This window comes from Thermonema rossianum DSM 10300 (assembly GCF_000426825.1).
Lineage (GTDB): Bacteria > Bacteroidota > Bacteroidia > Cytophagales > Thermonemataceae > Thermonema > Thermonema rossianum.
This window is the reverse complement of the sequence record NZ_AUGC01000016.1, coordinates 1-55,259: the sequence shown is the minus strand read 5'-3', so window position 1 is coordinate 55,259 and position 55,259 is coordinate 1. Positions and strand designations below refer to the sequence as shown.

The 55,259-nt window shown below is 48.0% G+C and carries 43 protein-coding genes, 1 tRNA gene and 2 rRNA genes; 22 read left to right on the top strand and 24 right to left on the bottom strand.

Annotated features, from left to right (window positions below; translation table 11 throughout):
- From K384_RS10735 to htpG, 3 genes are all read right to left on the bottom strand, one after another.
- Positions 1-229 (bottom strand): 16S ribosomal RNA (locus K384_RS10735); the annotation flags it as partial.
- 368 nt (positions 230-597) lie between these two features.
- Complete coding sequence (locus tag K384_RS10730) at positions 598-2,607, bottom strand: OmpA family protein (RefSeq protein WP_169737648.1); 2,010 nt, start codon at positions 2,605-2,607, stop codon at positions 598-600.
- A 144-nt stretch (positions 2,608-2,751) separates the two neighbouring features.
- Positions 2,752-4,572 carry a molecular chaperone HtpG gene (htpG, locus tag K384_RS10725; protein WP_071837493.1) on the bottom strand — a complete coding sequence of 607 codons (1,821 nt, stop codon included), beginning with the start codon at positions 4,570-4,572 and terminating at the stop codon, positions 2,752-2,754.
- A 158-nt stretch (positions 4,573-4,730) separates the two neighbouring features.
- On the opposite strand from htpG, the gene nth reads away from it, so the two are divergent.
- The 4 genes from nth to K384_RS10705 are packed head-to-tail and all read left to right on the top strand — an operon-like array spanning position 4,731 to position 10,244.
- Complete coding sequence (gene nth / locus K384_RS10720; RefSeq protein WP_038032185.1) at positions 4,731-5,396, top strand: endonuclease III; 666 nt, start codon at positions 4,731-4,733, stop codon at positions 5,394-5,396.
- 12 nt (positions 5,397-5,408) lie between these two features.
- Positions 5,409-9,476, top strand: a complete 4,068-nt coding sequence (locus K384_RS10715; protein WP_038032184.1) for a DUF445 family protein — start codon at positions 5,409-5,411, stop codon at positions 9,474-9,476.
- 41 nt (positions 9,477-9,517) lie between these two features.
- Entirely contained in the window at positions 9,518-9,910 is a 393-nt protein-coding gene (locus K384_RS10710; protein WP_038032183.1) for a hypothetical protein, read from the top strand.
- On the top strand, positions 9,885-10,244 hold the full coding sequence (locus tag K384_RS10705; RefSeq protein WP_071837492.1) for a hypothetical protein: 360 nt from the start codon (positions 9,885-9,887) through the stop codon (positions 10,242-10,244). The genes K384_RS10710 and K384_RS10705 overlap by 26 nt, the downstream gene beginning before the upstream one ends.
- A 13-nt stretch (positions 10,245-10,257) precedes the next feature.
- On the opposite strand, the gene K384_RS10700 is transcribed toward K384_RS10705, so the two are convergent.
- Positions 10,258-11,007, bottom strand: a complete 750-nt coding sequence (locus tag K384_RS10700; RefSeq protein WP_071837494.1) for an alpha/beta hydrolase-fold protein — start codon at positions 11,005-11,007, stop codon at positions 10,258-10,260.
- Between the two features lie 82 nt (positions 11,008-11,089).
- Positions 11,090-12,301, bottom strand: coding sequence for an exo-beta-N-acetylmuramidase NamZ family protein (locus tag K384_RS10695; protein ID WP_084147209.1), 1,212 nt, complete (start codon positions 12,299-12,301; stop codon positions 11,090-11,092).
- Positions 12,302-12,325: 24 nt separating this feature from the next.
- Between K384_RS10695 and K384_RS10690 the strand changes: the two genes are divergently transcribed.
- Positions 12,326-13,570, top strand: coding sequence for an ABC transporter permease (locus tag K384_RS10690; RefSeq protein ID WP_051633331.1), 1,245 nt, complete (start codon positions 12,326-12,328; stop codon positions 13,568-13,570).
- Between the two features lie 14 nt (positions 13,571-13,584).
- Here K384_RS10690 and K384_RS10685 read toward each other — a convergent pair whose 3' ends face one another.
- From K384_RS10685 to K384_RS10675, 3 genes are read right to left on the bottom strand one after another with little or no spacing between them, the layout of a single operon-like run.
- On the bottom strand, positions 13,585-14,316 hold the full coding sequence (locus tag K384_RS10685; RefSeq protein WP_038032180.1) for an RluA family pseudouridine synthase: 732 nt from the start codon (positions 14,314-14,316) through the stop codon (positions 13,585-13,587).
- A gap of 24 nt (positions 14,317-14,340) precedes the next feature.
- Positions 14,341-14,544, bottom strand: a complete 204-nt coding sequence (locus K384_RS10680; RefSeq protein ID WP_157630134.1) for a hypothetical protein — start codon at positions 14,542-14,544, stop codon at positions 14,341-14,343.
- 35 nt (positions 14,545-14,579) lie between these two features.
- Positions 14,580-14,903, bottom strand: coding sequence for a tetratricopeptide repeat protein (locus K384_RS10675; RefSeq protein WP_038032176.1), 324 nt, complete (start codon positions 14,901-14,903; stop codon positions 14,580-14,582).
- A gap of 85 nt (positions 14,904-14,988) precedes the next feature.
- Here K384_RS10675 and K384_RS10670 point away from each other — a divergent pair, with 85 nt between their 5' ends.
- The 3 genes from K384_RS10670 (at position 14,989) to K384_RS10660 (ending at position 17,487) form a co-directional block, all read left to right on the top strand.
- Positions 14,989-15,726 (top strand): electron transfer flavoprotein subunit beta/FixA family protein, encoded by a 738-nt coding sequence (locus tag K384_RS10670; protein WP_038032173.1) that lies wholly within the window; start codon positions 14,989-14,991, stop codon positions 15,724-15,726.
- A 38-nt stretch (positions 15,727-15,764) separates the two neighbouring features.
- Positions 15,765-16,742, top strand: coding sequence for an electron transfer flavoprotein subunit alpha/FixB family protein (locus tag K384_RS10665; RefSeq protein ID WP_038032171.1), 978 nt, complete (start codon positions 15,765-15,767; stop codon positions 16,740-16,742).
- Between the two features lie 157 nt (positions 16,743-16,899).
- Complete coding sequence (locus K384_RS10660; protein ID WP_038032169.1) at positions 16,900-17,487, top strand: bifunctional nuclease family protein; 588 nt, start codon at positions 16,900-16,902, stop codon at positions 17,485-17,487.
- Here K384_RS10660 and xerD read toward each other — a convergent pair.
- From xerD to K384_RS10645, 3 genes are all read right to left on the bottom strand, one after another.
- Positions 17,484-18,443, bottom strand: coding sequence for a site-specific tyrosine recombinase XerD (gene xerD, locus K384_RS10655; RefSeq protein ID WP_051633330.1), 960 nt, complete (start codon positions 18,441-18,443; stop codon positions 17,484-17,486). The two genes, K384_RS10660 and xerD, sit on opposite strands and share 4 nt — an antisense overlap.
- Positions 18,440-18,631, bottom strand: a complete 192-nt coding sequence (locus K384_RS10650) for a hypothetical protein (protein WP_038032167.1) — start codon at positions 18,629-18,631, stop codon at positions 18,440-18,442. The genes xerD and K384_RS10650 overlap by 4 nt, the downstream gene beginning before the upstream one ends.
- An 80-nt stretch (positions 18,632-18,711) precedes the next feature.
- Positions 18,712-20,676 carry an OmpA family protein gene (locus K384_RS10645; RefSeq protein ID WP_038032165.1) on the bottom strand — a complete coding sequence of 655 codons (1,965 nt, stop codon included), beginning with the start codon at positions 20,674-20,676 and terminating at the stop codon, positions 18,712-18,714.
- Positions 20,677-20,874: 198 nt separating this feature from the next.
- Here K384_RS10645 and lon point away from each other — a divergent pair, with 198 nt between their 5' ends.
- From lon to porQ, 3 genes are all read left to right on the top strand, one after another.
- Positions 20,875-23,268 (top strand): endopeptidase La, encoded by a 2,394-nt coding sequence (gene lon, locus K384_RS10640; RefSeq protein ID WP_051633329.1) that lies wholly within the window; start codon positions 20,875-20,877, stop codon positions 23,266-23,268.
- A 115-nt stretch (positions 23,269-23,383) separates the two neighbouring features.
- Entirely contained in the window at positions 23,384-23,935 is a 552-nt protein-coding gene (locus tag K384_RS10635; protein WP_038032163.1) for a YfiR family protein, read from the top strand.
- Entirely contained in the window at positions 23,932-24,900 is a 969-nt protein-coding gene (porQ, locus tag K384_RS10630; RefSeq protein WP_038032160.1) for a type IX secretion system protein PorQ, read from the top strand. Before K384_RS10635 ends, porQ begins: the two co-directional genes overlap by 4 nt.
- A gap of 65 nt (positions 24,901-24,965) precedes the next feature.
- On the opposite strand, the gene ald is transcribed toward porQ, so the two are convergent.
- Together ald and K384_RS10620 are read right to left on the bottom strand one after the other, a co-directional pair.
- A complete protein-coding gene (gene ald, locus K384_RS10625; RefSeq protein ID WP_038032159.1) occupies positions 24,966-26,081 on the bottom strand; it encodes an alanine dehydrogenase in 1,116 nt (371 codons plus the stop codon).
- A gap of 165 nt (positions 26,082-26,246) precedes the next feature.
- Positions 26,247-28,142 (bottom strand): tetratricopeptide repeat protein, encoded by a 1,896-nt coding sequence (locus K384_RS10620; RefSeq protein WP_038032158.1) that lies wholly within the window; start codon positions 28,140-28,142, stop codon positions 26,247-26,249.
- Positions 28,143-28,267: 125 nt separating this feature from the next.
- On the opposite strand from K384_RS10620, the gene K384_RS13615 reads away from it, so the two are divergent.
- A complete protein-coding gene (locus tag K384_RS13615; RefSeq protein ID WP_071837491.1) occupies positions 28,268-28,489 on the top strand; it encodes a PspC domain-containing protein in 222 nt (73 codons plus the stop codon).
- On the opposite strand, the gene K384_RS10615 is transcribed toward K384_RS13615, so the two are convergent.
- The 5 genes from K384_RS10615 to K384_RS13990 all read right to left on the bottom strand — a co-directional run bounded on the left by K384_RS10615 (position 28,439) and on the right by K384_RS13990 (position 34,890).
- Positions 28,439-29,515: a glycosyltransferase family 2 protein gene (locus K384_RS10615; RefSeq protein ID WP_051633328.1), complete on the bottom strand. Its 1,077-nt coding sequence runs from the start codon at positions 29,513-29,515 to the stop codon at positions 28,439-28,441. The two genes, K384_RS13615 and K384_RS10615, sit on opposite strands and share 51 nt — an antisense overlap.
- Positions 29,516-29,521: 6 nt before the next feature.
- A complete protein-coding gene (locus tag K384_RS10610) occupies positions 29,522-29,851 on the bottom strand; it encodes a YbaB/EbfC family nucleoid-associated protein (protein ID WP_038032157.1) in 330 nt (109 codons plus the stop codon).
- Positions 29,852-29,910: 59 nt separating this feature from the next.
- Positions 29,911-31,968 carry a PP2C family protein-serine/threonine phosphatase gene (locus tag K384_RS10605; protein WP_038032156.1) on the bottom strand — a complete coding sequence of 686 codons (2,058 nt, stop codon included), beginning with the start codon at positions 31,966-31,968 and terminating at the stop codon, positions 29,911-29,913.
- A 4-nt stretch (positions 31,969-31,972) separates the two neighbouring features.
- A complete protein-coding gene (locus tag K384_RS10600; protein ID WP_038032191.1) occupies positions 31,973-32,893 on the bottom strand; it encodes a ribose-phosphate diphosphokinase in 921 nt (306 codons plus the stop codon).
- A gap of 137 nt (positions 32,894-33,030) precedes the next feature.
- Entirely contained in the window at positions 33,031-34,890 is a 1,860-nt protein-coding gene (locus tag K384_RS13990) for a T9SS type A sorting domain-containing protein (protein ID WP_038032155.1), read from the bottom strand.
- A 332-nt stretch (positions 34,891-35,222) separates the two neighbouring features.
- Between K384_RS13990 and K384_RS10590 the strand changes: the two genes are divergently transcribed.
- Entirely contained in the window at positions 35,223-35,819 is a 597-nt protein-coding gene (locus K384_RS10590) for a GNAT family N-acetyltransferase (protein ID WP_038032154.1), read from the top strand.
- Here the strand turns inward: K384_RS10590 and K384_RS10585 are convergent.
- On the bottom strand, positions 35,816-38,005 hold the full coding sequence (locus K384_RS10585) for a glutamine synthetase III family protein (RefSeq protein ID WP_038032153.1): 2,190 nt from the start codon (positions 38,003-38,005) through the stop codon (positions 35,816-35,818). The two genes, K384_RS10590 and K384_RS10585, sit on opposite strands and share 4 nt — an antisense overlap.
- Positions 38,006-38,217: 212 nt before the next feature.
- Here K384_RS10585 and ruvC point away from each other — a divergent pair, with 212 nt between their 5' ends.
- The 4 genes from ruvC (at position 38,218) to pyk (ending at position 42,412) form a co-directional block, all read left to right on the top strand.
- Positions 38,218-38,775 (top strand): crossover junction endodeoxyribonuclease RuvC, encoded by a 558-nt coding sequence (gene ruvC, locus K384_RS10580; protein ID WP_038032152.1) that lies wholly within the window; start codon positions 38,218-38,220, stop codon positions 38,773-38,775.
- 91 nt (positions 38,776-38,866) lie between these two features.
- The gene (aspS, locus tag K384_RS10575) at positions 38,867-40,621 is read left to right on the top strand and encodes an aspartate--tRNA ligase (protein WP_038032151.1); all 1,755 of its coding nucleotides are present in this window, start codon (positions 38,867-38,869) and stop codon (positions 40,619-40,621) included.
- Positions 40,622-40,748: 127 nt separating this feature from the next.
- Positions 40,749-40,821 (top strand) — tRNA-Thr (locus K384_RS10570).
- Between the two features lie 145 nt (positions 40,822-40,966).
- Complete coding sequence (gene pyk / locus K384_RS10565; protein WP_038032150.1) at positions 40,967-42,412, top strand: pyruvate kinase; 1,446 nt, start codon at positions 40,967-40,969, stop codon at positions 42,410-42,412.
- Between the two features lie 193 nt (positions 42,413-42,605).
- On the opposite strand, the gene K384_RS10560 is transcribed toward pyk, so the two are convergent.
- From K384_RS10560 to K384_RS10550, 3 genes are all read right to left on the bottom strand, one after another.
- Positions 42,606-43,829: a hypothetical protein gene (locus K384_RS10560; protein WP_038032149.1), complete on the bottom strand. Its 1,224-nt coding sequence runs from the start codon at positions 43,827-43,829 to the stop codon at positions 42,606-42,608.
- Between the two features lie 168 nt (positions 43,830-43,997).
- The gene (clpB, locus tag K384_RS10555) at positions 43,998-46,613 is read right to left on the bottom strand and encodes an ATP-dependent chaperone ClpB (protein WP_038032148.1); all 2,616 of its coding nucleotides are present in this window, start codon (positions 46,611-46,613) and stop codon (positions 43,998-44,000) included.
- Between the two features lie 224 nt (positions 46,614-46,837).
- Complete coding sequence (locus K384_RS10550) at positions 46,838-48,973, bottom strand: prolyl oligopeptidase family serine peptidase (RefSeq protein WP_038032146.1); 2,136 nt, start codon at positions 48,971-48,973, stop codon at positions 46,838-46,840.
- 92 nt (positions 48,974-49,065) lie between these two features.
- On the opposite strand from K384_RS10550, the gene K384_RS10545 reads away from it, so the two are divergent.
- Both K384_RS10545 and K384_RS10540 read left to right on the top strand, forming a co-directional pair.
- On the top strand, positions 49,066-49,545 hold the full coding sequence (locus K384_RS10545) for a hypothetical protein (RefSeq protein ID WP_038032145.1): 480 nt from the start codon (positions 49,066-49,068) through the stop codon (positions 49,543-49,545).
- A gap of 69 nt (positions 49,546-49,614) precedes the next feature.
- Positions 49,615-50,343 (top strand): MlaE family ABC transporter permease, encoded by a 729-nt coding sequence (locus tag K384_RS10540; RefSeq protein WP_038032189.1) that lies wholly within the window; start codon positions 49,615-49,617, stop codon positions 50,341-50,343.
- On the opposite strand, the gene K384_RS10535 is transcribed toward K384_RS10540, so the two are convergent.
- Complete coding sequence (locus K384_RS10535) at positions 50,316-52,178, bottom strand: ABC transporter ATP-binding protein (RefSeq protein ID WP_038032144.1); 1,863 nt, start codon at positions 52,176-52,178, stop codon at positions 50,316-50,318. The two genes, K384_RS10540 and K384_RS10535, sit on opposite strands and share 28 nt — an antisense overlap.
- A gap of 175 nt (positions 52,179-52,353) precedes the next feature.
- Here K384_RS10535 and K384_RS10530 point away from each other — a divergent pair, with 175 nt between their 5' ends.
- Genes K384_RS10530 through K384_RS10520 form a run of 3 tightly spaced genes read left to right on the top strand, consistent with a single transcriptional unit; the run spans position 52,354 to position 54,710 of the window.
- On the top strand, positions 52,354-53,202 hold the full coding sequence (locus K384_RS10530; protein WP_051633327.1) for a TerC family protein: 849 nt from the start codon (positions 52,354-52,356) through the stop codon (positions 53,200-53,202).
- 12 nt (positions 53,203-53,214) lie between these two features.
- On the top strand, positions 53,215-53,673 hold the full coding sequence (locus K384_RS10525; protein WP_038032142.1) for a hypothetical protein: 459 nt from the start codon (positions 53,215-53,217) through the stop codon (positions 53,671-53,673).
- 2 nt (positions 53,674-53,675) lie between these two features.
- Entirely contained in the window at positions 53,676-54,710 is a 1,035-nt protein-coding gene (locus K384_RS10520; protein ID WP_038032140.1) for an ATP-grasp domain-containing protein, read from the top strand.
- A gap of 297 nt (positions 54,711-55,007) precedes the next feature.
- On the opposite strand, the gene rrf is transcribed toward K384_RS10520, so the two are convergent.
- Positions 55,008-55,119, bottom strand: a 5S ribosomal RNA gene (rrf, locus tag K384_RS10515).
- Positions 55,120-55,259: the final 140 nt, after the last annotated feature.

Sequence of the window (55,259 nt, the reverse complement as noted above, 5' to 3'; positions counted from 1 at the left end):
CTGCACCGCCGGAGCTTTCCTCAACAAGGGATGCCCCTCGATGAGCATATGGGGTATTACCTCAAGTTTCCCTGAGCTATCCCCCAGTGCAGGGCAGGTTGCATACGCGTTACGCACCCGTGCGCCGGTCGCCGGCATCTTCCCGAAGGAAGACCCGCTGCCCCTCGACTTGCATGTATTAGGCCTGCCGCTAGCGTTCATCCTGAGCCAGGATCAAACTCTCCGTTGTAAAAAAAGTTTGATTCCCGACAACGTGAACTCTCTTTCATTAGGTCAAAGAACGTCTGACTCCTAAGAGCCTTTGTGCCTTCCTTCCAAAGGCGGGTTGCAAAGGTAATTACTCTTTTAATTCCTTGCAAACTTTTTGTTAACTTTTTTCGCCCTGCGCTGCCCGCAAAAGCGATTGCAAAGGTAAAACTATTTTTTCATTCCCTCCAAATTTCTGCCCCTCTTTTTTTTCGGAAGCCGCCTGCCGCCGCTCCGTTTCCCTCATTTGCGACTGCAAAGGTAGGTAACTCCCAAATTCTACGCAAGACATCGAAAGAAAAAATTTTTAAAACCAAACATAAAAACAAGATTACCAGATAATTACAAATATCAAAAATCAACAACTATGCACTCGGTACGGCGGTTCAGTTGTCTTCCTTCCTCTGTATCGTTAGAAGCGATAGGGCGTGACTCTCCATAACCGACTGCCTTTAAACGATGAGGGGCAATGCCATTTTCCACCAAGTAATCTACTACGGCTTGTGCCCGTCTGTTGGACAAACCTAAGTTCTTCTCTTCTGTACCTATGGCATCGGTATGCCCCGCGATTTCAAGCTTCAAAGAGGGGTGCCTGCGCAGCAGCTCCACCAAGCGTTTTAGTTCTTGCACAGACTCGGGGCGCAGTTCTGCCTTGTCAAAGTCAAAAAACACCATCAGGTTTATCTTCGCTCCTTTGCGCAGCGGCTGGAGCGGAATGGTACGTTCAACCACTTGATATTGTTGCGCCGCCGGTATTTCAAAGTATTCACTATGAAACAGATATCCTTCTTTTTCGGCAGTAATTAAGTAGCGTTGTCCCGCACGCATTACAGACTCAAAAAAGCCAAGCGGGTTACTTGTTTGGAACTCATCTTCCAAGCGATTGTCATTCAGGTTAAACAGTTCCACCTTTGCCACCAGCTTTTGTTTGCTTAAAGCATCTATCACCATTCCCTTCAGGACCACCACCGGTGGTAATCCTTGTTGTTGGGGGGCATCTATTTTCCGGATGTTCACCTCGACTTTTGCCTGTAAACTTTGATTTTGCTTTTTGATACGCTCAAGCGAAGGCATTCGAATCGTATAAATATCTTTTTCTCCATACCCCCCTTCTTTGGCAGAGGCATAATAGCCGGTTTTGTTGTCGGCAGAAAGCACAAAATAAATATCATCGTCAGCAGTATTGATGGGATACCCCAAGTTGGCAGGCGTACTCCACTCTCCATTCTTGTAGGTGCTCATAAAGATATCGAACCCTCCCATAGATGTATGCCCTTGTGAGCTGAAATAGAGGGTGGTGTCATCGTGAATAAAGGGGGCATCTTCATCGTAAGGGGTGTTTATTTTAGAGCCGAGGTTAATGGCCGGTCCCCAAGAGCCGTCGGCCTGCAAATGGCTGCGATAAATATCCAAGCCACCGTATCCGCCGGGGCGATCACTGGAGAAATAGATGGTTTTGCCATCTGCCGTAATGCTTACCGAGGGCTCTCTATATTTAGTATTGATATTTTTGCCTAAATCAACCGGTTCGGACCAACTCCCGTCACTCCCGTCAGGCTTCTTTTGAGACATATAAATATCGCCCATGCCCTTTTGCCCGGGTTTATAGATAAAAAGCGTGTTGCCATCGGGTGAAAGTGCAATGCAAGCATCATGCGAGTCTGTATTGATGGGTGGGGGCAGCTTTTCAGGTACTGTCCACTTCCCGTTCTTTTTATAGGATATGTAAATATCTTCGTAATAATGCCCGTCAGCGGGGTCAATCCCGCCACCGGTAGTGTTGTCGCGACGCGAGGTAAAGATAAGCTCAGATTCATCGGCAGAGATAACAGGCACATAGTCAGGGAAACGGGAATTAATGGTTGGGCCTATGTTTTCTATGACTACGGGTACCGGATCACGCATATACTGTATGCCGTAATTGCATTCTTGGATTTTTTTCTGCACTGTGCGGTGCCGCTCAGCATTCTTTTCTGCATCTTGTGTTTTCAGGTACTGCTCATATAAAAGAAGTGCTTCTTCGAATTTGTGATTGTATTGGTAGGCTTGTGCCAAATAGAAGGGTAACGACTCTTTATAATCCGGGCGGCGTTCATGTAGTTCTTTGAGGTAGGGCAGCGACAGATCTTTATGAGATGTGTTGAGGTAACACAGGCCTATGCGGAACAACAAGTGGTTTTTCTGCTCTTCGTCCAGTTCTTGCGAGCGGTTCAACAGGTCTAAGTATTTGGGCAGTGCCACCGTGTATTCGCCATAGGCAAAATCCTCGTCTGCCTCTTTAAGCAGGCGTTTTACTGATTGTGCCTGAAGCGCAGATATTCCAAAAAGAATCGCTGCAAGTATCAAAATAACTTTCTTCATAGCTTCCATTTCGTGAAGGTACAAGGTACAAATTAGTGATTTTATTTAGATTTTTCCATAAAACTCACATCTCCTACAACCAAAAAAAGAGGCAGGCGCTGCTTTCATTAAGGCCTGCCTCTTGAGCTTGTCTATCAATGGGATTTATTTTTCAGCCAACGCCAAGCTACGCTCAATGAAGTCATGTAACGCCTTGCCTTGCAGCTGCCCTTGCGAAAGCAGTGCCAGGTCGTAGGCATGGCGCAGCAGTAATTTTTGGCGGTCGGCATCAGCTTCTTGTAGCACTTTTTGTATGAAGGAGTGGTTGCCATTGATAATAATTTGCCAGTCGGAAGGCAAGTGTTTGATGGGCTGCCCCTGCAACTGTGACATTTCTTTCATCCGGCGAATGAACTCCGGCAAGGTAATCACTACCGGCAGGTCATGTATTGACAGCGCTTCTACCTTGATATTCAGCTTGTCGTCTTGAAGGGTTTCCTTGAAGAGTTTGATGATTTTTTCCTCTTCTTCTTTGGTGAGTGCATGCGTGGCGTTGGTATCGTCTTTTTCGATGAGCTTCTCCACAGAGTCGGCGTCCACGCGCTTAAAGCGGAAAGCGTCGAGCTTTATTTCTAAACGCTGAATAAAATGCGCATCCAAGATGCCATCCATCAATAACACATCGTATCCGCGCTTGCGTGCTGCTTCAATGTAAGTATATTGTTTATCGGTGTCTTGTGCATAAAGCGCTATGATGGTACCGTGTTTGTCTTTTTGAACGGCTTCTATTTTTTGTTTGTATTCGTCAATGGTAAAGTATTGCCCTTCGGTGTTTTTGAGCAAACAGAATTTTTGCGCCTTTTCAAAAAACTTGTCATCGGTAATCATCCCATATTTTACGAACAGCCCAAGCCCCTCCCACTTTTCTTCAAAGGCTTTGCGGTCTTTATTGAAGAGCTCTTGTAGTTTTTCGGCTACCTTCTTGGTGATGTACTGATTGATTTTGCGCACGTTGCTGTCGGACTGCAGGTAGCTGCGCGATACATTTAGCGGTATGTCGGGCGAGTCGATGACGCCATGAAGCAACATGAGATATTCGGGTACAATGTCGCGCACTTCATCGGTAATGAACACCTGCCGGCAGTAGAGTTGTATGCGGCTTTTTTGTATGTCGAACTGGCTGGTGATTTTCGGGAAGTAAAGAATGCCCGTCAAGGTAAAAGGATAGTCAACATTCAGATGAATCCAAAACAGTGGGTCTTCGGCAAAGGGGAAAAGTTGCTTGTAGAAGCTCAAATAATCTTCGTCCTTTAAATCTTGGGGCGATTTTACCCACAGAGGCTCGGTGTCGTTGATTTGCTTGCCATCGAACCACACAGGAACGGGCAAGAAGCGTGCGTACTTGTCCAGTATTTCCTGCAAGCGGAATTTGTTGAGAAACTCCTCGCCTTCTTTGCCTATGTGCAGAATCACCTCTGTGCCACGCTCTTGTTTTGTGGCTTCTTCTATTTCAAAGTGCGTATCACCCGCACAACGCCATTTGACTGCCGGTGCTTCCTCTTTATAGGACTTGGTGATAAGCTCTACTTCGTCGGCTACCATGAAGGCAGAATAAAAGCCCAATCCGAACTTACCTATGATGTCATTGCCGGCTTCTTTATAGCGCTGTACAAACTCGGCAGCCCCCGAAAAAGCCACTTGGTTGATGTACTTCTTCACCTCTTCGGGGGTCATGCCTATGCCGTTGTCTTTTACAATGATTTTTTTGCCCTCTTTATCTAAGATGACCTCTACTTTTAGCTCGCCCAATTCACCTTGAAACTCCCCTATCGACGCCAAGCGTTTTAATTTTTGGCAGGCGTCCACGCCATTCGATACCAGCTCACGCAAGAATATTTCATGGTCGGCATACAAAAACTTTTTGATGATGGGGAAAATATTTTCGGTACTTACTTGAATTTGTCCTTGCTCTTTTATTGCTGCCATAGTGCTGTCCTCCTTTTGGTTTTTTTACTCCTGTTGTTCGGTAAGCAAAGGGTATTCCAAGCACAAGACTCTGACATTCTGTCATATTTATCTCTTGGCTTGATTATTTTGTATATTTTGGCTTGTTGTTTTGTGATTAAATGAAAACGATAAACTAGATGAAGCGGGAAGAGCGATACCAAAAGGTTTTGGATTACTTTCAGAAAACCCAACCCGAAGCTCAAACCGAGCTGCACTATGAAACCCCCTTTCAACTGTTGGTAGCCGTGATTTTAAGTGCACAGTGTACTGATGAGCGAGTAAATAAGGTAACCCCTGCCCTGTTTGAGCGTTACCCAAGCCCGCAAGACTTGGCACAAGCCAAAGTGGAAGATGTATATGAGCTTATAAAAAGTATTTCCTACCCTAACAATAAGGCCAAACACTTGGTAGGCATGGCCAAAATGCTGGTAGAGCAATATGGTGGCGAAGTGCCCGACACGATGGAAGCGCTCGTAAAGCTGCCCGGTGTAGGACGCAAAACCGCCAATGTGATTTTGTCGGTCATTTACGACCAACCTGCCATGGCGGTTGATACCCACGTGTTCCGTGTTTCGAAGCGCCTCGGCTTGGTGGATGAAAGTGCCAAAACCCCTTTGGAAGTAGAGCAAGAACTGGTCAAACACATACCTAAAGAGCTGGTAGCCCGTGCCCATCATTGGCTTATCTTGCATGGACGCTACGTGTGCTTGGCCCGGAAACCCAAGTGTGATGCCTGCGGCTTGCGCGCCTACTGCCTCTACTATGAGCAGCAAGTGGCGCCTTTTGAAAATAAATTGAAATAAACATTTTTTGTCATGGCCGTTCATTGGTTCAGTCTTCTGTCTAAAAGCATTACAGGCGGTATTGTTGGTTACTACACCAACGACCTGGCCATAGATATGCTTTTCCGCAAACGCTTTGGTCTGGGGGGCATCGTGCTCAAAACACATCACGAGTTTGTGGAAAACATCAGCCGGCTGGTAGAAGAAGACATCATCACCCATCATGCAATAGGGGCTGCGTTCGACACACCGCAATTTCGCGCCGAACTGCAAAAGACGGTCGAGCAGCTTTTGACGGAAGAAATACCGGCATGGATTGCCCACACGCCACGCTTAAACGAAGTGCCTGACTTGGCTATTGCCGTTGAGCATATACTCTTCGACCTGGAACCTGCCATTGAGCTGGCTTTAAAGCGTATTTTTCCTGCGGTCAGCCGCCATTTAGAGTTATCTACGCTCATCAGCGAAAGACAAGTGAAGCATGTGGGGGGGCAACTGGCCGGTATCCTGCGCCGCATTTTAGCCAAACATGAAACCGATACCGAGTGGCTGCATTACGTGTTCACATCATCGCCCAACGGCATTTTGCATGCCCCTCTTGAACAGGTCATTCAAAAGGATATTGTTGCCGAATGGATAGCTATCCTGCGCCAGCCTTTGTTGTTTGTGCCGGCTGAGTTGCGCTATAATTTTTCTGCCCCCTTGCGCGATAGCTTACAAAGTGCCGTACACACTCTGTTGCCCCCCAAAACCGTAGAGACACTGGTTTACCGCCTGGGCGAAGAGCGTCTTTCCGATTACATCAGCGAAGCAGAATTTGCCGGCATGTTTCATGTGTTTCGTGAGAAAGTACGCGGCCTGCTGCAAGAGCCCGCCGGCAAGCGCATCCTCGAAACCTTCCTGAAGCTTCTCTACGAACAGCTGCTCAAGGTAGATACCACACTCTTCGAGCTGCTGGATAAAAACATGGGAGCCCACTTCAAAGACTTTTTGCTGCAGCGCCTGCCCGGTGTGCTTGAAAAGCTCATTGCTTTTATTCAGAACGAAAAGCATTTGATTGATGAGCTGATCGACGAAACGTTTCGCCGGAATACACAAACGCTATTACAAGAGTGGCTCATCGACCTGTTCGTAGGCAGCGTAAGTGCCGAAACCAAAGTGGTCGATAAAATCATCCATTACCTCGAAACCTACGACGCCCAAACACTTGCTCAAGAAGGTGCCAACTACTTGCTGGATTATTTGCAAAAAAACAGCATAGGCAGCATAGTAGCCCATATTCCCAAACACCGTTTTGTGGAAGTGCTGTTGCCTTCCATACAAAAGGGAATCACAGACGAAATAGACAAACTCAAAGCAAAGCAGCTGTATGTTTACTTGAATGAGCCTTTGCGCAAATGGCTGCCACTGAAAAAACTTGCCCCCCAAATAAGCCGCCGGATAAGCGAAAGCCTGCCGCAGCAGATATACACTTTCTTAACCGATGAAAAATTCGAACCGGCATGGCAAAAGTTGATAGAACGCCTGTCTGTCAATCAACTATTAGGGAAGCCGCTCATTGAAATACTCGATGAGCATCAGCAAGGGCAACTCATACAAGACCTGGCACGCTGGTGGTACAAAAGTATTCACTCGCCACAGCTTGCTTTCGACATAGAACAAGCCTTGTATGCTGAAGTAAAAAAACGCAACCTTGAAACGCTCATTCCCACACAGCAATGGCTGCAATGGCTTCCTTCGCTTAGCCGCCAAGCCACTGCCCTCTTGCGCACGGAATATGAAAAAATAGCCGGACAGCCATTGTTGCCTTTTTATAATCGTATTCAGAAGAACGAGAAAGTTGTAGATACCCTTACGGAACGCACCAAGCAAGTGCTTGTCAACAATGCCGAGGTCTTGTTAAAAGGGCGCATAGAAGAGCTGGTGCGCAATAACCTTAGCAAGCTGCCCCCCGAGCGCATACGCGATATGGTGGAAGAGTTTATGGGCAAGGAAGTCAAGCCCATCACGCGTTTGGGGGCACTGCTGGGCGGCATCGCCGGTGCCGGCCTATATGCCTTGCCTGCCCTGCCCGGTTGGGGCGCCAACCTGGCGCTGTCGGGGGCTGCCTATGGCATCACCGGCTACGGTACCAACTGGCTTGCTTTGAAAATGATATTCCGCCCCTACCGTCCCTATTACATAGGTAAGCAGCGCTTGCCATTTACGCCCGGTGTCATTGCCAAGAACCAAGCCCGCTTTGCCGAAAATATGGGGCGTTTTGTAGGCGAACAGCTGCTCAACCAAGACAAGCTGGTAGAACGCTTCCGTGAAAACCGCACGCAATTGGAAGAAAAGGCTGTTCAATTGATTCAAAAAGATGACTACCGCCTGCTAACCCAATTGATAGAAGAAAACCGCCCACAGCTCAGCCAATGGCTCAGCGAAAGCAGCTTGCGGCTGATAGACCAACATTTTGGCGTATTGGTGCGCCCTTTGATTAAGGACACCACCGAGCGCCTGGGCAATACCACACTAAAAGAGTTTGATACAAGCGCCATACGCAGCAATATTTTAGAGTATTTACAAAGTGAACGCTTTACCGAACGCCTTGGCCGCTTGGCAATACGCCGCCTGGAACAGATAGGACACTGGAGCGAAGATGATTTCAAACGCCTGTACACTTACCTGTTTCCAATATTTGCACAGCAGTTCAACCATTTTATCAACAGCCGGCAGCTGCATGAGTTCCTGTTTAACCGCTGGCAGGCATGGCACCAAAAGCACCAAGCGGCAAGCCTGCATGAAATCATTCAAAGCTTTCCTGATAAAGACTGGTTACCCACTGTCAGCAAACAACTGATTCAAGCATGGATGCAAACGCCCCGCCTGGCGAAGCGCGTAACAGACATACTACACGCCCGCCTGCAGAAAGAAATAAGCCCCGAACGCCCCATAGAAAGCCTGCTTGGCGGACGCCTGATGGTAGAAGTCGAACACTTGCTTGAGCATACACTGCAAGACTTTATGCAGAAAGCCATCCGCTGGATGCAAGAAAACAAAAGCCGCCTTGCCGAAGATATCTATGCCAAAGCCAAAGAAGAAAACGGCATGGCAGTGCTTTACAAGCGCACAATTAAAGATACCGTTTACGAGCTGGCCGATGATATCATCCCTGCTTATCTGGAGAGTCGCCTGCCGGTCTTCCGGCAGCTGTTACGCCAAGAAATACACCAAATAGGCAAGCTGCCCATCGGCGAATTGAATACGGGCATTGAACACAAGCGTTTATCGGAAACGGTGCATAGCTTTTTGCACAACCAAGAGTTTCTTTACATAGCCGGCGAAATAGGCAGCCTCTCCGTGGTGGAAGTGAGCAAGCGCATCCGCTTATCTGAACTTGTGCAAGAAACCTCAATTGAGCAAATCACCAAATGGCAAGCCATTTTTCAATGGCTTACGCCACCGCTCACCATTGACGACAAACAGCAGGCAACACTGATGCAAGACTTTCAATGGATAAGCCGCCTGCTCTACCGGCTCTACGGGCGCGAAAGCCTCTCTGTTTGGATAGAACGCCTGCGTATCGACAAAACGCTGCCGGCTCTTTTGGTGCCGCTGATTCGGCATCCACGCATTCAGAAGCAGCAGAAGCTTTGGGTAGATGAGTTTTTTGCCGTATCGAAAAATAAGCCTCTTAAAGACCTGCTTGATACTGAACAGCTGCGCATCGATGCCCAAAATACACTGCACAAGCTTTGGCATACGGAAGAGTTCAAACATGCATTGCAAGAGAGTCTTACAAGCATTTACGATAGCCTGCTGGAAAAACTGATAAGCAACTTGCCACTGGAAACCAAAGCTTTTCTGGTGAAAAACCTGACACACTATGCCATGAACAGCCTGGAGGTGCACCTGCCGACTTTGCTTCAAAGCATCAACCTGCGCGGCATTGTAGTAGAAGAAATCAAGTCCATGAATCCGAAAGAGATAGAAAAACTGTTCCAAAGCTTTGCCGGACGCTACTTCCGTGAACTTATCAACTACGGCTTTAGTTTTGGTATTGTCTTCGGCTTGCTGCTGGATGGCATCCTGCAAGCAGGCCTTTCCCTTAGTCATTGAAAACTACTAACTTTGCAAACGGTTTTAAAAAAAGAACAAGCATGCACAACGATCCGGAATTACAAATACAAGGCAAATATTTAGGTACCATCACCAAAGACTTTGCAAAAATTAGCCACTTGCTCAAAGAAGCAGCCTATCAGATGAAAAAGCGGGGAATTTCCAATTATCCCATCTTCCCCATATGCAAAGAAGAGCTGAAGATAGGCAGGCTGCTGCTCGATAAAAGAGAAATTAACAGCGAGTGGAATTTTTATATTTCTTATGCCGAAATCTTCCGCCAACAGGGGCTTATTACGGATGAGCATTTTACCGACTTCGAGCAGGTGTATAAGCCCATAGACGAGTATTGCTGCCTTTTTGTGGTGGATAAAGAGTTTATGAACTTCGTCTTCTTGCCCTATCCTCATGACGAAGAAGAGCCACTGGCTTAAGCCGCCTTATATTGTCGTGTGCCCTTGGTTGCTTGCCAAGGGCTACTGCGCCATGGCTTTGTATCCGTTTGTTCTATTGAAACAAGCCCACTTGCGCCATGACCGGCGTCTTATGCTGCATGAACGCATCCACCTGCGTCAACAATTAGAGCTGCTTATTTTTCCTTTTTATATCGTTTACTTGCTGCATTACTTGCTGCTGCTGTGGCGCTTTCGTAACCATTGGCAAGCCTACCGCCATATTTGCTTTGAGCGCGAAGCCTACGCCCACGAACACAACCCTGCTTACCTGACACAGCGCCCGTTGTGGGCATGGCGCAAATACTGGACATAAATTTTTGGGGGTATCAAAGCAGCGACTCCAGAAAATCCAAAATAGGCTTCACCTCGCTGTCCCAGTAGGTATAATCATGGCCGGCAAGCGGAAAATGACACTCTACTGTAAGTTGAGGGTACACCTTACGCAACACTTCACATAAGTGTTGCGACTGTGCCGGTGGCACTACTTTGTCTTTCCGCCCATGCCCTATGTACACCGGGGTGCGCCATTCCAAAATACGGTAAATGACGTTATCTACCGTTTTCCAACGCTCTGCAAACTGTTGATAACTGCCATAATAGCCGCGCATCAGATTATCGGAAGGCATTTTGGTTTGGTCATAGTCGCCCGAAAGCAGCGCGGCACCTTTCCAAAAGCCGGGCATATCTAAACACAAAAGGGCAGCACCGCGGGCCCCGGTCGAAAGCCCCACCACAAAATTGTTTTGCCCCGGCTTCAGCAAGCCAAAACGTGCCCTTACTTCCTCGATGACCTGCTCCCGCAACCATGGACGCGTGGGGTACTGCCGCCAATCGGGACGTGTTTCGGGAAACAGCTGTTCGGCATATACGCTCTTGCCCATTTCGGGCATCACTAAAGCAAAGCCACGCTGCAGGGCTTGCGTGCACATGCTCGAGCGCTCGCACCAATCGGTGCGCGAAAAGTTCCAACCGGGCAGCAGTAAAATACAGCCTTTGGGCGGCTGCCCCGGCAGCCATACATCTACTTTATGCCCGGCAATTTCCAACGTGTGTTTTTGAATTGAATCCTTCGACATGCTTTCACTGCTTTTCATAAAGTCGTCTTCTCTTGTGGCAGCCATGCCACAGAGTAAAATACAAACCAACGGCAAGCAAAGCTTAATCATAAATTACATATTTTGCCCGTAACTGCTTGTATTTTTCCAAGTCTTTCGCCCACTGTCTTCTGATTTCCGCGGCACTCTTACCGGCTTCTATTTGCTTGCGCACTTGGTCTGTGCCACAAAGCGTATCGAAGTAGCGGTTGAAAAACTGCTGCTTGTCAGGAAAACGATTGTAAAAATCGATGATATACTCAATGGCAAGATAAGCGGGCGGTACCTGCTTTCGCAAATCAAGCCCATAACATGTTTTTCCTTCATAAAGCGGGTGTTTGGCGCCCATATTAGGGTGTGGCGTAAAGCGGAATGAGCCCATGCCGGGATGCGGATAACCTACCACCTGAAAGGGAAAATCTGTGCCACGTCCGACACTCATAGCCGTACCTTCGAAAAGGCAAAGGGTCGGATACCAACGAATGGCATGGTAGTTTGGCAAGTTGGGCGAAGGGCGCACCGGCGGCTCATAGCGCATACTATGTTTGTAGTTTTCCATCTTTACTACCGTGAGCTTGCAGCTGTCAGCCGCCTGTATCCATCTTTCACCTGCAATCATCTGTGCCAACTCGCCCACCGTAAGCCCATGCACAACAGGAATGGGATGCATACCTACAAAGGAGCGAAATTGGGGGGCTAAAACAGGTCCGTCGATGTAGTCGCCATTTGGGTTGGGGCGGTCTAAAATGATAATTTCTTTTCCTTGCTCTGCGCAGGCCTCCATCACATAATGCATGGTGCTGATGTAAGTATAAAAGCGTGCACCTACATCCTGCATGTCGAACACCACCACATCAATGTCTTGCAGGTGCTCGGGACGGGGCTTTTTGTTTTTCCCGTACAACGAAACAATGGGAATGAGTGTTTGCTTGTCGCGTTCATTTTGCACATGCTCGCCGGCGTCGGCTGTACCTCGAAAACCATGCTCGGGCGCAAATATTTTTTCCACCTGTATGCCCCTGCTCAAAAGGGTATCTACCAAGTGTATATGTCCCACCATGGAAGTGTGGTTCACCACAAGGGCTACTTTCTTGCCTTTAAGCAAAGGCAAATAGACTTCCATGCGTTCAGCGCCCAAGCGTAATTGGCTTTGCACCGCTGTGTCCTTTGCCGTAAGACGCTGCCCATGCCCTTCATAACGGCAGGAAGTCAAGCAAAGGCTCAAAACCATCAGGTATTTGAGAGAGAAAGGAAAGATGTGTATTTTTGGCAACATCGACAGCTATAACTTTTTTTATTTGTGCTTCCTTCTATACGAACGATTCAATGGGCACGTTGGGTCGCTTCCCGTTTACAGCAGCGCGCGGCTGACCGTCATGCATTCAGCCGCACTGCCACACGTATTGCCACAGCCACATTGGCAACAGGCATTGCCATTGCTTTGCTTTCTTTTGCTGTGTTGCTGGGATTCAAATCGCAAATACAGCAAAAGCTATTTGCTTTTCACGGCCACGCCCGCATCATCAAATTTAGCAATAATCGCTCATTCGAGCCACCACCACTCGACACACGCCGCCCCTGTTTCGATACCATCAGGCAACTGCCCGGCATACACCACACGCAACGGTATATAGAAAAGGCAGCCGTTTTGCGTGCCAACGATGAAGTGTTGGGGGTGGTGCTCAAAGGCATCGGTCAAGATTTTGACAGCACCTATTTTGCCCCGAACTTGATTGCCGGACGGCTGCCGGCACGGCATGGTTCCAAAGAAGCGCTTGAAGTGGTGGTCAGTGAATATATAGCCAATACACTGCGTGTGCAAACCGGCGACACCTTGTTGGTAGCATTCATACAACAGCCCCCACGCTTCCGTAAAATGGTCATTGTAGGCATCTACGATACCGGCCTGAGCCTCTTTGATGAGCATTTTCTGCTTACAGACATACGATTGCTTCAAAAGCTCAATGGCTGGGATGCCCACACGGTCACCGGCGTGGAGGTGTTCCTTAAAGACTTTGACACCTTCCCCCGGTTCTTCCCTCTCATTGACGAACTATTGGATATGGACCTCTATCTGGAGACTGCCCAAAGCAAGCATTTCGACATGTTCGACTGGCTGATATTGCTCGACAACAATGTGTGGGTGTTGCTGGGCATCATCGTGGCAGTCATTGGCTTCAATCTCATCTCCGTGTTGTTTATTCTTATCGTAGAACGCACCTCCATGATTGGCTTGCTCAAAGCCATGGGTGCCGGCAACCGGCAAATCAAAAGCATTTTCGTATGGCAAGGCTTACGCATTGCCCTGGCCGGCTTGGCATGGGGCAACCTGTTGGGTATAGGGCTGGCTACGGTACAGTATTTTTTCCGGCTGATGCCCCTTGACCGCAAACACTACTTCATGGATTACGTGCCCATTCAATGGAACTGGCTCTCCATCGTAGGGGTAAACATAGGGGCATTGGTTATTGTATTCTTGCTGCTATGGCTTGCCGCCGGCGTCATTGCCCGCATCCGCCCCATCAAAGCCATCCGCTTCGACTGAAGCAGGCCGGCGGGCTATGAGTTCCACCGTTCAAGATGCTTCACCAATACAGCGAAATCTTTGGGGTAAGGGGCTTCTATTTCCACCGGGCTGTCGTCCATATTCCGGAAGGCTATTTTATGGGCATGCAGAGCAAAGCGCTGAATGACAGGCAACTCTTCGCTGTCTTTCTTTAAGTTATAACGGCGTTTCAGCTGGGATAAATACAACCATTGCCCGCCATAAGTTTCGTCACATACGATGGGGGCGCCAATGCTTGCCAAGTGAATACGTATCTGGTGCAAGCGCCCGGTAACGGGGAAGCACTGCACCAAGGTATAGTCACGATAATTACGCAAGGTATTGAATACCGTAATGGCCGGCTTGCCTTGTGCCCAATCGATGCGCACAATTCCTTTTTGCGGCTTTGGAAATATGGGCAGATTGACCACGTGATTTTCAAACGAGTGCACCCCTTCGGCCACAGCGTGATATTCTTTTTTTACCTCGCGGTGCTCGAACTGTATGGCCAAATGGCGATAGGCTTCGGGGTGTTTGGCTATCACCAATGCTCCGGATGTTTCTTTATCTAAACGATGGCACAACTGCGCGCCTTCGTGATAATCGCGGGCTAAAGACAAAACACTCACTTTCCTGTCAACGCCAAAGCGCTCGTCTAAGCTCGATAAAAACGGTGGTTTATTGATAACTATATAATGCTCGTCTTCGAAAAGAATCATCTCCTCTATACGGAAGAACTTTCCCATTGTCGTTTGATTTGTTTTTTTAAATTACTCTACTTCCTCGTAATCGACATACTCGCCGCCGTCGAATGACCGCTTTTTGGGTGGCACGTAGTCTATTCGTATGTCTTCTTTGCGCCTGCCGGCTGAAAAATCTTTGCTATGATAACCTATGAAAAACTGTACAGCCACCTTGCCTGTCCAATACAGCAGGTAGCCAATGCCAAAAAGAATGATGAGAAGTTTAAGCACAGCTTCCGGGTTTAAGTTCCACAAAACTAAAAACTTTACTCTTCTTCTAACAAGAAAGTCCGGAAAGCCGTTTGCAATTCGGTCAAAAGTTTGGATTCACCTGCCTGCCGGCATACCTCTATGCCCTCTTCAAATACGGCACGTGCCTGTGCCAGTTGCCCCAGGTCCCAATACAGATGCGCCAACGCATAATAGGTGGGTGCGTAATGCGGAAAACGCTGCCGCAGCTGCTCCAAATAAGCCAGTGCTTCTTGGGGGGCTGCTTGCTGATATTCCATCGCCAAAGCATAATACAAGAAGGGATCGTCCGGCGACTCTGCCAACATTTCTTTCAATTTTCTTATACGTTCGTCATGCATACTATTTTTGTATTTAAGCTATATTCTGTAACTTCACGGCTGCACAAGGAGTTATGCAACACAAACAAACATAAAACGCAAACCTATGAAAATATTAGTGTGTATTACGCATGTTCCGGACACCACCACCAAAATTAAATTCACTCCGGACAACAAGCAACTCGACAAAAACGGCGTGCAGTTTGTGATTGGTCCTTACGATGATTATGCACTTTCGCGTGCCATAGACCTCAAAAACGAACTGGGCGCTTCGGTGACCATCCTGAACGTAGGAACAGCCGAAACCGAGCCTACCATCCGCAAAGCATTGGCTTTGGGTGCCGACGATGCCATCCGCATCGATGCCGAGCCTACCGATTCTTACTTTGTGGCTCAGCAGATTGCAGCCGTTGCCAAGCAAAACAACTATGACCTGATTTTGATGGGGCGCGAGTCTATCGACTTCAACGGCGGTGTAGTGCACGGCATCGTAGGTGAAATGCTGGGAATTCCCGCCTTGTCGCCGGTAATGAAACTCGACATCGAAGGCAATGTAGCCAAGATGGCCCGTGAAATTGAAGGTGGTAAAGAGTATCTCGAAGCCGAATTGCCGTTGGTATTGGGCTGCCAAGAGCCTATTGCCGAGTGGAAAATACCTAACATGCGCGGTATCATGTCGGCACGTACCAAACCGCTGCAAGTATTGCCTCCGTTTGCCGAAGATGTACTGACCGAAACCGACAGCTTCGAGTTGCCTCCGCCGCGCAAAGAGTGCAAGCTCATCGATCCCGACAATGTGGAAGAGCTTATCGACTTGCTGCAAAACGAAGCCAAAGTACTCTAATCTACATTCTTTTCTGAACCTCAAAAACGGAACGAAATATGTCAGTTTTAATATTTGTTGAAACCAATGAAGGCAAAGTAAAGCCTTCGTCTTTGGAAGCTGTAGCCTATGGTGCTAAAGTAGCCGAAATGGTTGGCGGAAGTGCCACCGCCTTGGTGCTGGGCGAGCTGCCCCAAGAAGAGCTCGAAGCTATTGGTGGCTATGGTGCTCAGAAAGTGATGCACGCTGCCGACAGCCGCCTCAACCAAGTGAACCTGTTGGCATATGCCGAAACTTTGGCACAAGCCGTAGAAGCCAGCGGTGCACAGGTAATCGTGATGGCCAAGTCGTCGTTGGGCGACCCGGTAGCTGCCCGTGTAGCCGGCCGTTTCAAAGCCGCCTTTGCCGGCAATGTGGTAGAGTTGCCTGCCAAAGAAGGCGATTACTTGAAAGTGAAACGCAGTGTATATACCGGCAAAGCATTTGCCTACACCATCTTGAAAGGCGAAAAGCAAATCATTGCCATCAAGAAAAATATTCTTCCGGTAGAAAAAACCGATGCAAAGGCAAGCATCGAAGCTTTCAGCCCCAATCTGGATGACGCGCTCTTCAACCGTGTAAAAACAGTGAAGGTAGAAAAAGCCAGCGACGAAATATCATTGCCCGAAGCCGACATCGTGGTATCGGGTGGCCGCGGCCTGAAAGGACCCGAAAACTGGGGCATGATTGAAGAGCTGGCGAAAGTGCTGGGTGCTGCTACCGGCTGTTCCAAGCCTGTATCGGACATGGGCTGGCGCCCGCACCATGAGCACGTAGGCCAAACCGGTGTAAAAGTAAGTCCGAACCTTTACATAGCCATCGGTATATCGGGCGCTATTCAGCACTTGGCCGGTGTAAACTCCTCGAAGTGCATTGTAGTAATCAACAAAGACCCCGAAGCACCTTTCTTCAAAGCCGCCGACTACGGCATTGTGGGCGATGCCTTTGAAGTGGTGCCCAAACTAACCGAAGCCCTCAAAAAACGCTTAGGCAAATAGGGATGCACTTCAATAGCATATTTTCAAGAGGCAGTCTTGTAGAAGGCTGCCTCTTTTTGTATTTTTAGGCGTAAAATCATCCAACTCTTTTATATTTGCAAGCCGGAAAGGCTTGGCAAGGCTTTTTTGATTGTAACCTTAAAAAACGAAAATAACCGTGCAAGTAGAGTTAGAAATATTAGGTTTGTCGAACAGCCAAGCGCAAACCGGTTCTTTTGCGCTTATTTTGGGCGAAGTGAACGGTAACCGGCGCCTCCCTATTATCATTGGCATGTTTGAAGCACAAGCCATTGCCATAGAGATAGAAAAAATACGCCCCAACCGCCCCATGACACACGACCTCTTCCGCAGTTTGGCAGAAGCTTTCGACATATCGGTGCGCGAAGTCATCATTTCCGATCTTCGCGAGGGGGTGTTTTATGCCCAACTGGTTTGCGAGCGCGACGGACAAACAGAGGTAATCGATGCACGCCCTTCTGATGCCATTGCCATTGCCATCCGCTTCAATGCCCCCATTTATGCCGAAGAATCTGTTATGGACGAAGCCGGCATTGTCATCAATACCGAAGATGAAGAGCAAGGAATGGAAGAAGAAGTGGAGGCAGGCGAACGCCCCGAAAGCTTTGAAGAGCAGCTAAAGCATCTGCCTACCGACCAGCTTCAAAAAATGTTGGAAGAGGCGCTCGAAAAAGAAGACTACGAAAGAGCCGCCAAGATACGGGACGAGTTGAACCGCCGCAATTAGTCTGCCTTTTTTGTGCGCTCGCCTGTCTGTCGTTGGTTTCGGGGGTGAAAACGATGGACAGTATCGCGCAGATAGTCCATATCCAAATGAATATACACTTCGGTGGTGGTAATGGACTCGTGCCCCAGCATCTCCTGCACAGCACGCAAGTCGGCGCCCCCCTCTATCAGATGCGTGGCAAACGAGTGTCTGAAAGTGTGAGGGCTCACTTTTTTTTGAATACCGGCAATCTTTGCCAGCTCTTTGATGATAGTAAACACATAAACACGCGTTAGCTTGGTGCCTCGCCGGTTCAGGAACACATATTCTTCATGCCCCTTTTTCTCTTTTACATGCTTGCGCACGGTGTCTAAATACAACTTCAAGTATTTGCGGGCACTGCTGCCTATGGGCACAAAACGCTCTTTATCGCCTTTACCTATCACTTTTAAAAAGCCTATCTCCCAATAGAGGTTCCCTGTTTTCAGCTCGATGAGCTCCGAGACACGCAGCCCACAGCTGTAGAGCACTTCCAACATGGCTCTATTGCGCAAGCCTTCATCAGTAGAGAGGTCAATAGCCGACAAAATAGCATCTATTTCCTCCACACTGAGCGTATCGGGCAGGCGCCGCCCCAGCTTGGGCGCCTCAAGCAACACGGCGGGGTCTTCCGATATCAAATCTTCGAGCTGCAGAAAGCGGTAAAAAGCTTTGATGCCGGACAAGATGCGAGCCTGTGAGCGCTCGGCTACCTGTAGCTCCCGGTTCAGATAGTACAAAAAGCCGGACAGCTGCTCGGTATGTAAGCTGAAAGGGCCTGCTGCCGGCTTCAGCACCTCCACGGCATATGCCTTCAGCTTGCGCACATCGCGCACGTAGGCCTGCACCGAATTGGCAGACAGCGCCCGTTCGGCCGAAAGATAGTTTTTAAAGCGCTCTATGTATAAATCCCACTGTTTGGCAAGTGTTTCTGTCATAAGTCATCATTTCCGGCTTTGTTTTTAGCCTCGTCGTTGTCTTGCAACAGATTGTATATCAAAAAAACTACAAACCCGATACCGGCAAGTACAATGGCTATTTTCAGAATCCCCATAATGAAGCGGAGTGCCAACAGAATAATAGCTACCGCTGCAATCAGATAAATGACTTTTTCTATTTTTCCCATAACCGAAGGTGTTTTGGTTTGTATTGCTTAGTGCACTTCATGAAAGAATGATAGCAGCGCCACTGTTTAAAATTGAGCACTTAGTTAATAACTTCAAACTCAACCCTGCGGTTGCGCCGCTTATCTTCTTCGGTCACTTCGGGCACCAAGGGGCGCGTGCTGCCATAGCCTACGGCTTCGATCCGGTCGGGCGGGAAATTGCCTTTTTGAAGGATATAGTTACGAATGGCTTCGGCACGCCGCTTAGAAAGCTCCAGGTTGAATTGCTCGTTTCCGTCCGAGTCGGTATGACCGGAAATGCGCAGGCGCACGGTGGGGTTATCTGCCAAGAAAAGAACCACCTTGTCTAAGTCGGGCTCCATTTCCGGCAAGATATCGGCTTTTCCCGGTTCGAATTCAATAGACGCAAACTGGAACTTACGGAATTTAAGGGAAGTAGCCTTCAAGGTAATGGTTGTGTCACCTTCCAGATAGAAGCGCTGTTGTATGCGGAAGAAATCCTCGCCGGTAATAATGACCAGGTAGTTGTTGTTTTTTATCAAGTCGAATTCATAAGAGCCATCGGGGCGCAAATATTTTGGGGCAATTTCAATGCCGTTGTCTAAGTCAATAACAGCCACAATGCCTTGAAAGGGGTTGCCCGTTTCAGAGTCCACCACATAGCCTTTGAACAAAGTGGTTGCTTCGGGCTGCGCTTCCATAGGCAGCGGAAAAGAGTAAAGGTCCAGATTTTCTATATCCTCCGGTTCGGAACGGGCATAGTACAAATACTCAGCTTTGGGGTCTATAGCGAAGTAGTACTCACTGCCGGCCCCATTCACCAAAGGACCAATATTGATAGGCTCTTGCCAGCGCCCCCCTACCCGGTAAGCTTTGTAAATATCGAAGCTGCCAAAGTTCACCAAATGACCATCCGAACTAAAGTAAAGGACGTCATACACCGGATGCATAAAAGGGCTGACTTCATTGCGCCGCGTGTTGATGGTTGGGCCTAAGTTTTGCGCCGGTGCCCATGTTCCATCCGGTAGTTTATAGGTAAAGTAAATATCGGAAAGCCCAAAACCACCGATGCGGTCAGAAGCGAAGTAAAGAGTGTCTTCGTTATGAGACAAAGAGGGATGCGAATCCCAAGCCACACTGTTTACATTGGGCCCCAAGTTTTCCACACGCCAAGTGCTGTCGGCTTGCAAATAAGCCACATACAAATCGCAGTTGCCGTAGCCATCGGGGGCTTCGCAACGGGAGAAGTAAATGGTTTTACCGTCTTTGGAAATATGGGCAGACCCTTCGTTGTAAATCGTGTTCAAGCCTTTGAACTCTTCTGCCATATCCCAGTAATCATCTACCTTGCGGCAGAAGAAAATATCTTCATTGGGCACTTCTTCGCCGGTGGCCGTCTTTCTTTTGTTTCGTTTGGAAGTAAAAATCAACAAATTGCCCGAGGGGCTGATGGCAGGGGCATAGTCGGGTGCCAATGAGTTGACCCAATCGCCCATATTGAGCAAAACGCCTTGCGGTGGACGCAAGGTATCGATAAGCTTGCGGTATTCTACCAATTCATAATAATACTCCAAAGGCACATAATAGTCCCGGTCGTTGATGGTGAGCGAGTCATAATATAATTCCATTTGACGCACGTTGGGCCCCCTGTGGTGCTTCAATACGATGCGATACATACTTTTGGCAAGTTCTATGTCGTCGAACAGCTCCATCAGCTTGCCCAACTGCCACAACAAGTCGGTATCGCGATAGAAGTTTTCTACTCCAAAATTCATGACATAACGGTAAAGAAGCTTATAAGCTTCTTCAAAGTCACGCTTACGAAAGGCCCGGCGAATACTCTCCAACTCCTTTTCGTTGTAGTAGTAGGTACGCTTGTTCACATAAGGGAAAGCAAAAGTACTTCCCTTATATCGAGCCAGCACACTGTCGGACTTGATAACAAAAGACTCCTTGTTTACCTTGTCAATTTGTGCGTAACTCTGAACTATTGACAAGTAAAGTATGAAAAAAACGACTCCAAAGCGCAAAAAAACACTGCTCATAGTAGTATACCCGATTCAATGAGAAGTCACAGTCACTTAGTTTTTATTACCTTTGCAAACTGTAAATACAAGTAAACAAAAACACGCATCCTATTTACTAAGTAAAGGAAATTAAAGCAATAAGCCAAACATTGCATGCCTTTACTATACGCAACAAGCACCCTTTTGGATACCTAATCATATAACTTTGTAACTTTTATGATAAGACATATGCAAGCAGACGAAGGATTCGAGATGCTTCCCCTGCTCAACGAGGAAGAAGAGGCCGGCCTTCGTAAGCGCCCTATACCCTCCCCTTTGCCTATCTTGGCCGTACGCAACACAGTGCTGTTTCCCGGTGTCATCATTCCGGTTACAGTGGGGCGCGAGAAGTCCATGCAACTCATTCAGCAACATGGCAAGCAAGGTTCTATCATTGGCATTGTAGCGCAAAAAGATGAACAAATAGAAGACCCCGGCAGCCAAGACCTTTTTCAGGTAGGCACAGCCGCCCAAATACTAAAACGTGTCAACCTCCCCAACGGGCAGGTAACCGTCGTATTGCAAGGCTTAGGGCGTTTTCAAATTCAACAGTACGTCCAAGAGGAACCCTATTTCATAGCGGAGGTTGAACCTCTTTTAGAAACAGATGCCAACACCCACAGCGACGAAGCGCTGGCACTTAAAGAAAACCTGATGGATGCCGCCCGTCGCATGATACAGTTGCATCCGGAGCTCTCGGAAGATGCTTACGCCACTCTGTCCAATATTGAAAGCTTTCATTTTCTGGTCAATTTTTTATCGGTGCAGCTGCAAATAAGCCTGCCCGAAAAGCAACGCCTGCTTGAAGAAAATGACATCATTCGCCGGGGCATGGCACTGCTCGAGCAGCTACTCAAAAATATACAGCTGCTGGAGCTGAAAAATGAAATTCAAAAGAAAGTACATAGCGACTTAGACAAGCAGCAACGCGACTACTACTTGCGTCAGCAAATCAAGGTGCTGCAGCATGAGCTGGGCTATGAGCACGAAGGTGCCCTGGTGGAAGAGTTCAAAGAGAAGGCGGCTCAAATGGACTGGCCCGAAGAGGTAGCCAAACACTTCGACAAAGAGGTGAACAAGCTACTGCGTCTGGCACCGGGCATGCCTGAATATGGCATACAAGTCAACTACCTTGAACTGCTACTTGACCTGCCATGGGGGCGCTTTTCGCAAGACAAGCTGGACCTTCAACATGCAAAAAAGATATTAGACCAAGACCACTACGGGCTGGAAAAAGTAAAAGAGCGCATCTTGGAATTTTTGGCAGTGATGAAGCTCAAATCGTCGCTGCAAGGTCCTATTCTTTGCTTATATGGCCCTCCGGGGGTAGGCAAAACCTCCTTGGGCAAATCCATTGCCAAGGCGCTGGGACGCCAATACGTGCGCATGTCATTAGGTGGCTTACACGACGAAGCCGAAATACGGGGGCACCGAAAAACCTATATTGGTGCCATGCCGGGCAAAATCATTCAGTTACTACGGCGTGCCGGCTCATCTAACCCCGTGTTTGTGCTGGATGAAATCGACAAAATAGGCAGTGACTTCCGTGGTGACCCTGCATCGGCTTTGTTGGAAGTGCTGGACCCCGAGCAAAACAATGCCTTTGTGGATAACTTCTTGGAAGTGCCGTTTGACCTCTCGAAAGTGCTTTTCATTGCTACTGCCAACACCTTGGATACCCTGCATCCTGCCCTCCGCGACCGGATGGAAATCATAGAACTAACCGGATACACTATAGATGAGAAGTTGGAAATAGCCAAGCAGTACTTGGTGCCTAAACAACGGGAAGCCAACGGATTGAGCGGCAAGCAGGTGCGTGTGCAAGAGAATGCTTTGCTTACGCTGATTGAAGAATATACACGGGAGTCAGGTGTCCGGCAACTCGAGCGCCAGGTGGGCAGCCTCATGCGCAAAGTAGCCAAAGCCGTAGCCATGGAAGAGGCGTACCCCAAGGTTATTAAAGCAAGCGATGTGTATAAATTGTTAGGAAAACCACCTTATCACAAAGAGCTAAGCGAAGAGAATTTGCCGCATGGGGTGGCTATAGGGCTGGCTTGGACGCCCGTCGGCGGTGATATTCTTTACATCGAATCGCTGCTCACCCGCGGCAAAGGTAAGTTGACCTTGTCGGGACGCTTGGGCGAGGTGATGAAAGAATCAGCTACCACCGCTTTTACTCTTTTAAAATCACAAGCCGAAGCTTTAGGTATCGACAGCCGTCTTTTTGAAGAGTACGACTTACATATTCACGTACCTGAAGGCGCCATTCCCAAAGACGGTCCTTCGGCCGGCATCACCATACTTACTTCGTTGGCTTCGCTATACCTGCAAAAACCCGTACGCAACGGATTGGCCATGACCGGCGAAATCACCTTGCGCGGCAGAGTGCTTCCGGTAGGTGGCATCAAAGAAAAACTACTGGCAGCCCAACGTGCGGGCATTCAAGAGGTGATTTTATGTGAAGCCAACCAAAGAGATGTGGAAGAAATCAAATCGCCACTTATCAAAAAGCTCAAGATAAAATACGTGCGCACGGCGCAAGAAGTGCTCAAGCATGCTTTACAGCTTTAATTGAAAGCCGCCTTTTAAGGCGGCCTATTTGTTTGTCAAAAACTTTATATTTTTCAATATTTCATTATATTGAGACAATCAACTGAGCACCTTTACCGTCTAACCCAATGGAAGCATGAAAGCCTCTCGCGCCGGATTATTCATAGTGCAACTTATGCTCATATGGCTCTTGGCAAGCCCGCGTGTTTATTCGCAGGGGCAAGCCGGCACGCATTATCTCTATCATTCTGTGTTCATTTATAATTTTTGCAAATACATACAATGGCCCGAAGACAACCGCCTGCATATTATTGGCGTGCTTGGTGACTCGCCTATTTTGCAGGGGCTCTACCGCATGGCGCGTGCCAAGAGTTCGCCTTATATGCGTTTTATCATACGCAAGTATGAGGACATCGACGCCATAGAATCCAACTGCCACATTTTATTTATTCCCAACTCTTTCCCTCTCAACAACTATCGAAAAACACAGCTGATTCAAAAAATCAGCAAGCTGCCGTTGCTTGTCATCACAGAGAACGAAGAGTACATTCAAGAGTTTAGCGGCATCAATTTCATTGTAAGAAATGGAAAACTCCTTTTTCAAATCAATCCGCAAAACATCGAAAAAACAGGCTTGAAAGTATCTTATCAGTTGTTACGCTTAGGAATTATTGTTCAGAATAAATGAAAACCTTTAGCCGGCTTATTTTGCTGCTTGCCTGTGTTTGGGCTGCTTGCCGTCATGCAACAGCCCAAGCCTACAGCCAACAGTCATTTCAGGTGCTGAACCTTGCCTCCCACCCTCGCGGTGCCGCGCTGGGCGAAAGCCAAACCATTGCCGACAGCACAGACCTTTTTGCCTGGATGACTGCCCCTGCCATGCTGAATGGCAACAATACGCGCAGGGCGGCCTTTGGCTTTCAGAGTTTGCGCGAGGGCATGACCTACAGCAGTGCCACCATGGTGCTTGCTTTGCGTCGGCAGTATCCTTTGGGCATAGGCATCCGGTATTTGAATTATGGTAAGATGGACGCTACCGATGCCAGCGGGCAAAGCACCGGCACTTTCCGTGCGGCCGACTATGTCATAGAGATAGGAAGCGCCCACCGCATGGGAAACTATGGCATAGGGCTTACAGCCAAGTGGGTAAACAGCCAAATTGCCGAGTATGGGGCGCATGGCTTCGCCATGGATTTGAATGCGGTTTTTATTCACCCCACCGCCGATTTTCATTTCAGCGTACTGTTGAAAAATATTGGTTTTGCCACTGCCGCCGTAGGTCAAAGCACTACGCCACTGCCCTTCGATGCGCGCATTAGCAGCATTTTCAAGCCGGCCCATATGCCGGTCCGGTTTTATCTGACGCTTTCACGCCTTCACGACTGGCAACAAACCAAAGGCATAGAAGGTGCTTCCGAGTGGCTCAGCCATACAGGCGTTGGGGCTGATATACTCCTGCACAAAGCTTTTCAGCTGCAGGTGGGCTTTGACGGACAGCGCAACCAATCGTTGCGTTACCGGGACTTCTCGCATCGCGCCGGCTGGTCGCTGGGTTTCCGCCTTTTGCTAAGGAGACTACAAGTTTCTTATGCACTTAGTGGTTATCAGGCAGGTTATCCGCGCCATTTTTGGGGGTTGCAAATTCATTGGTAGTTTTTTAAAAGAGAAAGGGGCTGTTAGTAGCCCCTCTTCTGTTGATTTATTTCGAAGTCAGTTGCTTATGCAAGCACTTCCTCTACCGGCACATACGGCAGGTTGAAAGCTTCTGCCACTGCTTTATAAACTACTTTGCCATGTACTACATTCAAGCCGAGCTTAAGTTCATTGCTGCGCAGGCAAGCTTCGCGCCATCCTAAGTCAGCCAAACGCAAAGCATAGGGCAAGGTGGCATTGGTCAGTGCCAGGGTAGAAGTGTAAGGCACGGCACCGGGCATGTTGGCTACACAATAGTGCAATACGCCATCAATGACAAAAGTGGGGTTTTCGTGTGTAGTAGGTGTGCAGGTTTCAATGCATCCGCCTTGATCTACTGCCACATCTACCACCACCGTGCCGGGACGCATGGTCTTAAGCATATCACGGGTAATGAGCTTGGGTGCTTTTGCCCCGGGAATCAGCACGGCTCCAATAATCAAGTCAGCTGTTTTTACAGCTTCGCGGATATTGTATTCATTCGACATCATGGTGCGCACATTGGCAGGCATAATGTCAGCCAAATAACGCAGGCGCTGCAGGTTCACATCCATGATGGTCACGTTGGCACCCAAACCGGCCGCCATCTTAGCCGCTTGTGTACCTACTACCCCTCCACCAATAATCAATACATTGGCAGGCATTACCCCCGGCACACCGCCCAATAAAATACCTCTGCCACCTACGGGCTTTTCAAGGTATTTGGCACCTTCTTGCACGGCCATACGCCCCGCTACTTCAGACATAGGAATAAGCAAAGGCAGGCTGCCATCTGCTTTTTCCACGGTCTCATAAGCAAGGCAAACGCCTTTTTGCTCAATCATTGCCTTGGTCAGCGCTTCTGAAGAAGCAAAGTGGAAGTAAGTAAAAACAAGTTGCCCCTCGCGAATCAGTTTATATTCCGGTTCGATGGGTTCTTTTACTTTCACAATCATTTCTGCCTTGGCATACACCTCTTCGATGGTGTCGAGCAGTATGGCTCCTGCTTTTTCATAGGCTTCATCGGCAAAGCCGCTGCCTTCACCGGCACTTTTTTGCACATACACGGTGTGTCCACGCTTTACGAATTCTGTAACTCCTGCCGGAGTTACGGCTACGCGGTTTTCGTTATTCTTGATTTCCTTAGGTACACCAACTATCATGATATTGACTGTTTTAAAAACCGTGAGCAAATATAGGTATTTGAATAAAAGAAAGAAACGATTGAACAGAATAAATACACCGCTTTATCATAGGCTTTCCGATAAAGGCACAAAAAAACAGCGCTACGGTTGGTAGCGCTGTTTGGTTTATCGTTGCCTTATGGCTTAGCGAATAGCATCTTGGAACTCGGTAGAGTTGAAGTAGTTCATGAATTCCAAGTCTTTGGCAGCACGTGCACGCAGATCGCTATCCAGCTCGATGGCTTTTTTCAGGGCTTTCAGCATCTCGGTCGCGTTGCCTTTGCGGGCAGCGGTGATAGCTTTGCCATAGTAGCTCAAGCCATCGTTCGGAGCAGCTTTGATAGCCGCATCGAAGCTTACCATTGCTTTGTCGTAATCTCTGTGCAGCAGCTGAGCCAATGCTTTGTTGAAGAGTACTTTATGGCCATTGCCGGCAGCAGCAAATGCCTGCTCAGCTTCTACGTATTTATTGTCGTCGTAAGACTTGGCTTGCTTCATCAGCATGATACCTTTGGCGCCATTCAACTTACGCATGGTGGCGGGGTTGTCGCTGCCTACTTCAATAGCGCGGTTGATGGCTTGTTCAGCTTTGGCTTTGTCGCCTTTCATGGCATATGCCAAGCCAAGGTTGTAGTTTACTTCGGCAGTTTCGTTTTTGTTCTTAGCTATTTCCAAGTGGGTGATGGCATCAGAAACCAGTTTTTCACGTTTAGCACTGTCAGTTTCTTTCAATGCCATTTCCAGCTTAATAGCAGCCAAGTTGTTATGAGCTACATAGCTGTCATTTTTCTTGATGGCAGCTTCATAGATGGCTACTTTCTCTTCCATATCAGGTGTCATGGAAGCAGCATAGAGCAATTCAGCTTCGGTCAGCTCATCGGTAGATTTTTCACCTTTGGCAATTTGGCGAGCCAAAGAGGCAATCTCAGCATCGGTTTTTTGCTTGGGACCTTGCAATACGTCGGTACGGGCATAACGCAACTTGGGATATACCTCGTCCATCAGTACATCATAGTAAGGCTTGTTGTGCAGGGCTTTTTCGCGCTCTACAAAGCTGCCTTCACCTTGCATGATGCTCTTGATTTCTTGCTTTTGCTCAGCAGTCAAAGTAGTGTTGGCATCTACGAGGCTGAAGAACTCAGGCAAGGTTTCATCCAAAGTTTGGGTAGTAATTTCGAAAGTTACTTTGTCAAGTTCTTCTTTGGCGTAGTTGTACTTCTTCATTTGGTCGAGATAGTACTTCTTCATCACCGCAGCACGCTGATCAGCCAAGTTGCGGTTGATGGTTTCGCGACCTTCGGGCGAGTGCGAACCTTTGATGTTTACGGTTGATTTGCCGTCTTTTTCTACGAGCATTTTAGAAGCTACGAAGGCATCGATGGCAGCGCCTTTGTCGCGCACTTCTGCGCTTTGCAGTTTTGCACTGCCCTGCTCGAAGTTGAAGTCAACATATACTTGCTTCACTTCTTGCTTGCCGTAGCCATGGTCAAGCACAGCGAAGGTGCCTTCGCCTTCGTTGCCCAAGCCATAAGGCTCATCCAAGAGGTCTTTCACCAAAGTAGAGGTGGTAATCACGCCTTTGGCTACGGGCATCTGAGCCGTTGATTTTTCTTTGTTGTTTTTGGTGCTGCGGGCAAAGCCTTTTACTACGAGGTCGCCACGCTCGAACTGTTCTTCATAGTCGAAGCTCATGGCTTTTTCGATGCGGGGCTCTTCCTCGTTGCTTTGCGGCAGGTAGTCGTTCGATACAAAGGTGATAGAGCCTACATCTTTTTTGAAGGTCTCTTGTCCTTCTGCTGCTCCCTCATTGACAAAGAACACTTTCAATTCGTATTCAGTGTCTTTTTTCAACATTTTTACGGGGAGCTTGGCAGACATTTTAAAGCTTACTACACCGCCGTGCAGTTCCAGTGGATTGGGGTCGACCTTTAAGTCTTGTTCTTTTGCCATCTTGGTCATTTGGCTTAAGCTGTTACAACCAGCTAAACCTACTGACCCGGCAATGGCAAGGGCAATAAGAGCGTTGCTATACTGTTTCATAACTCGTTTGTTTGTTTAAGTTGTTCAAATTTTGCGAAAAATAAACAATTTTACTAAATTCAATCAAGAATTTTGCAAAAAAGGCGCTCAGCCTTTTGCATTTGTCAAGTTAAACGAAATGGGGCATGGAAAGGTTACGGGATTTTATTGAGTGGCGCTTTTTTGGCGTGTGCACGCTGCTTGCCGAGCGGCTTGGTGTGTCTATTTTTAGTGTACGCCTTTTCTTCATTTATTCTACCTTCTTAACCTTCGGCTCACCAGTGTTCGTTTACCTTGCCATTGCTTTTATTACCCGTTTACGTCGTTTTTTGCGTTGGCGCCGTGCTTTGCTTTTCCGGGAAGGGTAACTGCCAACACAAGTCAGAAAACCGCCTTTTTTTACGGGCGAAATAGTTCCACACAATACTTCCCGGATAGGTAACTTTTTGCCATGCAGATGGAGACACCACACGCAAACGTTTTTTATGGGCATAGAAGCTTCTATGCGCTTTTATGACTGCCCACAGATGGCGGAGGTCACAGCTTTGCACAGATAATGCAAGCGCCGCCGGTGCATCGGCCAGCAAGCGAAGAAAAATCTGCCATTGTTTTTGGCGGGGCGGCAAATGTTTGTAAAGCAGAAATAAGCTGTTTCGAAAATTAAGATAGGTTTTTTGCGGATTCTGCTTGTGCAGGGTGCCACCGCCCACATGATACACCACCGAAGCAGGCACACAGTAAACACTGCGCCCATTTGCCCACAAACGCAGGCAAAGGTCTATTTCTTCCATATGTGCAAAAAACAAGGGGTCGAAGCCTCCCATTTGTTCCCAGTCGGCAGCACGCACGCAAAGGCAGGCACCGGTTGCCCACGCTACCGGAGCGGGGCTATCGTACTGCCCCCTGTCTATTTCACAGGTATTGAACAGGCGCCCCCGGCAAAACGGATAGCCATAACGGTCGATGAAGCCCCCTGCCGCCCCGGCATATTCAAATTCGGAAGTAAAGGGGTTCTCTGCTTCCGGATTGTAACGCAGTACCTTGGGCTGACAGGCTGCTATGCGTGGGCACGCATCCATCAGGTCTATCATGGGCGCCAACCATCCCTCAGCCGGGCAGGCGTCGGAATTCAACAGAATGAAATAATCGTATTGCTTGGGCAAAGCCCCGATGCCCCGGTTATAGCCTTCACAAAAGCCGTAGTTTTTCCCCAGTGCCACACAAGCTACTTCAGGCATGTGTTGCCGTAGCCATGCAAGGCTGCCGTCGGTGGAGCCATTGTCCACCACCCAGCAGTCGGCTTGTGGCGAGCGCGCGCATACCAACGGCAAAAACGTCTTCAGCCAGTGCAACCCGTTATGGTTCAAAACAACAATGGCGACCTTTTTTTGCATGAGCCCTTAACGATTCATCAAAAAATCCAAACCGGGGATGTTGGGCATGCTGTCTTTCATTGTCTTTTGAAGATATTCTTGGGCTGCTTCTTCGGCTTTTTGCATAGCTACATTGATGGCTGCCACCACCAAATCTTGAAGCACTTCTTTTTGCTCAGCGGTAATCAAAGAAGGATCTATCTCTACCTTCAATACTTGCTTCACACCATTGACACGCGCTTTTACCAATCCTGCCCCGGCTTCGCCTTCGGCTTCTATTTCTTGCAAGTGCGCTTGTGCTTCTTTCATTTTGGCTTGCATCTCTTTGAGTTTGCCCATTATATTGAACAGGTCCATAATCGTATTTGATTTTTTAGGTTAAATGTCTGCTTCAAGGAGGGGTAAAGGTACGAAAATCACTGCTTAAACTTAATAACCAACAAGGTGTAATCGTCGCGCAAAGGACGGTTTTGTAAGAAATGATTCACTGCGCGGTTGATTTCCATCATAATTTGTTCCGCGCTTTCCGCTGCATGCAGGCGTATCAAGTCCATAAGCCGCTCTACCCCAAACTCTTCGCCTTTTTCATTACGCGCTTCGGTGATACCATCGCTGTATAGCACCAAAATATCGTGGGGCTGATAGGTCAATGTTGATGTCTTGTTCAGCTGTAAAAAACGCTCGCTATTCACAATGCCCATACCAATGCTGGGGTGTTTAATAAGTTCGACCCGGCGCTTGGCGGCACTGTAATAGATGGGGAAGCAATGCCCCCCCCGTAGTATCTCTACCGTATGCCGGCGGGTGTCGATATGAAGCAACGAAAGCGCAACAAAAGTACCCTTGGGCACACAAGTATTCACTGCCTGATTGATATATTTTGCCAGTACCTCAAGAGGCAGCTCGAGTGGGGCAAGCCCCTGAAAAATGCCCTTCACCTCTGCCATATGAAAAGCAGCACTGGTGCCTTTTCCTGAAACATCGCCTACGGCTAAATACAGGCGGCTTTCATCGACGAGATGGAAGTCATAGTAATCGCCTCCTACTTCATGGGCAGCCGTGGAGATGGCTTGTATCGATAATTTATCGGTAACCGGGAAGCGTGCAGGCAACAAGCTCTGCTGTACGTTTTTGGCAATTTCCAGCTCTCTCTTATACCGTTCTGTATTGATGATTTCTTGTATAAGACGTTTGTTTTCAATAGCCACGCCTACCTGTTTGACAAAAGTATCGATCATTTCAATTTGCTCTTGCTGAAAAGGCTCATCGGCATAGCGTAACAGCAGCAAATCGCCCAACTTGTGGCTGTGGCTTACTATGGAAATGCTGTGATGCGTCTTAAAGGGAATAGCTGTCAAAGTTTCTTTCGGCACATTGCTGCCGGGCAGGGCTTCCAGCAAAGCGTGATAAAGCTTTTGGTTCTGAATATGTGCTTTTACTTTACGTGCTTCGGTAAGTGAAATGTTTTTTGTAAACAAATGGGTGGACATTCCATCCGGCGCCACTGCCTCCAAAACCACCGCATCGGCTTGGGCTGTGCGATAGGCTTGCTGCAGCAAGTTTTCAAAAAGCGCTTCTTCGGTATCACTAATTTGCAAGGACTGGGTAAGCTCTTGAAAAGCAAGGATGTCTTTTAGTTTGCTTTCAAATATGCGGCTAATAGGAATATTGAACAACAATACCAAGCTTGCGAGTATGCTATAGAGCACCACAAAGCCGGCAGCAGCCAGCAGATATACGTTATAAACGACGTTGAACTCAAGCAAGTTGCGCTGATGGTAATTGTAAAAGTAAAGACCAAAGTAGCCATATGCAAATACGGCAAGCGCTATCATGACAATGGCTTTTCCCTTCTCATTCACATCCAAGTAGGCAACCCAACGCAGGTTTATCGAGAGCATGAAGGCAAGTACCCCCAATACCAACAAAGATATCCACACCGGCGGGGCACTTACGGGAAGGCGAAAGTAATTAAAGATAAGTGTAGCCAGCAGTAAATAACTAAATACTGTCCAGTAACGATGTACGCGCCGGGGCGCTTTTTTGAAGAGTAAGTTACGATAAGTAAACAGCATGATATGGCTCGCCAAGGCAAAAAGAACTATATGCATCAAATAGCTGATGTACACATAGCGCGCTGCCCAAGACAGTAAAGAAGTATGCCACAAGGTAAGCAGCAGTTGCACAGCTGCTCCAAACAACATGATTAGCAACAAATAATGCGCTTGGCGCTTCAGATGAAAAAGCGCTGACGCTTCCCGGTATTTTTCAGACTTATAGTCTGCCCAGAAATAACAGCCTATTAAAAAAATATTGATAAATGCCCCCTGCAGATAAACATCGACATGCACCAGCCAGCCTTCCCCTACACTCAGCAAGATATAGGCGGTCGTATTGGCTGTAAACAGCAGCAACCAGCCCAATATGTTGGCATATAAGTAAGACCTTAAAGCTTCTTTTCCGGGCTGCCACATAGCACTATATACTTAAATGGCGGGCAATCAGTGCGGCTACGCTTCTAATCTCTACCAATGGATGACCGGCATATTTCAGTGCATTGGGGTGTGTATTGGTCGCTATGATTTTTTCAAAAAGACCTGACTGCTGAATCCGTTCCACGCACTGCCCCACAAAGATACCATGCGTAGTAATAGCTATAATGCGACGGGCACCAGCCTCTTTGTAGGCTTGCGCTGCTTTTATAAGCGAGCCACCTGTGCGAATCATATCGTCATAAATGATGACGGTCTTTCCTTCTACATCGGCATTCACGCCTGTAATGGCTGTTTGTTCGCCGCTCAGTCGTTTTTTAAACACAAAAGCCGCTTCCACGCCCATGTCATTGGCAAGCGATTCTACCCACTTGGCACGGCCGGCATCGGTGCAAGCCAGCACAAAATGCGCCCCACCATACTGCCGTGCGGCTTCTATAATCACAGGTTTGGCATAAACATGCAATGCTGTTACATTGCCTTCAAAATAGTGCGGTATGCCTTCGGTGTGCAAATCAATCAAATAATACTTCACCAAAGTACCTGTATTGGGGATTGCCGACAGCAGGCGGGCACGGGTTTTGGCAGTAACGACCTCACCTTGTCGCACCGCACGCTCCATGGTTGAGTAACCAAAGAAAGGAATAACAATCCGCAAAGACTTGGCACCATATTTGGCAATGGCATACGCCAAGTCATAGAGCTCGAGTGTATCCACATCGGAAATGGTTCCGCCAATCAGCATAACGTCGCGTCCCTCCACGCCGGAGAGCAAACACTGATAACGCTCGCCGTCGGGGAACACACGCCGCTCTACCGCCCCTTTTTCTACTGAAGGCATCAAATCGGCTACTTCGTCGTAAAGATAGCGGTAATTCTCGGTGCAGAAAAGTAAAGGTGCAGGCATAAAGGCAGGCATTCGATTTAAGAAAGCAATATATAAAAAAATATAGTTGCAGAAGCGGTAGAGCATAAAACAAAAGAAAGCGGTACAAGACCGCACTTGCCCGCTTTCGTCATATGTTCACTCAAACAACTTTCGGCCTACTGAATAAGCAAGCGCTTACTGAGCCACTCCCCTTCCATTGTTTTTATCTTTACTATGTAAAGACCGGGCGGCAAGGCCTCCACATTCACTACCTGCTCTTTGCCCTGTGCTTGTAAGTCAAGCTGCAATGTACCATAGGTGTCGTATAGGTGGATTGCTTCGATATCTTTCGAGCAACGCAAAGTAACAATTCCGCCGGTAGCCGGGTTGGGACTCATATTGAAGCGTGCTGTGGCTGCTCCTTCTTCTGTCACTTCCACCGCTTTCCATTGCGAATGGCTTATGGTGCCGTCTCTGTCTTCGATACGCAAGCGGTAGTAAAGGGTTCCTTGCTGCCAAGGCATATCCACGAAGCTATAAGAGCGCAACAAACGGCTTTCTCCGGCAGCAGCCACTTCGCCTACAGCCTCTACGTTTTTCATGTCTATGCTGCGCTCAATCACAAACTTGTGTGTGTTGATTTCCTGGGTAGTAAACCATTGTAGTTTTACTTCCCGGCGGGTGGGCATGTATGCAACCTCAAAACCGTACAGCTCTACCGGCAAGGGCACAAAGCCTCCCGTTATTGACCAGCCGGTACTTGCGCAGTTGCCTGCGGGGCAAGGGCTGCCCGGCGTTGAAGTGCTGTTGTTGCAAGTGGTGCAATCGCGTCCGTTTTGTCCGGGAACAGCTATCACATTCGTAGCAGCGGAAAAATCCTTGTTACTAAGGAAAGCACCTACACCACCGCCGCCACCGCCACCGTGGGCCGCATTATGATTCACATTGCCGCCATTTCCACCACTTACTTCAATGGTCAACAAACAAGGCATTGTGATATTGCCGGCTTCTACAAGAACGCTTCCGCCGGCACCGTCGTTGCCGGTGCTGTTGGGGGCATCTTCTCCATTGGCACGCAAAGCAGGTGCCGCCCCACAATTGGTAGAAGTAATGGTTCCGGCACGCAGGATGATGATTCCGCCGCCATTGCCGCCACGGCTGGCCCGGTTGTTATTTTGTTGACCGGCGCCACCGCCGCCGCCCATAAATATTTTGTTTACGATGGGATCATACATTAAGCCTACCCCGCCAATACCGGCACCTGTAGTGCCTCCGGCACCGGGCCACCCTCTGCCGCCATTTCCGCCACTTCCCAAGTTGGCACCACCACCGCCACCGGCATTATGAGGATTGCCACCACCACCGGCATTGGCTACTTTGCCACGCCCGTTGGGCTGATTGGGCAGGGCAATGCCTTCACCCTTTGCTGCATAGCCATTATTATTGGTGCGGTAAGTATTTTCATCATTTGAGCCGCCATTGGGTTGAGAGTTGGGACTTCCCCCTCTGAAGCCCAAACCACTCACATCTATGGAAGCATTCAGGGTGAGCGTATTTTGCACCTCCAAAGCCACCACACCACCGGTGCCATCTGCGGCACTCCAAGGCTTGGCAGTTACGTCGCCCGCAATAGTCAAGTTACTGTAAGAAGGTACAGACACCAGCTGCACTGCCCCGGCAACATCGTAGGTGCGTGCTACGGTGTTAAAAACCACACGGTAGTTACCCCCTCCTAAGTTGATGAGGTTGCTTACTGTGGCAAACTCATAATTACCGGCATTACCGTAATCTCTGAGCTCGCCATATCTGTCGTTGTTTCCATTTCTGGCAGAGGCGCCCTTCATTTGAATGATTAGCACCGTACGCCCCGCTGAGAAGTCAGATACATTGCCATACACATTGTTCATGTCAAATTGGTTGCCGCTAATATTGGTAACGCGCGCATAGGAATTGATAACGCCTCCCAAAATGGTTTGTGCAAGCACTTGCCCTGTCCACACTACACTTAAAACCAAAGCGACAATAAACTTTTTCATTTGTACGATGCATTTTTTCACTCTACAAAAATAGTAAGACACTCACTATCAGAAACTAAAAACTCGATAAAGAACACACTTGACTCGATAAAGGAGCCACTTTACTCGATGAAGTATGCTTGCCGAGTATTTATTGTTTAATACAGATTATTCTACAAATGATGCAACTATAATCCTGAAACTTACTATATTTGTACACACATTCAACATTCATAGCTGGTTGAAGGATTGGGAGACTTGCAGCATCTTTATGCTGTAAGTCTTTGTTTTTTATTTGCCGGTAAGTGATTATCTTTCATCAAGTCGTTTATTTATTGACAGCTGCAACTTACATGAACGGTACGCCGCCGGTAGTATTTCGCCCACTGATGCCCGATGACGCGGAGCGCCTCTTAAAGCTATATGAGGGGCTGTCGGCTGAGTCGCGCTTTTATCGTTTTCAAACCTATACAGAGCATCTGGATGAAAGCACGCTACGGGCATATGCCCAACAATTTGCACAAGTCAATTACCAACATGACTTCGCTTTGGCTGCTTGCCTGAGGCAGCAGGCAGAAGAAGAGATTATAGGCGTTGCCCGCTACATGCGCCCTTCAGAAAAAGTCAAGAGTGCCGAATTTGCCATTGTTGTGCGAGACGACTGGCAGGGCAAGGGACTGGGGCACGCGCTCATGCTGCGCCTTTGCATACATGCACATGCGCAAGGCATTTGCCGCCTATATGGCACTTTCATAGGACACAATGAAGGGATTGTGCGCCTTTTGGTGCGCTTGGTACCTTCAGATTTTTTGAAAATAAAAATAGAAGATGGTGAAGGGCACGTGTGCATTCACCTGAAAGACGAATGGCTGCTGCCCTACAGAAAAAAAATAAGGGAAGACGAGCTGCTGCCGCCTTCCCTCAGGGACCATGAACAAGATAGCGATTAGCGCACAAACAACAGCTCGCGGTATTTGGCAAGTGGCCAAAGTTCGTCGTCCACCATGAGCTCAAGTTTGTCGCCACGATAGCGGATTTCATCAAATAAAGGCTTCACCTCGTCAGTATAAAACTCGGCGCGCCGGCGTATGTCTTCAATCTTATTGGCTTCTTTGCGCTTGTCTATCATTTCTTTGACCTTCTTCTGCAGCATGTTTACATGCTCAGCAATTTTGCGAATGGTGATTTTAATAGATTCGAGATTTTCTTCTTCAATGCCGGCACGCTGCATGCGCTCGAAGGCCTCAAGCAGGCGGTTCTGGTAGTTGATAGCCGCCGGAATAATGTGATTGAGTGCCAGCTCGCCCATCATGCGTGATTCAATCTGGATGCGCTTCACATAATCTTCCAACATGATTTCATAGCGAGCCTCCACTTCGCGTTTGGTAAACACACCTTGACTTTCAAAAAGCGCCACCGATTCGGGCTTCACAAAGGCTTGCAGTGCCCGCACGCAAGATTTAATGTTGGTCAAGCCGCGTTTTTCGGCTTCTTTTGCCCACTCTTCCGAGTAATTATTTCCTTCGAACAAGATGCGCTTCGATGCTTTGATATAGTTACGCAGCACGCGTACGATGGCTACTTCTTTCTTTTCGCCCTTCTCTATGAGTGCATCCACGTCCTTCTTGAATTGCTGCAATTGGGCTGCTACTGCCGTGTTCAATACAATCATGTTCGAAGCGCAGTTGGCAGAAGAGCCCACGGCACGGAATTCGAATTTGTTTCCGGTATAAGCGAAAGGCGAGGTACGGTTGCGGTCGGTGTTGTCACGCAAAACAGGCGGTATCTTACTGATGCCCACCTTCATGTAAAGGTTATCGCCTTTGTTGATTTTGATGGTAGCTTTTTCTTCCAGCTCTTCCAATACCTTGGTCAATTCGTCACCTATAAATACGGAAATGATAGCCGGCGGGGCTTCATTGGCACCTAAGCGGTGCTCGTTGCCTGCCGACATGATGCTGGCACGCAGCAAGTCGGCATGGTCGTGCACTGCTTTGATGACGTTCACAAAGAAGGCAAGGAAGCGCAAATTTTCCTTGGCTTTGGTACTGGGAGCCAAAAGGTTAACCCCGGTGTTGGTCATCATAGACCAGTTGTTGTGTTTGCCGCTTCCGTTCACCCCTGCAAAAGGCTTTTCATGAAAGAGCACCTTTAAATCGTGGCGGTCGGCTACCTTCTCCATGATGTCCATCAGCAGCAAGTTATGATCAACTGCCACGCTGGCCTCTTCGAAAGTGGCAGCACATTCAAACTGCGCCGGTGCCACTTCGTTGTGGCGGGTGCGTATCGGAATGCCCAGCTTGATGGCTTCGGTTTCAAAGTCTATCATAAAAGCACGCACACGTGCCGGAATAGAGCCGAAATAGTGATCTTCGAGCTGTTGCCCGCGCGCGGGGGTGTGTCCAAAGAGGGTGCGCCCACAGGCTACCAAGTCGGGGCGGGCATAATACAAAGCCTTGTCTATGACAAAATACTCTTGCTCGGGTCCCAAGGTAGCCATTACACGGCTTACCTCCCGGTCGAAGTACTGACAAACAGCAGTAGCAGCTTTGTCAAGGGCATGCAGGGATTTGAGTAGAGGCGTTTTGTAGTCCAGCGATTCGCCGGTATAAGAAATAAAGATAGTAGGAATACAAAGCGTTTTGCTGCCGTTGATTTCCATAATGAAAGCCGGCGAGCTGGGGTCCCATGCCGTGTAGCCACGGGCTTCGAAAGTGGAGCGAATACCACCACTGGGCAGCGAAGAGGCGTCGGGCTCTTGCTGTGCCAATTCGGAGCCTTTAAACTTCTCGATGGCTCGCCCTTCGCTGTCTATGTCAAAAAAGGCATCATGTTTTTCTGCGGTCAGGCCGGTTAAGGGCTGGAACCAATGGGTAAAATGGGTAGCCCCTTTGCTGATAGCCCAGCTTTTCATGCCGGCGGCTACGGCGTCGGCCAGCTCCAGGTCGATGGTTTCGCCATGCTCTATGGCATACATGAGTTTTTTGTAGGTCTCGTGGCTGAGATACCGGCGCATGGCTTCTTTATTGAAGACCTGCGTAGCAAAATAGCGAGTTACATTTTCCTCCGGCTCTTGCACTTGTACGGCCGGGCGGTTTTGTGCGTCGAGGAGGGCGCGAAAACGAAGTGTTGGCATGTTTTTTTAATTTTAGGTTTAATTCGATACCCCAAATCTAAAAAACAAACACTTTCTATCAAAAATATGGTTAAAAATTTAACCTTAATTTAAGAAAATAACACAGTTTTTTCAAAAAACAGGTTCAAAAAAGGACCTGTAAAGCAAAAAAGAGCTATTGATATGTATCGACACAAAACATGTATCTTTGAAAGACAGTAAACAACAGACCTTTGGCAAAGGAGCGAATTATTTTAGGCATTGACCCGGGCACCCAAGTAATGGGCTATGGATTGATACGGGTAGAGGGCAATCGTTTGGAAGCCATACACTATGGCGTCATTGAGTTGCACAAGCTTAGCAGCCAGGCGCTCAAGTTGAAGCGTATTTACGAGCGTGTCAGCCAATTAATAGAACACTATGCACCGGATGAGGTAGCATTGGAAGCCCCCTTTTACGGAAAGAACGTGCAGTCTATGTTGAAGCTGGGGCGGGCGCAAGGCGTAGCTATGGCGGCAGCACTGGTGCGTGAAATACCTATTATGGAGTATGCACCGCGTAAAATAAAGCAATCGATCACAGGCAATGGCAATGCTTCGAAAGAGCAGGTAGCCGGCATGCTGGAAAGGCTCCTCAATATACGTTTCGAAGACGACACCCTCTTGGATGCCACCGATGCCTTGGGGGTGGCTGTTTGTCATTACCTGCAAAGTGGCTTGCAAATCAGCAAGGCGAAAAGTTGGGATGCCTTTGTGAAAGAAAACCCGGATCGCATAAAAAAAAGTCGCTGAGTGCTTTGTCTTCTTCAATGCTAACTATACTTTTGCCTTTTAACAAGCAAACAGACAGTAATCTTATAGCCTTCATAAAAAGCATTTACTTATGTTAAGAACGCATACTTGTGGAGAACTTCGAATACAGCATGTAGGACAAAAAGTGACTTTATCCGGCTGGGTACGTGCCATTCGCGACAAAGGGCACCTGCTTTGGATAGACCTGCGCGACCGCTACGGCATCACTCAATTGCTGATTGAGGAAGGCAAAGCACCCGAAGCGTTGCTCAAAGTTGCACGCACCCTGGGGCGCGAGTTTGTAGTGCAAGCAAGCGGAACGGTGATTGAACGCGCTTCAAAAAACGACAAAATTCCCACCGGCGACATAGAAGTGGCCGTTGATAGCCTGAAGGTGCTTAATGCTTCGGATGTGCCCCCTTTCTTGATAGAGGATGAAACCGATGGTGGTGAGGACCTGCGCATGAAATACCGTTACTTGGACTTGCGCCGTGACATCATGCGCCGCCGATTGGAGCTACGTCACCGGGCAGCCCGTGCTACCCGCGAATATTTGGATGCCCGGCAATTTATTGAAGTAGAAACGCCGGTACTCATCAAATCAACGCCGGAAGGAGCCCGCGATTTTGTGGTGCCTTCGCGGCTGCATCCCGGGCAGTTCTATGCCCTGCCCCAGTCGCCACAAACCTTCAAGCAAATATTGATGGTCGCCGGTTTTGACCGCTACTATCAAATAGTGAAATGCTTCCGTGATGAAGACCTGCGCGCCGACCGCCAGCCCGAATTCACGCAAATAGACTGTGAGATGTCTTTCGTGGAGCAAGAAGATATCTTGCAAATGTTTGAGGGCTTGGTCAAGCATATATTCAAAAGCGTGAAAGGCATAGAACTGGACGACTTCCCGCGGATGAGCTACGACGAAGCCATGCGCCTGTATGGCAGCGACAAACCCGATATCCGTTTCGGCATGACTTTCGTCGAATTGAACCACCTGGCCAAAGGCAAAGGCTTTCAGGTATTCGACAACAGCGAGCTGGTGGTGGGCATTTGTGCTCCGGGATGTGCCAATTATACCCGCAAACAGCTGGATGAGCTCACCGACTTTGTACGACGCCCACAAATAGGTGCCAAAGGATTGGTTTATGTGAAATACCAAGAAGATGGCTCGTTTAAGTCGTCGGTAGATAAATTCTTTTCACAAGACGACCTCAAGCAATGGGCAGAGGCTATGGGCGCTCAAGCCGGTGACCTGCTGCTCATACTTGCCGGCGAAGCGGATAAAACGCGCAAGCAACTTTGCGAGCTGCGCTTGGAGATGGGCAACCGCCTGGGGCTGCGTCCCGAAAATGTTTACCGTCCTTTATGGGTGATTGATTTCCCACTGCTGGAATGGGACGAAGAAACCCAACGATATTATGCCATGCACCACCCCTTTACTTCGCCCAAACCCGAAGATATTCCTTTGCTTGACAGTGAACCGGGCAAGGTACGCGCCAATGCCTACGACATGGTCATTAATGGCGTGGAGGTAGGCGGCGGCTCTATCCGTATCCACGACCAAGCGCTTCAGAAAAAGATGTTCCAAATTTTAGGCTTCAGCGAAGAGGAAGCAGAAGCACAGTTTGGCTTTTTAATGAATGCCTTCCGCTATGGTGCACCGCCTCATGGGGGCATTGCATTTGGCTTTGATCGCTTGTGTGCTTTGATGGGTGGCAGTGAGTCTATTCGCGACTTTATTGCTTTCCCCAAAAACACTTCCGGCCGTGATGTAATGATAGAATCCCCCTCGCCCATTGCACCCGAACAGTTGGAAGAACTGGGGCTTTGCCTGAAAAACCCTCGATAACCGGGGGCGGCTGATAAAAGAAGCAGCCTGTAAAGCGGCTGCTTCTTTACGTTTCATTTTTTTTTGAAGAAAACACTTGCATATTATTTGCCGGTATTTTATATTTGCAACGTCAAAACAATGACAAGCCTCCCTAGCTCAATTGGTAGAGCAACTGACTTGTAATCAGTAGGTTGCAGGTTCGAGTCCTGTGGGGGGCTCTCAAACGAAAGCCGCACTGCATGGTGCGGCTTTTTGTTTTTATCTATTCTTTCGTTTCTTTTTACACAAAATTCATCTTTTGCCACTTTTTTATGCCGGTCAATTTCATTAAACTGCTTTTGTTTTTCAAACCAAGCTTGTCTTATGCTAAACACCTTCAATAAAACCAAAATAGTAGCAACCGTGGGGCCGGCTTCTCGCAGCCCGGAAATGCTTTTGGCGCTGGCGCGCGAAGGGGTCGATGTTTTCCGCCTCAACTTTTCGCACGGTTCACATGAAGAGCATCTCGAGGTCGTACGTCACATTCGTGCCATCAATGAACAATATGGGTTCAACCTGGCCATATTGCAGGACCTGCAAGGTCCTAAAATACGCATTGGCGAAATAGAAAACGGCGAAGTAGAACTCAAAAAAGGGCAACGCTTCGTCATCACCATAGAAGAAACCACAGGCAATGCCGAACGGGTAAGCACGACCTACCAAAGCCTTCCGGAGGATGTCAAAGAAGGCGAAATCATCTTGCTCGACGACGGTAACATTCAGCTCAAGGTGCTGGAACGCACCGAAAAGGAAGTTATCACTGAAGTGCTCTATGGTGGTGTGCTTAAATCAAGAAAAGGCATCAACCTGCCTTTCAGCCATCTGTCCACGCCCTGCCTTACAGAGAAAGACACCGAAGATTTGTATTTTGGACTGGAAGCAGGTGTGGACTGGATTGCCCTTTCGTTTGTGCGCACGGCTACCGATGTGCATCTTTTACGCCACCTTATCCGGCAAAAAGGCAAAAATACGCGCATCATTGCCAAGATAGAGAAGCCGGAAGCCGTAAAAAACATAGACAGCATCATAGAAGCCGCCGACGGCATCATGGTGGCACGTGGCGACTTGGGCGTGGAAACCTATGCCGAAGAGGTGCCCGTCATTCAAAAAATGATTGTGGATAAATGCAAACGGGCAGCCAAGCCGGTGATCATCGCTACCCAAATGATGGAAAGTATGATACAGAATCCCCGCCCTACTCGTGCCGAAACCAACGATGTAGCCAATGCCGTCATTGACGGCGCCGACGCCATCATGCTCAGCGCCGAAACGGCAGTAGGCAAATATCCGCTGGAGGTAATCAAAAGCATGGTGCGCACCATTCACTTCACCGAAACACACATTAAAAGCATCTATCATCAAAACTTGGAAGTAGCCAACCAACAGTCCCCCGATTTTATTCACCACAGCTTGGTGGCGGCAGCCTGTACTTTGGCTAAGCATACGAATGCCAAAGCCATTGTGGGCATGACTCATTCGGGCTTTACGGCATTTCGCACCGCAAGTCACCGGCCCGAAGCGGATATTTTTATTTTTACCAGTAACCGGCAGCTGCTCACTGCCCTTAATTTGGTATGGGGCGTGCGGGCTTTTTACTACGACAAATACGAAAGCACCGACACTACCTTCCAAGACATAGAAGACATTCTACGGGAGCGGGGCTTCATTCGCGAAGGGGATGTTATCATTAAAATGGCAAGTATGCCTATCAAGGCGCGGAAAAAAACCAATACACTCAAAATCAATATTGTGGAAAAACCCAAACCTTAATTTCAAAAAGACGAGCCGTGTCCCTTCAAAGGTACGCCTTTGGGGGAACACGGCAAGAATGACCTGTCTTGCTTCAAGATATGCATGCCACTATCAAACCGGAAGGCAAAAAAACGCAGCCGGCAGTTTCCGCATAAATGTAAAAAAGCTGCCCGTTCACAACGAGCAGCCGGTACAATACTAATAAACCGGGTTACTCAATCATTACAAAGCCATTATATCCTTCACAATCGATATAGATCCTCCCTTTTTCATCTAATGTAATTGCATCAAAAGAAAGGACATTTACAGGAAGCGTCACCGTCCACTGTTTCCATTGTCTGCTTGCTTTATCGAAAGCCCGGATATAAGCCGTTCCTTCTTTTACATAGAAAAACATCCAATAGTTTCGCAGCATAAGCGGGTTCAATGAAATACGATAACCACCGGAAATCCAATTAGTGGGCAAAATGCCATCCGGTACCGCGAGGGTTTCAACAAGTTCTCCGGTTTTTATATCGCTCAGTTCCAAATAATACTTGCCTTCTTGTTTTTTGTAAAGAAGTGCATATGCGTATCTGTCATCATTGGAAAAGGAAACGTATCGTTTATCTTGTGATAATGTTTTTTCCCACAATACTTTCTCCTGCTTCATATCCAATGCAAACATTTTAAATGATAGATTGCTCACGCCTACTACTATCAAAGCCAAGTCTTTGTAAGCAGAACTAAAATATTCCCCAATCCAGAGTTCTATTTTGTCCGACAGCACGACCCTTTTCTTTAAAGTGCCGTCCGACGAGTAAAAAAGGATTTCATTATCATATGCTTTCAGTACTGCAAAGCTGTTATAGTTCGACACGAAGTAGTTTGTAAAAGCATTTATTTCCGGCACCCTCATGCCTTGTCCGTTGTCCAGGTCGATGATATAGCAATCGCCATTGGAATTTCCAATTGCATATTTTCCTACAACGCCACGTAAACTAAATAATCCGGGGGTGCTGCGCTCCCAAACAATGCTCTTGTCGTCAATCTTCATCATAATCAGGCGGGCATCTCCTGTTCCAACTCTTTCATGAATCAGGGCCATGTCTTTGTAAATCAGGATGGGAGCCCCGGGAGCTTCAATATAATAATAACCGGTGTACAGTACGTCACCTGTATTTACATCTACGAGGGAAGACATCCCCCAGGCGTCCCTATAAAGAGTAATGCCATTGTAATAGCTTATCAAATCCGCCCCATGCCCTACATTATAGAACTTTGCGGATGAGTAGTTGCTTCTGCCGGAGATGTAATCGAAGCGATTCTTTGAGGCATTACTTGAAACAATTCCACGATCGACTACCGATGGCGCCACGTCTTTGTCTTTTTTACAAGCAGTAAGCAGCCATATACCGGTAAGTAGCACAAGTGTCCAAGCGGTGTAGCGTGTCATAGTTGTTTTCTTTTTAAGTTTAACTTGCCAAGGCAATGGTACGAATATACGGTCTGCTGCTTATGGACGGGCTTTTTTGCAAGCTTGCAACAAGGTTGTTTATTCAAAAAAAAAGAGGCGACTTCCAAAGGAAGCCGCCTCTTGCGGTGGAAGAGTTCAGGGCTATGATTACGCTTCTATTTTGTCCACTACTTCGAACTTCACTCGTTCTTCGTTGCTGTCGAAGGATACGTGCACCACGTCGCCTTCTTTTACTTTGCCCGCGATGATTTCTTTCGACAACTCGTTGAGTATGAGTTGCTGAATGGCTCGTTTCAGCGGACGGGCACCAAATTGCGGGTCGAAGCCTACGTCTGCCAAGAGGTCGTAGATGCTGTCGTCCACTACCAATTCGATATTTTCGGCTTCGAGGCGTTTGTTTACTTGTTTGAGTTGTATTTCTACTATTTCGCGGATGTCTTCTTTCGACAGCGGGCGGAACATAATGATTTCATCCACACGGTTCAAGAACTCGGGACGCAAGTTGCGTTTCAGCAAGTCAAGCACTTGTTCTTTGGTTTGTGCCACCACCTCGTCTTCGTTCTCGGGGGTGATGTTTTCAAAGTTGGCTTGAATGAGCTCAGCCCCCATGTTCGAAGTCATGATGATGATGGTGTTTTTGAAGTTGACCGTGCGCCCTTTGTTGTCGGTCAGGCGCCCGTCGTCAAGCACTTGCAACAAGATATTGAACACGTCGGGGTGCGCTTTTTCTATTTCGTCCAAGAGCACCACCGAATAAGGACGCCGGCGCACTGCTTCGGTCAATTGTCCGCCTTCGTCATAGCCTACGTATCCGGGAGGCGCACCGATGAGACGGCTCACCGAATGGCGCTCTTGATACTCGGACATGTCGATGCGCACCATGGCGTTTTCGTCGTTGAAGAGGTAGTCGGCAAGGGCTTTTGCCAGCTCGGTTTTACCCACACCGGTAGGACCTAAGAAGATAAACGAACCAATCGGACGGTTGGGGTCCTGCAAGCCGGCACGGCTGCGCCGAATGGCATCCGATACAGCACGGATGGCTTCGTCTTGCCCTACCACACGCTTGTGCAGCTCGTCTTCAAGGTGCAAGAGCTTTTCCCGTTCGCTTTGCAGCATCTTCGATACAGGGATGCCGGTCCAGCGCGATACGATTTCGGCGATGTCCTCGGCAGTAATTTCTTCTTTCAACATGGGTTTTTCGCCCTGTATTTCATGCAGCTGCTTGCGCAGTTCTTCCAAACGCTTCTCGGCTTCGAGGATACGCCCATAGCGTATTTCAGCCACACGCCCGTAGTCGCCTTCGCGCTCGGCTTGCTCTGCCTCGATGCGCAGGTTTTCGATATCTGCCTTGATGCTCTGTATTTGCTGCACAAGCTCTTTTTCTTGCTTCCACTTGGCTTTCAGTGCGTCGCGCTGTTCCGAAAGCTCGGCGATTTGCTTAGAAAGGACTGCCTCTTTCTCCTTGTCGTTTTCACGACGGATGGCTTCGCGTTCAATTTCCAATTGCATGATGCGGCGTTCCAGTTCGTCGAGCTCTTCGGGCATAGAGTCTATTTCGATGCGCAAACGTGCCGCTGCCTCGTCAATCAGGTCTATGGCTTTGTCGGGCAGTTGGCGGTCGGTAATATAACGCACCGAAAGCTCTACGGCTGCAATGATGGCATCGTCTTGAATGCGCACGCCATGGTGTACTTCATAGCGTTCTTTCAAACCACGCAAGATGGAAATGGCATCTTCGATGCTGGGCTCATCGACCATGACCGGTTGGAAACGGCGCTCCAGTGCTTTGTCTTTTTCTATGTATTTCTGATATTCTTTGAGCGTGGTAGCCCCGATACAACGCAGCTCGCCACGTGCCAAAGCCGGTTTCAAGAGGTTGGCAGCATCCATGGCGCTATCGCCGCCTGCACCGGCACCAATCAAAGTATGGATTTCGTCGATGAACAAAATGATTTGGCCATTCGAGTCAGTTACTTCTTTAATCACCGACTTCAAACGCTCTTCAAACTCGCCTTTATATTTGGCACCGGCTACCAGCAAGCCCATGTCAAGGGCTACCAGTTGTTTGTCTTTCAGGTTTTCGGGCACGTCGCCGGCCACAATACGCTGTGCCAAGCCTTCTACAATGGCAGTTTTACCCACACCGGGCTCACCCAACAAGATAGGGTTGTTTTTGGTGCGCCGCGATAGTATTTGCATCACACGGCGAATTTCTTCGTCGCGCCCGATGACGGGGTCCAGCTTGCCTTCTTTTGCCAGCTTGGTCAGGTTCTTCGAATAGCGCTCCAGTGAGCGGTACTTGGCTTCAGCATTTTGGTCGGTTACACGTCCGCCACCGCGCAGCTCTTTGATGGCTTGTATGAGTTGCTTTTCGGCAACGCCCATATCTTTCAGCAGCTGCGCTACGCGGTCTTTACCACTCAAAAGCCCCAATAAAATATGTTCAACGGCAACAAATTCATCGTTGAAGTTTTTGAGATAGTCTTCAGCGCGCTTGAGTGCTTGTGCCGCATCGTTGGACAAATGCGGGCTGCCACCACTCACCTTGCCATAAGAGCTGATAATTTCTTCTAATTTGCTTTTCAGGTAGTTCAGGTTTACGTTCAGCTTCTTGAACAGAAAACCTGTTACATTTTCGTCGCTTTCCAGGACGGCCTTGAGCAGGTGTCCGGTTTCCACTACAGAGGTCTGATTGGCTTGTGCAATAGACACTGCCTGTTGGATGACCTCCTGCGATTTGATGGTATACTTGTCAAAGTTCATATCTTATCCTCCTTTTTAATTGTTGTTTTTTGCCTTTTTTATATACAAAGGGCAAGCCAAAAGGCAACACAAGGACATAGTGGCAGATTTTGTCATAAAAACATTGTAAAACAAAGACAAAGTGTCTGATTTTGAGACAATCGTAGGCAGTTTCTTCTTTCCGGGAAATAAAAAAAGCACGGGCGAGCGTGCCCGTGCGATATGTTTTGTGCAGTTAGGTTTTTTTATTGCTTTGGTGGGAAGGTCATGCCCAAGTTATGGAAGGTAAACGCCCATATGTCTGCCCATTCGTCTATCAGCTTGCTGACCGGCTTGCCGGCGCCGTGTCCGGCTTTGGTATCGATACGAATCAACACCGGGCGCTCGCCTTTTTGATGCGCTTGTAAGGCAGCAATAAACTTAAATGAATGAATAGGCACCACCCGGTCGTCATATTCGGCAGTGTAAACCAAAGTAGCCGGATAGTCGGCATCTTTTACATTGTGCACCGGTGAGTATTTGAGCAAATATTGAAACTGGGTGGAATCCTCACTGCTTCCGTACTCATTGACCCAAGCCCAACCGATGGTAAACTTATGGAAGCGCAGCATATCCAATACGCCCACGCCCGGCAAAGCCACCTGAAACAGCTCAGGGCGCTGTGTCATGCAAGCCCCAATGAGCAAGCCACCGTTGGAACGCCCCGAAATGGCTATTTTTTTAGGGTTGGTATATTTTTCTTGAATCAGATATTCGGCAGCGGCAATAAAATCATCGAATACATTTTGCTTGTTTTCAAGCATGCCGGCTTTGTGCCATTCTTCGCCATATTCTCCTCCACCGCGCAAGTTGGCTACAGCATAAATGCCCCCGGCTTCCAAGAAAGGAACTATGCGCGGGTCGAAGCCCGGCAAGATACTGATATTAAATCCGCCATATCCATAAAGATAGACGGGGTTGTTGCCATCTTTTTTCAGACCCTTTTTGTGAGTTAAGAACATATGCACGGGCGTGCCGTCTTTGCTTTTATAAAAAACCTCACGCGTTTCGTAAGCCTCACTGTTGAAGGTGCTTTTAGGACGGAAAAACACTTCGGTTTGTTGTTTTTCTATGTCGTAACGATACACCGTAGGTGGGAACAGATAAGAGTTGAAAACAAAGAAAGTCTCTTTATCGCTCACTTTGCCGGTAAAGCCCCCCACAGTACCCAGGGTAGGCAACTGTATTTCGTTTTCAAGCTTACCGTTGACATTGTACACCCGCACCCGGTGGCTTGCATCCTTCATGAAAACGGCAATCAAGCGGTTGCCCACATGCGCCACACTGCTTAAGACTTCGTCTTTCGGCTCGGCAATGATGGTTTGCCACTGCTTCGGTGCAGGCTGCCGGGGGTCAACCAATACCAAGCGGTATTTTGGCGCACCGGCATTGGTCAGCAGCAAAATCTTGTTGCCCAAGGTACCTATTATGCTGTTTTCATATTCGGTAGTATTGATAAGCGGTTTAAAAGCAGCCTGCGGCTGTGCCAAGGGACGCCACCAGATGGCATTGCCGCCGGTGCCTTCAGGCATATGAATGAATAAATACTGCTCATCATCAGTGGTTTGAGTGTAGAAATTTTGCAAAGGACGCTTGGGGTCTTCATGCACCAGCAGGTCTTCATCTTGCGAAGTACCTACTTTATGATAATACACCTTGTGGTATTCGTTTTTCGCCTCGTATTCTTTTCCTTTGGGCGGTGCATCATAGCGGCTATAGAAGAAACCATCGCGATACCAGGAAATGCCCGAGAATTTCACCCAACGCAAATGGTCATCGAGTGTCTTTTTGGTTTGTAAATCAATAATTTTTATTTCTTGCCAATCGGAACCACCTGCAGAGGTAGAGTAAGCAAAATAACGCCCGTCGTGCGAGATACTCCAATTACCTACTGCCACTGTTCCGTCTTCGGAAAGGGTATTGGGGTCAAGCACCACTTCTTCCGCACCGTTGATTCCTTTGCGCCGGTAAATCACACTTTGGTTCTGAAGCCCATCATTCTTGGTGTAATAGTAATAATCCCCCTCGCGCGTGGGTGCACTCATGCGCTCGAAGTTCCACACTTCTTCGAGGCGCTTTCTAATAGCCTCACGAAATGGAATTTTATCCAGGTAAGAAAAGGTAAGTTTGTTTTGCGCGGCTATCCACTCTTGCACCGCCGCCGAATCGGTATTTTCCAACCAGCGGTAAGGGTCGGCTACTTCCGTGCCGAAATAGTTATCGACCTGCTGAACCGTTGGGGTTTCGGGGTAAACAATTTTGTCCATTTTGTTTTGGGTAGTTTCTTGTGTTTGACAAGCCCCCAAAAATAAGCATCCGAGCCAATAGAGATATTTTTTCATAGGCTTTGATATTTTTTTGTTTTTAACGTAGTAACGATAAAAAAGTCAGAGAAGTATAATTATCTTTGTTCTGAAGACAACCATTTCTTTTCATGTGGCTTTGGGTTATCATCATCGGATTTTCTGCACTGGTGCTATTGGGCGTTTATTTGGAAAAACGAGCAGGTAAACGCGTCAAAGCCATCATGCGGCGTATGGAAAACAAAATAGAAAGCAGCCTCAGAGGGCTGTTTGGCAAATATTTAATAGACGGCACCATCGATACAACCGAGGAGGAGCAGATTGTGAAGCAAATTTATGACAGCCTTCGTGGCGATTTCGAGGTACTCATTGCCCATATAGAATCCGAAACCGGCGGGGTGGACCTCACGGGCATGAAATGCCGCTATTTGGAAGCACTCTACCATAAGCTGCCTCTTTATTACAAAAAATACACAAGCGGCAAGACCGAAATGAACACCGAAGACCGGCAGAATCTCGAAAGACTACTGCTTGAATGCATCACCTACACGGTCAGAGAGCACCGCATGAAACTGGACCAAGGCGATACCGGTTTCTTACAGCTGCCTTAAGGCTATTTGTCTTTGTGCTATTTTTTGTTTTTTTTCGACTGACAATATTCAACAAACCTCAAAGCTATGCTGGCACTGGTCGGTCGTTACTTTATTTTTTTGGGTAAAATGCTGTTTTTGCGTGAGCGCCCTCGTATTTACCTGCAAGCCATCTTGGACGAATGCATCTATATCGGCATTAGCTCCGTATTCATTGTAGTAATTGTTTCTACTTTCATAGGTGCGGTAACGGCCATCCAAACCGCTTACAACTTGGTCAGCCCACTGATTCCTAAGTATATCATAGGGCTGCTGGTGCGCGATACCACCTTGCTGGAACTTGCCCCCACCATCATCAGCATCATTTTAGCCGGCAAAGTAGGTTCCAACATAGCCGGCAACCTGGGCACCATGCGCATTACCGAGCAAATCGATGCTTTGGAGGTGATGGGCATCAACTCGGTGTCTTATTTGGTGTTTCCGAAAGTCATTGCTGCCCTGCTTACCTTTCCCCTCCTGGTGATTATGGCGGGTTTCTTGTCTATGTTGGGCGGCTATGTTGCCGGCGTACTTACAGGCGTGGTTACCGAATATGAGTATGTAAAAGGGCTGCGGGAGCAATTCGTTCCTTACAACATCACTTTTGCACTTATTAAAACAGTAGTGTTTTCTTTCCTTATTACCACCATATCTTCTTTTAAGGGCTACTATACACAAGGCGGGGCGCTCGAAGTAGGCCTATCGAGCACCCAGGCAGTTACAAGCAGTTGCATTGCCATTTTAGCTGCCGACTACGCCTTGGCTGAATTGCTGTTATAGTTGTCTTCTAACTGCAAACGTACAAGGTTGTAATAAATGCCCTCTTCATGGGCAAGCAGCTCTTCGTGTGTACCTGCTTCGGCAATACGCCCATTTTTCAGTACCAATATTTTATCCATGCTGCGCACGGTTGCCAAGCGATGGGCAATCACAATGGTTGTGCGTCCTTGCATGAGTGTTTCCAATGCCTGCTGCACTGCCTGCTCCGATTCGGCATCCAATGAGCTGGTGGCTTCGTCTAAAATCAGAATGGAAGGGTTTTTTAAGATGGCACGGGCAATGGCAATGCGCTGACGCTGTCCGCCCGACAACTTCACGCCCCGCTCTCCCACAACGGTATCGAGTCCATCGGGGAATTGAGCAATGAAGTCCCAAGCATTGGCTTGGCGCGCCGCTTCTATGATTTCTTCGTCGGTGGCAGCGGGCTTACCATAGGCTATGTTTTCGCGAATGGTGCCGCCAAAAAGAATGACCTCCTGCGGCACAATGGCTATATGGTTTCGCCATGCGCGGGTGTCGAGCGCCTGCAGGTCTTCTCCATCTGCCAAAATACGCCCGCTCAAAGGGGCGTAAAACTTCAAAAGCAACTGAATAATGGTTGACTTCCCTGCCCCGCTATGCCCTACCAAGGCTATCTTTTCACCGGCACGTATATCGAAGCTAATGCCCCGGAGTACCTCCACCTCCGGACGGGTAGGATAGGCAAAGCGTACGTCTTCAAAACGAATATTGCCCTTCACTTGCAAGGCGGGTAAATCTTTCTCAAGCGCAGGCACTTCGCCTTGCTCTTCGAGTATTTCCAAGATGCGCTCCGAAGCCCCAATGCTTTTTTGCAGCTGAGCGTACAAATCACTCATGCCACCAAGCGAGCCGCCAATGAAAACCGTGTACAGAATGAAAGAAAACAGTTCGCCCACTTGCAACTCGCCCGCTTCTACAAGCGTTGCTCCATACCAAAGCACCAACACAATGCCCCCAAACAGAGCAAAGATGATAAAAGAGATAAAAACACCACGGTAACGGGCGGCATACAGTCCGCTCTGTACGACTTCGTTCAGGCGACGACGGTAGCGCCCCAACTCAAACAGCTCATTGACAAAGGCTTTTACTACCTGTATGGCCTGGAGCGTTTCTTCCAATACCACATTGGCTTGCGCCAGCGCATCTTGGCGGCGACGTGACAATTTACGGATAAAACGCCCAAAGAGAATAGCTGCCACAATCATCACCGGAAAAGTGGCCAGCATCACCAGTGCCAAGCGTGCAGAGGTAAAGAAGATGACCGTCACGCCAATCAAGAGGGTCATCACTTGGCGGAAGAGCTCTGCCAGATTAAAGGAAAAAAGGCTTTCGAGCTGTGTGATGTCGGCACTCAAACGGCTGGTAAGGTCACCGGCACGGTTTTTTTCAAAAAAAGACAAGGGCAAGCCCAGCATCTTTTCATACAAAGTGGCACGTATGTCGGCAATAGAGCGCTCCGTGACGATAGCAAAAAGCCAAATGCGGAAATAAGAAGCCACCGACTGAATCAGCAGGATAACTAAAAAAGCAATAGCCACCCGGTCCACTGAGTTGAACCACTGCGCCCAACTGTCTCCCTCTATGATTTGCTTGGCTTTTCCAAATAAAGAAGTGTTGGCAGCATCGGTGATCTTGCCCGCAAGCATGGGAAATGCCAGGGCAGTAAGCGTAGAAACCACCAGGAAAAACATGCCTATGATGAAGTAACTTTTATAAGGAGCCGCAAAACGGGCAATACGCCACAGTTTTTTTAAACCCTCTTTGCTTAGTCGTTTTTTCTTTAAGTCTTTTTCTTCGTCTTTCTTCGTTTCCATTGTCCATTCACTTTGTCATTGACCATGCAATTTACAACAATTTGCCCGATGGTGGTGTTCAGTTACACGTGGTGCAAGCCTTACTCTGGCATTGCTTTTGAATAGTAAAGACATGAACTTGCGAGTTGTCTTTTTCTTTGTATTTTTATTGTGCATTCTAAAAGAAAAAACTGACATGGAGATTTTGAATCACCTGCTCACTACTGAGTCGCTTATCAGCTTAGTAACCCTCACATTCATGGAAATTGTGCTGGGCATTGACAACATCATTTTCATTTCTATCATTGCCAGCAAATTGCCGGACCACCAGCAAAAGAAAGGCACTAACTGGGGCTTGGTTATTGCCCTTATTCCGCGCGTGATTTTGCTGCTTGCCCTCTCTTGGATGATAGGCTTGAATCAAGGCCTGCTACAAATAGGCAGTTACGAACTAAGCGGACGCGATTTAATCTTGCTGGCCGGTGGCCTCTTCTTGATTTACAAAGCCACTACCGAAATCCATCAAAAACTGGAAGGCGACGAAGAGGTAGTTCGTAAGGGGGAAGAAAGTGGAGATGCTGCCTTTTTTAAGGTCATCGCACAAGTGGCGCTCATCAATGTTGTATTTTCCTTCGACTCTATTCTCACAGCCATAGGTCTTGTGGATGCCGACAAACCGGAAAACCTGTGGATCATGATTATAGCTGTAGTTTTATCCATGCTTGTGATGATGTTGTTTGCCTACCCTATTGCCCGCTTTGTGGAAGAGCACCCCACTATCAAAATGCTGGCACTGGCTTTCTTGCTGATGATCGGTACTTTGCTCACCGTAGAAGCACTTCATTACGAAGTCCCCAAAGGTTATATTTACTTCTCGATTGCCTTTTCTCTGTTTGTGGAATTGCTCAACTTGCGGCTTATCAAGCGTTCCCAAAAACCGGTACACTTGCATCAACGTTATGTAGCAAGTCAAGATGATCAAAGCGCACCGAGAAAGCACGAACCGGTACACAGTCTTATGCCGGAAGAAGAGAATAAGAAATAAACAAGTTGCGACATGCCTGCCTTCAAGAGTTTGAAAGAATTGTATTTGCATTATAAAGAACAGCACCCCACCAAGCTCAACTATGAGCAGTTTGGGGCGCTGGCTTCTTTTTTCCCTACCTTGCTGCTTATTCACAGCGATGGTGTCATTGATAAACAAGAGGCCATCTATATCGAAAAATTAAGCGTAAGCCTTAGTAATCTTTTTCGTGAAGAGTGCTCTTCCGAAGGAGCTCTGAAAATATTGCAAACGGAATTTAAAACGCAACTTGAGTATCTGCTCAATCACATGGAGGAATGGCAAGACACCTTCCTTGATACATTGAAAATGCATCTGACACAAAACCCCGAAAGCAAAGATCTGATAGCCAATGCTATTGAAATATTTGCAGTAGCAGCCCATAAGAACAAAGCAGAAGAGGTCAACATGTTGCAACATATACGGGAACGCCTTGAGTTGAAAGATGAGTAAGCATGAATAAATGGTGGAAATACCTCAAGTGGGAGTTTTGGCCTTTTTGGTTTTTCTATATCCCCGTTTACTTTTACTGGTTTTACTTAAGCTTACGTGCACGCTCCTTTGCTTTTTTTACTGCAGCCAACCCCGGCATGTTTCTCGGCGGATTCACCATGTATTCCAAATATGACATCTTACGCCGTATTCCTTCGCAATATGTGCCTAAAAGTCTATGGATAGCAGAAAATACCCCAGTTGAAGAAATCATCAATAAAATAAAGAAAAGAAAATTACGCTATCCTTTGGCAGTGAAGCCGGATCGTGGGGAACGAGGTTTCGCCGTGGCACGCATCGAAAACGAGGAACAACTTCGTAACTTTCTTGCAGCATACCCCGCCTGGGAGTGGCTTGTTCAGGAGTGGTGCGATGCCCCCATAGAGCTGGGCATTATGTATTGTCGAATGCCCGGTGCTTCACATGGACAAATCACCTCTGTTGTAGTGAAGGAGCCTCTGCAAATAAAAGGCGACGGGACCCATACAATCGGCGAGTTGATTAAAAAAGACGAGCGTTGCCGTTATCATCTCGATTTTTTACAAAAAACATACGCTTCCCGGTGGAATGAAATCCCCGAAGCCGGTAGCAAAATACAGCTCACTCATATAGGAAACCACAGCAGGGGAGCCACTTTTCGAAATGGTCATTACCTGCTTACCCCTCAATTGCAAAGAGTTATCAACGAAATTGCCCGCCATATCGACGGCTTTTATTTTGGGCGTTTTGATTTGAAAGTACCTTCCATAGAAGACCTATATGCCGGTCGCAATATCTGTATTTTAGAATTGAACGGCGCCAACTCAGAGCCTACTCATATCTATGACCCCGGCATGCCTCTATGGAAAGCTTACAGGGATTTGTTTAAGCACTGGCAGATGCTTTACCTCATCAGTGTAGCCAATCATAAGCGAGGTGTGCGATATGCGCCTTTTTCTTTGCTGTTGAAAGCCATCAAAAGCAATTTGTACAAGCGCAAAACATACGGGCAAAAGTAGGGTACCTCATATGGATTAACAACATAACAAAGCACACACCCAGCCCATCCTTTCATGCCCCCTTTTGTCATTTCGAGCGTTAGCGGGAAATCTCTTTTTGCTTTTTGCTTCTTGCGGCTTGGGTTGATGTGCTCTCTCACTCGCTGCGCCCGTTCGAGATGACAAGAAGGAAGAAGGAAGTCGAAAGAACCAAAAAGGACAATTACAAAAGAATAAAAACCCGGCTGTTTTGGGGCTTACACCTCACACCCCCTAAAAACAAAAAAACCCCCTTTTCCAAGGGGGCTTTCAGTGTTCATGTGGCGGCGACCTACTCTCCCGGGTGTGACCCCAGTACCATCGGCGCTGGAGGGCTTAACTTCTCTGTTCGGAATGGGAAGAGGTGTTCACCTCCGCTCATGCCACCAACAATATCTTTATCAATGCCTTTAAGCTCTCTACATACTGTCTATATCGAAGACTACATCCACGCAAAGAAGTCTCTCGGGGTATTAGTATGACTCGGCTCAACGGCTCTCACCGCTTACACCTGTCACCTATCTACGTCCT

What these genes read in the sequence shown, in the direction of transcription:
- K384_RS10695 (WP_084147209.1), bottom strand. Translation starts at nt 12,301, where the DNA reads ATGTTGCCAAAAATACACATCTTTCCTTTCTCTCTCAAATACCTGATG.
- K384_RS10665 (WP_038032171.1), top strand. Translation starts at nt 15,765, where the DNA reads ATGTCAGTTTTAATATTTGTTGAAACCAATGAAGGCAAAGTAAAGCCT.
- K384_RS10560 (WP_038032149.1), bottom strand. Translation starts at nt 43,829, where the DNA reads ATGACACGCTACACCGCTTGGACACTTGTGCTACTTACCGGTATATGG.
- K384_RS10530 (WP_051633327.1), top strand. Translation starts at nt 52,354, where the DNA reads ATGGAGATTTTGAATCACCTGCTCACTACTGAGTCGCTTATCAGCTTA.
- K384_RS10645 (WP_038032165.1), bottom strand. Translation starts at nt 20,676, where the DNA reads ATGAGCAGTGTTTTTTTGCGCTTTGGAGTCGTTTTTTTCATACTTTAC.
- K384_RS10600 (WP_038032191.1), bottom strand. Translation starts at nt 32,893, where the DNA reads ATGCCTGCACCTTTACTTTTCTGCACCGAGAATTACCGCTATCTTTAC.
- K384_RS10605 (WP_038032156.1), bottom strand. Translation starts at nt 31,968, where the DNA reads ATGTGGCAGCCCGGAAAAGAAGCTTTAAGGTCTTACTTATATGCCAAC.
- K384_RS10670 (WP_038032173.1), top strand. Translation starts at nt 14,989, where the DNA reads ATGAAAATATTAGTGTGTATTACGCATGTTCCGGACACCACCACCAAA.
- K384_RS10535 (WP_038032144.1), bottom strand. Translation starts at nt 52,178, where the DNA reads ATGGAAACGAAGAAAGACGAAGAAAAAGACTTAAAGAAAAAACGACTA.
- K384_RS13990 (WP_038032155.1), bottom strand. Translation starts at nt 34,890, where the DNA reads ATGAAAAAGTTTATTGTCGCTTTGGTTTTAAGTGTAGTGTGGACAGGG.
- nth (WP_038032185.1), top strand. Translation starts at nt 4,731, where the DNA reads ATGAAGCGGGAAGAGCGATACCAAAAGGTTTTGGATTACTTTCAGAAA.
- K384_RS10545 (WP_038032145.1), top strand. Translation starts at nt 49,066, where the DNA reads ATGTGGCTTTGGGTTATCATCATCGGATTTTCTGCACTGGTGCTATTG.
- K384_RS10590 (WP_038032154.1), top strand. Translation starts at nt 35,223, where the DNA reads ATGAACGGTACGCCGCCGGTAGTATTTCGCCCACTGATGCCCGATGAC.
- K384_RS10635 (WP_038032163.1), top strand. Translation starts at nt 23,384, where the DNA reads ATGAAAGCCTCTCGCGCCGGATTATTCATAGTGCAACTTATGCTCATA.
- K384_RS10650 (WP_038032167.1), bottom strand. Translation starts at nt 18,631, where the DNA reads ATGGGAAAAATAGAAAAAGTCATTTATCTGATTGCAGCGGTAGCTATT.
- aspS (WP_038032151.1), top strand. Translation starts at nt 38,867, where the DNA reads ATGTTAAGAACGCATACTTGTGGAGAACTTCGAATACAGCATGTAGGA.
- xerD (WP_051633330.1), bottom strand. Translation starts at nt 18,443, where the DNA reads ATGACAGAAACACTTGCCAAACAGTGGGATTTATACATAGAGCGCTTT.
- clpB (WP_038032148.1), bottom strand. Translation starts at nt 46,613, where the DNA reads ATGAACTTTGACAAGTATACCATCAAATCGCAGGAGGTCATCCAACAG.
- pyk (WP_038032150.1), top strand. Translation starts at nt 40,967, where the DNA reads ATGCTAAACACCTTCAATAAAACCAAAATAGTAGCAACCGTGGGGCCG.
- K384_RS10715 (WP_038032184.1), top strand. Translation starts at nt 5,409, where the DNA reads ATGGCCGTTCATTGGTTCAGTCTTCTGTCTAAAAGCATTACAGGCGGT.
- K384_RS10675 (WP_038032176.1), bottom strand. Translation starts at nt 14,903, where the DNA reads ATGCATGACGAACGTATAAGAAAATTGAAAGAAATGTTGGCAGAGTCG.
- porQ (WP_038032160.1), top strand. Translation starts at nt 23,932, where the DNA reads ATGAAAACCTTTAGCCGGCTTATTTTGCTGCTTGCCTGTGTTTGGGCT.
- lon (WP_051633329.1), top strand. Translation starts at nt 20,875, where the DNA reads ATGATAAGACATATGCAAGCAGACGAAGGATTCGAGATGCTTCCCCTG.
- K384_RS10520 (WP_038032140.1), top strand. Translation starts at nt 53,676, where the DNA reads ATGAATAAATGGTGGAAATACCTCAAGTGGGAGTTTTGGCCTTTTTGG.
- htpG (WP_071837493.1), bottom strand. Translation starts at nt 4,572, where the DNA reads ATGGCAGCAATAAAAGAGCAAGGACAAATTCAAGTAAGTACCGAAAAT.
- K384_RS10700 (WP_071837494.1), bottom strand. Translation starts at nt 11,007, where the DNA reads ATGTCGAAGGATTCAATTCAAAAACACACGTTGGAAATTGCCGGGCAT.
- K384_RS10705 (WP_071837492.1), top strand. Translation starts at nt 9,885, where the DNA reads ATGACGAAGAAGAGCCACTGGCTTAAGCCGCCTTATATTGTCGTGTGC.
- K384_RS13615 (WP_071837491.1), top strand. Translation starts at nt 28,268, where the DNA reads ATGGAAAGGTTACGGGATTTTATTGAGTGGCGCTTTTTTGGCGTGTGC.
- K384_RS10710 (WP_038032183.1), top strand. Translation starts at nt 9,518, where the DNA reads ATGCACAACGATCCGGAATTACAAATACAAGGCAAATATTTAGGTACC.
- K384_RS10615 (WP_051633328.1), bottom strand. Translation starts at nt 29,515, where the DNA reads ATGCAAAAAAAGGTCGCCATTGTTGTTTTGAACCATAACGGGTTGCAC.
- K384_RS10620 (WP_038032158.1), bottom strand. Translation starts at nt 28,142, where the DNA reads ATGAAACAGTATAGCAACGCTCTTATTGCCCTTGCCATTGCCGGGTCA.
- K384_RS10685 (WP_038032180.1), bottom strand. Translation starts at nt 14,316, where the DNA reads ATGGGAAAGTTCTTCCGTATAGAGGAGATGATTCTTTTCGAAGACGAG.
- K384_RS10525 (WP_038032142.1), top strand. Translation starts at nt 53,215, where the DNA reads ATGCCTGCCTTCAAGAGTTTGAAAGAATTGTATTTGCATTATAAAGAA.
- K384_RS10610 (WP_038032157.1), bottom strand. Translation starts at nt 29,851, where the DNA reads ATGGACCTGTTCAATATAATGGGCAAACTCAAAGAGATGCAAGCCAAA.
- K384_RS10730 (WP_169737648.1), bottom strand. Translation starts at nt 2,607, where the DNA reads ATGAAGAAAGTTATTTTGATACTTGCAGCGATTCTTTTTGGAATATCT.
- ald (WP_038032159.1), bottom strand. Translation starts at nt 26,081, where the DNA reads ATGATAGTTGGTGTACCTAAGGAAATCAAGAATAACGAAAACCGCGTA.
- K384_RS10550 (WP_038032146.1), bottom strand. Translation starts at nt 48,973, where the DNA reads ATGAAAAAATATCTCTATTGGCTCGGATGCTTATTTTTGGGGGCTTGT.
- K384_RS10585 (WP_038032153.1), bottom strand. Translation starts at nt 38,005, where the DNA reads ATGCCAACACTTCGTTTTCGCGCCCTCCTCGACGCACAAAACCGCCCG.